At 55.0% G+C, this 57,303-nt stretch carries 55 protein-coding genes (1 of these 55 only partly in view); 32 read left to right on the plus strand and 23 right to left on the minus strand.

The window, feature by feature from the left end; translation table 11 throughout:
* The 3 genes from F6R98_RS01565 to F6R98_RS01575 form a co-directional block, all read left to right on the plus strand.
* Positions 1-65, plus strand: the 3' portion of a protein-coding gene (locus F6R98_RS01565) for a 2Fe-2S iron-sulfur cluster-binding protein (protein ID WP_153247451.1). It extends 286 nt beyond the left edge of the window; 65 of the gene's 351 nt are visible here — the last part of the coding sequence; its start codon lies off the left edge, out of view; it ends in the stop codon at positions 63-65.
* Between the two features lie 94 nt (positions 66-159).
* The gene (locus F6R98_RS01570; protein WP_153247452.1) at positions 160-840 is read left to right on the plus strand and encodes a nitrogen fixation protein NifQ; all 681 of its coding nucleotides are present in this window, start codon (positions 160-162) and stop codon (positions 838-840) included.
* A gap of 3 nt (positions 841-843) precedes the next feature.
* Positions 844-1,704, plus strand: a complete 861-nt coding sequence (locus F6R98_RS01575) for an SIR2 family protein (RefSeq protein ID WP_153247453.1) — start codon at positions 844-846, stop codon at positions 1,702-1,704.
* 218 nt (positions 1,705-1,922) lie between these two features.
* Here the strand turns inward: F6R98_RS01575 and F6R98_RS01580 are convergent, their stop codons facing one another.
* The 3 genes from F6R98_RS01580 to F6R98_RS01590 all read right to left on the minus strand — a co-directional run bounded on the left by F6R98_RS01580 (position 1,923) and on the right by F6R98_RS01590 (position 5,309).
* Positions 1,923-2,246: a DUF167 domain-containing protein gene (locus F6R98_RS01580; RefSeq protein WP_194270087.1), complete on the minus strand. Its 324-nt coding sequence runs from the start codon at positions 2,244-2,246 to the stop codon at positions 1,923-1,925.
* Between the two features lie 294 nt (positions 2,247-2,540).
* Positions 2,541-3,638 carry a hypothetical protein gene (locus F6R98_RS01585; protein WP_153247454.1) on the minus strand — a complete coding sequence of 366 codons (1,098 nt, stop codon included), beginning with the start codon at positions 3,636-3,638 and terminating at the stop codon, positions 2,541-2,543.
* Between the two features lie 105 nt (positions 3,639-3,743).
* Positions 3,744-5,309 (minus strand): TolC family protein, encoded by a 1,566-nt coding sequence (locus F6R98_RS01590; RefSeq protein ID WP_228125031.1) that lies wholly within the window; start codon positions 5,307-5,309, stop codon positions 3,744-3,746.
* 13 nt (positions 5,310-5,322) lie between these two features.
* On the opposite strand from F6R98_RS01590, the gene F6R98_RS01595 reads away from it, so the two are divergent.
* From F6R98_RS01595 to F6R98_RS01605, 3 genes are read left to right on the plus strand one after another with little or no spacing between them, the layout of a single operon-like run.
* Entirely contained in the window at positions 5,323-5,592 is a 270-nt protein-coding gene (locus F6R98_RS01595) for a YtcA family lipoprotein (RefSeq protein WP_153247455.1), read from the plus strand.
* An 18-nt stretch (positions 5,593-5,610) separates the two neighbouring features.
* The gene (locus F6R98_RS01600; protein ID WP_153247456.1) at positions 5,611-6,750 is read left to right on the plus strand and encodes an efflux RND transporter periplasmic adaptor subunit; all 1,140 of its coding nucleotides are present in this window, start codon (positions 5,611-5,613) and stop codon (positions 6,748-6,750) included.
* A 2-nt stretch (positions 6,751-6,752) separates the two neighbouring features.
* A complete protein-coding gene (locus tag F6R98_RS01605; protein WP_153247457.1) occupies positions 6,753-8,981 on the plus strand; it encodes an FUSC family protein in 2,229 nt (742 codons plus the stop codon).
* A gap of 361 nt (positions 8,982-9,342) precedes the next feature.
* Here the strand turns inward: F6R98_RS01605 and F6R98_RS01610 are convergent, their stop codons facing one another.
* From F6R98_RS01610 to gatC, 7 genes are all read right to left on the minus strand, one after another.
* Positions 9,343-9,969 (minus strand): hypothetical protein, encoded by a 627-nt coding sequence (locus F6R98_RS01610; RefSeq protein WP_153247458.1) that lies wholly within the window; start codon positions 9,967-9,969, stop codon positions 9,343-9,345.
* A 217-nt stretch (positions 9,970-10,186) separates the two neighbouring features.
* Positions 10,187-10,987 carry a F0F1 ATP synthase subunit gamma gene (locus F6R98_RS01615; RefSeq protein WP_153247459.1) on the minus strand — a complete coding sequence of 267 codons (801 nt, stop codon included), beginning with the start codon at positions 10,985-10,987 and terminating at the stop codon, positions 10,187-10,189.
* On the minus strand, positions 10,984-12,453 hold the full coding sequence (locus tag F6R98_RS01620; RefSeq protein ID WP_153247460.1) for a F0F1 ATP synthase subunit alpha: 1,470 nt from the start codon (positions 12,451-12,453) through the stop codon (positions 10,984-10,986). Before F6R98_RS01620 ends, F6R98_RS01615 begins: the two co-directional genes overlap by 4 nt.
* A complete protein-coding gene (locus tag F6R98_RS01625) occupies positions 12,446-13,195 on the minus strand; it encodes a F0F1 ATP synthase subunit delta (protein WP_228125032.1) in 750 nt (249 codons plus the stop codon). Before F6R98_RS01625 ends, F6R98_RS01620 begins: the two co-directional genes overlap by 8 nt.
* A 1,160-nt stretch (positions 13,196-14,355) precedes the next feature.
* On the minus strand, positions 14,356-15,789 hold the full coding sequence (gene gatB, locus F6R98_RS01630; RefSeq protein WP_153247461.1) for an Asp-tRNA(Asn)/Glu-tRNA(Gln) amidotransferase subunit GatB: 1,434 nt from the start codon (positions 15,787-15,789) through the stop codon (positions 14,356-14,358).
* Between the two features lie 33 nt (positions 15,790-15,822).
* The gene (gene gatA / locus F6R98_RS01635) at positions 15,823-17,277 is read right to left on the minus strand and encodes an Asp-tRNA(Asn)/Glu-tRNA(Gln) amidotransferase subunit GatA (RefSeq protein ID WP_153247462.1); all 1,455 of its coding nucleotides are present in this window, start codon (positions 17,275-17,277) and stop codon (positions 15,823-15,825) included.
* Positions 17,278-17,318: 41 nt separating this feature from the next.
* On the minus strand, positions 17,319-17,606 hold the full coding sequence (gatC, locus tag F6R98_RS01640) for an Asp-tRNA(Asn)/Glu-tRNA(Gln) amidotransferase subunit GatC (RefSeq protein ID WP_153247463.1): 288 nt from the start codon (positions 17,604-17,606) through the stop codon (positions 17,319-17,321).
* A gap of 104 nt (positions 17,607-17,710) precedes the next feature.
* Between gatC and F6R98_RS01645 the strand changes: the two genes are divergently transcribed.
* The 11 genes from F6R98_RS01645 (at position 17,711) to F6R98_RS01695 (ending at position 28,272) form a co-directional block, all read left to right on the plus strand.
* Entirely contained in the window at positions 17,711-18,754 is a 1,044-nt protein-coding gene (locus F6R98_RS01645; RefSeq protein ID WP_153247464.1) for a rod shape-determining protein, read from the plus strand.
* 43 nt (positions 18,755-18,797) lie between these two features.
* Positions 18,798-19,694 (plus strand): rod shape-determining protein MreC, encoded by an 897-nt coding sequence (mreC, locus tag F6R98_RS01650; protein WP_153247465.1) that lies wholly within the window; start codon positions 18,798-18,800, stop codon positions 19,692-19,694.
* Complete coding sequence (gene mreD / locus F6R98_RS01655; RefSeq protein WP_153247466.1) at positions 19,681-20,169, plus strand: rod shape-determining protein MreD; 489 nt, start codon at positions 19,681-19,683, stop codon at positions 20,167-20,169. The genes mreC and mreD overlap by 14 nt, the downstream gene beginning before the upstream one ends.
* A gap of 22 nt (positions 20,170-20,191) precedes the next feature.
* Positions 20,192-22,036: a penicillin-binding protein 2 gene (mrdA, locus tag F6R98_RS01660; protein WP_153247467.1), complete on the plus strand. Its 1,845-nt coding sequence runs from the start codon at positions 20,192-20,194 to the stop codon at positions 22,034-22,036.
* Positions 22,036-23,169, plus strand: a complete 1,134-nt coding sequence (gene rodA, locus F6R98_RS01665; protein ID WP_153247468.1) for a rod shape-determining protein RodA — start codon at positions 22,036-22,038, stop codon at positions 23,167-23,169. Before mrdA ends, rodA begins: the two co-directional genes overlap by 1 nt.
* 2 nt (positions 23,170-23,171) lie before the next feature.
* A complete protein-coding gene (gene mltB, locus F6R98_RS01670) occupies positions 23,172-24,176 on the plus strand; it encodes a lytic murein transglycosylase B (protein ID WP_153247469.1) in 1,005 nt (334 codons plus the stop codon).
* A 29-nt stretch (positions 24,177-24,205) separates the two neighbouring features.
* Entirely contained in the window at positions 24,206-25,243 is a 1,038-nt protein-coding gene (locus F6R98_RS01675) for a transglycosylase SLT domain-containing protein (RefSeq protein WP_153247470.1), read from the plus strand.
* Positions 25,244-25,591: 348 nt separating this feature from the next.
* Positions 25,592-26,605: a GTP 3',8-cyclase MoaA gene (gene moaA / locus F6R98_RS01680; RefSeq protein WP_153247471.1), complete on the plus strand. Its 1,014-nt coding sequence runs from the start codon at positions 25,592-25,594 to the stop codon at positions 26,603-26,605.
* Positions 26,606-26,610: 5 nt separating this feature from the next.
* Positions 26,611-26,964 carry a divalent-cation tolerance protein CutA gene (cutA, locus tag F6R98_RS01685; protein WP_153247472.1) on the plus strand — a complete coding sequence of 118 codons (354 nt, stop codon included), beginning with the start codon at positions 26,611-26,613 and terminating at the stop codon, positions 26,962-26,964.
* Positions 26,934-27,725, plus strand: a complete 792-nt coding sequence (locus tag F6R98_RS01690) for a protein-disulfide reductase DsbD N-terminal domain-containing protein (protein ID WP_153247473.1) — start codon at positions 26,934-26,936, stop codon at positions 27,723-27,725. The genes cutA and F6R98_RS01690 overlap by 31 nt, the downstream gene beginning before the upstream one ends.
* Positions 27,726-27,756: 31 nt before the next feature.
* A complete protein-coding gene (locus F6R98_RS01695) occupies positions 27,757-28,272 on the plus strand; it encodes a TlpA family protein disulfide reductase (RefSeq protein WP_153247474.1) in 516 nt (171 codons plus the stop codon).
* 150 nt (positions 28,273-28,422) lie between these two features.
* Here the strand turns inward: F6R98_RS01695 and F6R98_RS01700 are convergent, their stop codons facing one another.
* Together F6R98_RS01700 and F6R98_RS01705 are read right to left on the minus strand one after the other, a co-directional pair.
* Entirely contained in the window at positions 28,423-30,033 is a 1,611-nt protein-coding gene (locus F6R98_RS01700) for an alginate export family protein (protein WP_153247475.1), read from the minus strand.
* 443 nt (positions 30,034-30,476) lie between these two features.
* Positions 30,477-32,138: an alginate export family protein gene (locus F6R98_RS01705; RefSeq protein ID WP_153247476.1), complete on the minus strand. Its 1,662-nt coding sequence runs from the start codon at positions 32,136-32,138 to the stop codon at positions 30,477-30,479.
* A gap of 290 nt (positions 32,139-32,428) precedes the next feature.
* Here F6R98_RS01705 and modA (F6R98_RS01710) point away from each other — a divergent pair, with 290 nt between their 5' ends.
* The 6 genes from modA (F6R98_RS01710) (at position 32,429) to F6R98_RS01735 (ending at position 38,314) form a co-directional block, all read left to right on the plus strand.
* On the plus strand, positions 32,429-33,217 hold the full coding sequence (modA, locus tag F6R98_RS01710; protein ID WP_153247477.1) for a molybdate ABC transporter substrate-binding protein: 789 nt from the start codon (positions 32,429-32,431) through the stop codon (positions 33,215-33,217).
* A gap of 529 nt (positions 33,218-33,746) precedes the next feature.
* Positions 33,747-34,943, plus strand: coding sequence for a hypothetical protein (locus F6R98_RS01715; protein WP_153247478.1), 1,197 nt, complete (start codon positions 33,747-33,749; stop codon positions 34,941-34,943).
* 430 nt (positions 34,944-35,373) lie between these two features.
* A complete protein-coding gene (locus F6R98_RS01720; protein ID WP_153247479.1) occupies positions 35,374-35,622 on the plus strand; it encodes a hypothetical protein in 249 nt (82 codons plus the stop codon).
* A gap of 3 nt (positions 35,623-35,625) precedes the next feature.
* Positions 35,626-35,823 carry a Nif11-like leader peptide family natural product precursor gene (locus F6R98_RS01725; RefSeq protein ID WP_153247480.1) on the plus strand — a complete coding sequence of 66 codons (198 nt, stop codon included), beginning with the start codon at positions 35,626-35,628 and terminating at the stop codon, positions 35,821-35,823.
* Between the two features lie 227 nt (positions 35,824-36,050).
* Positions 36,051-36,968: a LysR family transcriptional regulator gene (locus F6R98_RS01730; protein WP_153247481.1), complete on the plus strand. Its 918-nt coding sequence runs from the start codon at positions 36,051-36,053 to the stop codon at positions 36,966-36,968.
* A 140-nt stretch (positions 36,969-37,108) separates the two neighbouring features.
* Positions 37,109-38,314 (plus strand): NAD-dependent formate dehydrogenase, encoded by a 1,206-nt coding sequence (locus F6R98_RS01735; RefSeq protein WP_153247482.1) that lies wholly within the window; start codon positions 37,109-37,111, stop codon positions 38,312-38,314.
* Positions 38,315-38,749: 435 nt separating this feature from the next.
* Here F6R98_RS01735 and F6R98_RS01740 read toward each other — a convergent pair whose 3' ends face one another.
* From F6R98_RS01740 to vnfD, 6 genes are all read right to left on the minus strand, one after another.
* Positions 38,750-38,947 (minus strand): 4Fe-4S binding protein, encoded by a 198-nt coding sequence (locus F6R98_RS01740; RefSeq protein WP_153247483.1) that lies wholly within the window; start codon positions 38,945-38,947, stop codon positions 38,750-38,752.
* Between the two features lie 29 nt (positions 38,948-38,976).
* On the minus strand, positions 38,977-39,441 hold the full coding sequence (locus F6R98_RS01745; protein ID WP_153247484.1) for a nitrogen fixation protein: 465 nt from the start codon (positions 39,439-39,441) through the stop codon (positions 38,977-38,979).
* Positions 39,442-39,616: 175 nt separating this feature from the next.
* On the minus strand, positions 39,617-40,507 hold the full coding sequence (locus tag F6R98_RS01750; RefSeq protein ID WP_153247485.1) for a hypothetical protein: 891 nt from the start codon (positions 40,505-40,507) through the stop codon (positions 39,617-39,619).
* A gap of 136 nt (positions 40,508-40,643) precedes the next feature.
* A complete protein-coding gene (gene vnfK / locus F6R98_RS01755) occupies positions 40,644-42,071 on the minus strand; it encodes a V-containing nitrogenase subunit beta (RefSeq protein WP_153247486.1) in 1,428 nt (475 codons plus the stop codon).
* 51 nt (positions 42,072-42,122) lie between these two features.
* Positions 42,123-42,467 (minus strand): V-containing nitrogenase subunit delta, encoded by a 345-nt coding sequence (gene vnfG, locus F6R98_RS01760; protein WP_228125033.1) that lies wholly within the window; start codon positions 42,465-42,467, stop codon positions 42,123-42,125.
* On the minus strand, positions 42,464-43,888 hold the full coding sequence (gene vnfD, locus F6R98_RS01765; RefSeq protein ID WP_153247487.1) for a nitrogenase vanadium-iron protein, alpha chain: 1,425 nt from the start codon (positions 43,886-43,888) through the stop codon (positions 42,464-42,466). The genes vnfG and vnfD overlap by 4 nt, the downstream gene beginning before the upstream one ends.
* Positions 43,889-44,312: 424 nt before the next feature.
* Here vnfD and F6R98_RS01770 point away from each other — a divergent pair, with 424 nt between their 5' ends.
* Positions 44,313-44,702: a recombinase family protein gene (locus F6R98_RS01770; protein WP_194270089.1), complete on the plus strand. Its 390-nt coding sequence runs from the start codon at positions 44,313-44,315 to the stop codon at positions 44,700-44,702.
* 68 nt (positions 44,703-44,770) lie between these two features.
* Here F6R98_RS01770 and modC read toward each other — a convergent pair whose 3' ends face one another.
* Genes modC through modA (F6R98_RS01785) form a run of 3 tightly spaced genes read right to left on the minus strand, consistent with a single transcriptional unit; the run spans position 44,771 to position 47,305 of the window.
* Positions 44,771-45,856, minus strand: a complete 1,086-nt coding sequence (gene modC, locus F6R98_RS01775; protein WP_153247489.1) for a molybdenum ABC transporter ATP-binding protein — start codon at positions 45,854-45,856, stop codon at positions 44,771-44,773.
* Between the two features lie 4 nt (positions 45,857-45,860).
* Positions 45,861-46,523 (minus strand): molybdate ABC transporter permease subunit, encoded by a 663-nt coding sequence (gene modB, locus F6R98_RS01780; RefSeq protein WP_228125034.1) that lies wholly within the window; start codon positions 46,521-46,523, stop codon positions 45,861-45,863.
* A 29-nt stretch (positions 46,524-46,552) separates the two neighbouring features.
* Positions 46,553-47,305, minus strand: coding sequence for a molybdate ABC transporter substrate-binding protein (modA, locus tag F6R98_RS01785; RefSeq protein WP_194270090.1), 753 nt, complete (start codon positions 47,303-47,305; stop codon positions 46,553-46,555).
* Positions 47,306-47,623: 318 nt separating this feature from the next.
* Between modA (F6R98_RS01785) and F6R98_RS01790 the strand changes: the two genes are divergently transcribed.
* Together F6R98_RS01790 and F6R98_RS01795 are read left to right on the plus strand one after the other, a co-directional pair.
* Positions 47,624-48,436, plus strand: a complete 813-nt coding sequence (locus tag F6R98_RS01790) for an amino acid kinase family protein (RefSeq protein ID WP_153247491.1) — start codon at positions 47,624-47,626, stop codon at positions 48,434-48,436.
* A gap of 11 nt (positions 48,437-48,447) precedes the next feature.
* The gene (locus tag F6R98_RS01795; RefSeq protein ID WP_153247492.1) at positions 48,448-49,284 is read left to right on the plus strand and encodes an amino acid kinase family protein; all 837 of its coding nucleotides are present in this window, start codon (positions 48,448-48,450) and stop codon (positions 49,282-49,284) included.
* Between the two features lie 6 nt (positions 49,285-49,290).
* Here the strand turns inward: F6R98_RS01795 and F6R98_RS22370 are convergent, their stop codons facing one another.
* Positions 49,291-49,413 (minus strand): hypothetical protein, encoded by a 123-nt coding sequence (locus tag F6R98_RS22370; RefSeq protein ID WP_265588122.1) that lies wholly within the window; start codon positions 49,411-49,413, stop codon positions 49,291-49,293.
* A gap of 1,134 nt (positions 49,414-50,547) precedes the next feature.
* Between F6R98_RS22370 and F6R98_RS01800 the strand changes: the two genes are divergently transcribed.
* The 6 genes from F6R98_RS01800 to F6R98_RS21460 all read left to right on the plus strand — a co-directional run bounded on the left by F6R98_RS01800 (position 50,548) and on the right by F6R98_RS21460 (position 56,681).
* On the plus strand, positions 50,548-52,023 hold the full coding sequence (locus F6R98_RS01800) for a carbohydrate porin (RefSeq protein ID WP_153247493.1): 1,476 nt from the start codon (positions 50,548-50,550) through the stop codon (positions 52,021-52,023).
* A gap of 208 nt (positions 52,024-52,231) precedes the next feature.
* Complete coding sequence (locus F6R98_RS01805; protein WP_228125035.1) at positions 52,232-53,212, plus strand: NHL repeat-containing protein; 981 nt, start codon at positions 52,232-52,234, stop codon at positions 53,210-53,212.
* Complete coding sequence (locus F6R98_RS01810) at positions 53,209-54,465, plus strand: Dyp-type peroxidase (protein ID WP_228125036.1); 1,257 nt, start codon at positions 53,209-53,211, stop codon at positions 54,463-54,465. The genes F6R98_RS01805 and F6R98_RS01810 overlap by 4 nt, the downstream gene beginning before the upstream one ends.
* 156 nt (positions 54,466-54,621) lie before the next feature.
* On the plus strand, positions 54,622-55,692 hold the full coding sequence (locus F6R98_RS01815) for a ferritin-like domain-containing protein (protein WP_153247494.1): 1,071 nt from the start codon (positions 54,622-54,624) through the stop codon (positions 55,690-55,692).
* Positions 55,693-55,719: 27 nt separating this feature from the next.
* A complete protein-coding gene (locus tag F6R98_RS01820; protein WP_153247495.1) occupies positions 55,720-55,875 on the plus strand; it encodes a hypothetical protein in 156 nt (51 codons plus the stop codon).
* Complete coding sequence (locus F6R98_RS21460) at positions 55,872-56,681, plus strand: tetratricopeptide repeat protein (protein ID WP_194270091.1); 810 nt, start codon at positions 55,872-55,874, stop codon at positions 56,679-56,681. The genes F6R98_RS01820 and F6R98_RS21460 overlap by 4 nt, the downstream gene beginning before the upstream one ends.
* Before the next feature lie 155 nt (positions 56,682-56,836).
* Here F6R98_RS21460 and F6R98_RS01830 read toward each other — a convergent pair whose 3' ends face one another.
* The gene (locus tag F6R98_RS01830) at positions 56,837-57,175 is read right to left on the minus strand and encodes a DUF4156 domain-containing protein (RefSeq protein WP_153247496.1); all 339 of its coding nucleotides are present in this window, start codon (positions 57,173-57,175) and stop codon (positions 56,837-56,839) included.
* Positions 57,176-57,303 lie beyond the last annotated feature (128 nt).

Genomic DNA, 57,303 nt, shown 5'->3' on the forward strand with positions numbered 1-57,303 from the left:
CTTCCGACTGGCGTCTGGCCTGCCAGATGATCGTCCGGGATGAAGATATTCTGGTCGAATATTAAAAGCTGCGTTTTGACCGCAATAGCGCCGCAAGGACCGTACTATCCAAAACGGCGCTAATGTTTTGAATTTTTATATCGAGCGAGAAACAATGCCATGCAAGTCCAAGGCTTTATAAAACACAGCATTAAAGCTGCGGCTGCACAGAACGCGAGTTTACAGCCGCGCGCGCAGGCATATCAAACCGGGGCGCCGTTTGCTGTAGCCGTGCCGCATAAGCAAACAGCGGAGCAAATTTATCAATCGCTCGCTCGCCACGCGCACTCCGCATCTCCCAATGCGGAATGGGTGGCGCGTATATTATCGAGCTGGCATGCAGGCCGCGGTGCGCTACCCGATTACCTGGGGCTGCTGCCAGAAGAATTTCAGGCCCTGCAAAAACATTTGTACGGACGGGCGTTACTGTCAGGCATATCGACGGTGGGCCGAGAACCCGATTTCAGCCGCATGCTGGAACGCGACGATCTCAAGCGCTTGATGATGCAGTCCAGCGCTTATCCAGGCAGAGCGGAAACTGCATGGATGGCCGGCATCCTGATAGCCGGTTGCCTTGGCAGCGATCATCTTTGGCAGGATCTCGGCCTCTGGAACAGAAGCGATCTGTCAGGGCTGGTACGCTACAACTTTCCGGAGCTTGCCGCGAAAAACACGCGCGACATGAAGTGGAAAAAGTTTATTTATAAACAATTATGCGAAGCCGAGGGCGTTTATGTCTGCCGCGCGCCTTCGTGCGACGTTTGCATCGATCATGCGGGCTGCTTTGGCCCCGAGGAGTGAGCTATGAGTCAATACCAACATATTTTTGAAGGCCTCCGAGCCAATCGTATCGTACCGTATATCGGCCCCGGAGCAGTGTCCGACGCGCGCAGCGCCCTGACCGGAACCGCCATGCCGGCCGACAGCAACAGTCTGATCCTTGCCATGAACGACGGTAAACCAATGGCGCCCAAGCTGATGTATGAATTCCCGAGAGCGGCGATGAATCTGGAGTTGAAACGTGGACGCAGCTTTGTCGAAGGATTTCTGACACGCACCTACGCCAACACGAAATGGACGCGCGCTCGTTTTCACGACTGGCTGGCGGAGCTGGCGCCGCATTACGTCATCGATATCAATCGCGACAGCCAACTGCAGGACAGCTACAAAAATACGCCGCACCTATTGATCCGCGGCATAGCACGAGTCGCCGGAACCGCTTATCGTTTCACCGTGCATCAATATGATGGCAGCGCGTATCATGAGGTTACCCAGGAAGAAGCCGATAGCGATCTGCCGATATTGTTCAAGCCCATGGGCAGTCCCATACCCAAGCCGTGCTTTATCGCTTCAGATGCCGACTATGTGGATTACATAACCGAGTTGATGGGCGGCTTTGCGATTCCCTCTTTTCTTAAGGAATATCGCCAGGGATTGCAATATCTGCTCATGGGCATGCCGCTCAATCGCGATTCCGAACGCATGGTAATGAGCGATATCACTTGGGGAGCGGCAGAGCAGCGAGGCTGGGTTCTTAATTCCAACCCAACCGATAAGGAAAAAAGATACTGCGAGCGCATCGGGCTGGAAATCATCCCGGTGGAAATAACCGGGTTTCTGAACGAATTTCAACATCCGGCACAAGTTGAAAGCGTTGCTGCATAGTCTCTCGGACTTCTGCTGGCTAACTCATTGCGGACGGAGTATGCGCCGCCGGCGCCAATGATGCTGTGTATTTAACCGTTCATGCCGGGAGTGGTTGGCGAGAGCGGTCGCGGCCCGCCAGAATGGTCGCAATCGCGCCTCCCCGGGTGGACTCTCACGCGAGCTCGCGACAGCTTTGGTCAGTATCAAAGCCGGTTGCAGAATAGTTGCAAGAAAGCTTAAGTTTCTTGAGATAAATGCTTGTCAATTACCGAGGGCAGCTTTCTGGGCGCTTTAATGCGTAGTTGTTTATTGACATTGAATCGGCCGAAGACAACTTCAATGTCGTTACTGGCCACGCCGAACTCTTTTGCCAGGAAGCGGACCATATGATCTGTTGCCTTGCCCGCCACAGGCGCGGCTGTGACGCTGACTTTAAGCTGATTGCCTTTGGCTTTGCCTATGGCGTCCTGTTTTGCGCCGGGCGTGCCTAGAATATTAAGCACCAGGGTTTCACCTTCCCAGGCGCAGAAAGAATTAATCTCCGACTTTTTGTGCGCCACGCCACCTCCGCTATGCACTGAACTGCTTTACATTTCTGGTATTATAGATGCGGGCATTGTTGATTCCAATGCGTGTAAATTTTCCACAGGAATACAAATAGCGTTCAGGCATACCTTTGGGATGCGGTAAAAACCTCCCTGCGTGATAGGGAACACCGGAACTTATTGGTGGTTGCGCTTGCGCATAGCCGCCCTATCCCCCGAGGCCTGCCCGTTGTACGATGAATAAGCGTGACGCATCCCCGCAAGCAGCAAGTGCGATTATGATAGGGAATGACATCCAACGCGCATGCATTAAATCTCCGGTTTGGACTCGATTTTTTTTTCACGGGATGTCTGGCGTGGTTTTTTCCGAGCTTTCTGCTTTGGTTGATCTCCGGCTACTGTCGATGATACCTTAGCCCAGTCGACATGCCGTGCCGCCACCAGTGCGGCGCGTTTACCCAGTTTTCGGCCCAATTCTCCGCCCACAACGGCGCCGACGGTGCTTAACACAGCCTCCGCGCCGGTTTCGCTGGCGGTGCCGAGCGCCGCATTCTGCAGCCAGTCTTTCATATCGGCTGATCCGGCTGTTGGAGGCGCTTCGGGCTCTGCAGCGTCTGCATCCAACGGAGCGGGTGGCTGCAGTTGCGCTTCATCAAGCTTGCGTTCGGCTGTGGCGTAAAGATCAACAGCAGATTTTTCTCCCAGTTCTCCGGCGATAGCTTCGCCGACAAATGCTCCGATCCCTCCGCCCATGGGACCGGCCAGAATAGTGCCGATCATCCCGCCTCCTGCCGCCCCGGCGCCACCGCCTATCGAGTCGCCGGTTCGCGTGGTCAAGGCCTTGGCGACTCCTCGTACACGTTCATTGAACGAGGCGTCGGGGTCTGCATCTTCCGGGTGCACCACTTCGTGCGTTACATCGTAACCGAGCTTGGCGCCGATCGACGTACCGGCAAAAGCGCCCATTTCCGCGCCCAGAATCACTCCTCCGGGGCCGGCGACCGCTCCTATGGCGCCACCTATGACGCCGCCGATGATTTCGCCGGCTGTCATTGCAGCAACAGCACCTCCTACCCCGGCCGGATCGACCATCTCGGCCGCACTATGGGCTGCGGTCTGCGTAGCCTCAAAAACCGGTCTGGCAGTTTCGCCGGCCTTATGCGCGGCCTGTTCTGCACATTTCGCCAGCGATTGGGTCAGTGATCCAGCTTTTTCAAACACTGATTCTTCGGCATTTTCGACCTGACGCTGACAGCTTTCGTCGATTGTATTCTCAGTTTTGCCCGGTTTGGCAGCCGGTTCCGCATCTCGTTTCCAGACTTTATTGCGCAGGATTTGCCAGAGGTTCATACGTGTCTGCCGGTTTGCCGGCTTCTCTTCGCAATCTTTTGAATCGGACCGGTTCATGATTCGAACACCTCTTGAATTGTGTGGACGCCGGGAAGAAAATATCGTACATAGTAATGCTGAATTGTTTCCATATGCCACGCATTCCTGGCAAGTACGCAGTCACTACTCTGCCCGCCGGTTTTGCTCCCCGGAAGCATAAACCAAGGTAGCGGCGGCGCGCAGCAAGTTGGCGCGGCTGTCGATTTCGGTATATCGCGCGCGCGCCAGATCCTTTTGCGCGGTAAGCATTTCTATCACCGTGGACAAGCCGTGGTTATACGACTCGCTGGTGGCCGCGTAGGATTCTTCCGCCGCTTTCAGCAAAGCCAACGCAAAATCGCGTTTTTGCAGCGCTGTTTTGGTTTCGGCGTAAGCTTTCCATATATCGCGGATGATATCCAGGCGCAAGGATTCGAGCTGGGCTTGCGCGGCTTCCTTTCTCGACTTGGCCTCATTCAGCGCATTGCTGCGCTCGAAGCCGTCGAACAATGTCCATTCGACGGTGAGCATTGCCGTATACACCAGGTTGCTTGACGTATAATTCTGACTGGGAGGGGTCACATGCACATTTCCCCAGTATTGATTGCCCAGCATGCCGTTCATCGACAATTTTGGCCAGAATTCGGCCCAGGCCCTTTTCACTTCCGCTTCGCGCGCGCGCAGCTCGGCCAGACGCGCCATCAGGTCGGGATGCTGCTCAAGCGCCTGATCGACGATTTCTTCCGCCGATTGCGCCAGCCGCGACGGCAGCGGCACTTTGCTCAAATCGAGCAGTTGCAGGGCATGTGACGGCGAAATACCCAGGCTCGCGGTTAAATCGGCCTGGGCCTGAACTACCGAGCCGCGCGCATCCTGGAGATCATAGCCGGCTCGGGCCTGTTCCTGCAGCGCCAGCAACAACTCGGGGCGCGTCGCCAAGCCTTTGCCGAATCTGGCCTGCACCGACGCAGCGCCGGCGACGGCCGCCTCCAGCGTCTGCTGCGCCGCCGTTACCCGGGAAAGAACGGCCTGATAGGCGAAAAAACCGGTTGCAACCCGATAGGCGATTTCCTGGTGTTTGCGATTGAAGGAAAAATTGGCGGCGGTCAGACGCTGCGCGCCTTGTTCGATTGTTGCCTCCCTGCGCCCGAAATCGAACAGCGTCCAAGCAAGATTCAGGCCGCTGGTAGACGAGTACCCGTTGCGTATCATCGCCCCGCTAGTGATCATGAGGCTGTCCTTAAAATTCTGGCCGAAGGCCATAGCGGTCAGGGTCGGATACCAGGCGCTACGGTTTCTTTCCAGCCGCGCGGCGGCGGTTTGCGCCTCCTGCCAGCTGACCCGGGTGTCCGGGTGCGAATGCAGGGCCAGATCAACCAGCGCGGGCAGATCGTAAACGAGCTTGCCGTCGACCAGGCTGTCGCCCGGCGGGGGCTCCGCTTTTGGAGCCTGCTGTTCGTCCTTGTTTTGGCGTGCGCTCCAGTAAACGGCGGGGCCGGCGGGAGCCGCCGCATACGGTTCGTCAATCCGCTCTCCGCCCGGCTGCGTGCAGGCCGCCAACGTCATAATGACGAAAACAACCGGACATCGTATGCCGCGATATAAATAGGGCGGCAACCTTCGCAAGTTGGCAGGCTTGCTGCGTTGCAATACTCTTCCCCCGGGAAACACTTTATTCGAACGCCAGTATAATGTGGGATAGTTACTCATTCGGAAGCTGATCATGATATACAATCGGAGCTTACAGCGTGCGGGTTTGCCGGTTATTTTCGCCGTTTTTTTGACGGCTTGCGATCCGATGCTCAGCATCCAGGGTTCGTTCTGGCCGGCCTGGATCATTTGCATACTGGCTGGCCTGGCAATCAGCATCGTGGTGGCCGGGCAGTTGGCGCGGGTCAAGCTTGCGCCGCATCTCGGGCCGCCGCTGCTGGTTTATCCGAGCCTATGGGCGTTATGCACCTTCGCCGTCTGGCTATTATTTTACTCGACATGAACGCAAACAGTTTTCGCCATGACAAAAAGCTGGGTTAATGCGCGGCTCGACAGCTTGCAATGCCGCAGGGCGCTTGGGCGCGTCATCGGACTTTCGATCGTGCTCGGAGCGCTGCTGACCGGGGCGCTGGTCTCGCGAATCAACTACCTGTCTCCGCGTACCAACGACGCGATGGTGCGCGCCAACATTGTCGGCATCGCTCCTGAAGTGAGCGGACGCATCGTGGAACTGCATGTCGAAGACAATCAGCCTGTCAAGCAGGGCGATCTGCTTTATGTGATCGACCCGCGACCCTATCAGGCCAGACTGGATCAGGCCAAGGCGGAATTGCTGCTCGCGGAAAAAGAAGTGGAGGCGCGGCGCGCTTCCAGCTCGGCAGCGGAAGCTGTCGTCGAACGACTCGGATACGAACATGATGCCGCGGGAGCGGAAATTGCCAGGCTCGAAGCCGCCTATGAGTATCAACGCAGTTACCTGGAACGTATCGAGCCGCTGGCGGAAAGAGTCTATGTAACGGCGGACCAGATCAAGGAAGCCAGAACCCGGCTTGCTGCCGCACGCGCTGCTGTTGCCGATGCGCGCGCGAAAGAACGCGCCGCCCGTAGCGCAATCAGCGTAGCGGGTCGCGAAAAAAGCCGTGCGGTATCGTTGATCGCTCAGAGCGGCAGCGTCAATGCCCATATCGAAGCGGCCAGGGCCGCTGTTGCCGCCGCCGAACTCGATCTGGAGTACTGTTCGGTACGGGCGCCGTTCGATGCCTATGTTTCCAATCTGAACCTGCGAGAAGGCGAGTACGCCAAAGCGGGATCGGAAATCTTCGCGCTGGTCGATGACCGGCAATGGTATGTCATCGCTAATTTCAAGGAAACCTATCTGCGTTCTATCCACCCGGGTCAGGAGGCGGAGGTATTCCTTGTCGGCTATCCCGGAAAACGCTACCGGGGCGTTGTCACCGGCATCGGCTGGGCCAACTACCCCGACAATATTCGGCAACAAGGGGTGTTGCCGGAGGTTCAACGCACGCTGAATTGGGTCATGCTTGCTTCCCGCTTCCCGGTGCGTATCGAAATACGCGAGCGCGACCCGGGTTATCCTTTGCGTATGGGCATGACGGCCTTCGTTACCGTGCGTGACCGCCCTGCCGACGGCAGCAGGTAGTAGTGAATCCCGCCAACACAGTGCACACGTCTACCGAAAGCCGGGGACGCAGCAATCTCTGGTTCGGGACCACGCTCGCACAGTTTTTGCTGGCCGAGCTTAGATACTTCCCCGGACGGCGTTTGGCGACTTTGAGGCTGTTCTTCGTGGTGTTGACGATTGCCATCGTCAGCCAATCCCTGCATATGCCGCCGCTGGCGGCGATTGCGATCACCCTCTCCCTGGGTTACAGCCCGTATGCGAATGCCGGCGAATCGCTTGCATTCGGCCTGCGCCAGTTTGGGTATGTAATCATCACTGTGGCCGTATCCGTATTTGCGCTGGCCTTCGCCGGCAATGCCCCTTGGCTGTTTCTGCCGCTGTCTTTGATGATTATTGCGCTCTCCCTGTTTCACGCGCGCTTGATCGCCTGGCCGACCGGCATCGCCATTTGGTATGGGGCTGCGGTGCTGTATAGCCCGACCACCCCCGACGCCGATATTTACCGCGCCTTATGGTTTTTGCCGGTCATGGGCGGGCTTGCCATCGGCATCTGGACTCTGGTGCAACTGACCGTAAAACCGCAGGACCCGCTCAAGCTGCTTACACTCAGCCTTGCCGGGCAATTATCCTCGGTGGAGGCGATACTCGCTTCGCGTCTGACCGGCGGCAGCTTGAATGCGCATGAGCGGCCATATGGCAAGCCCGGTACATTTGGTAAGGTGCATAATCTACTGACGGACGCAGAGCTGATACATCCGTCCCTGAATCGGCAGCGCGGTATTTACGTTGCCTTGCTGGTAGAAATTGACGGATTGCACCGCATTGCGGTCTGGCTGGATCAGGTGTTGACGGAGGAGCGTCGCAATAAACCGATGAGCCGTCAAAAACTGGAAACCTATCTGGCGCTGCAAAGCGCCTGTGCGATACTGCGGCAAGGTGTGACGGAGGGGCGCGATGTTTCCGCTCAGGCTTGGGCGCTGCTGCCGGATGAAGCGCTTCCCGCCGCCACGCTGCAAACCAGCCCTTCGCTGTTGACGGTATTGTGGCGCTCGCTGCAGCGCGTAGCTGGATTGCTGCATTCCTTGCATGATGCATCCGCATTGCCGGAAAGCGAATCCGCCGACGCCGATAATGGCGATGAAGACACCGGAATTCCGGCCTGGTTCGGCTATTCATTCTGGGCCATGCATGTCGACAGCGTACAATTCGGCATCAAATTTTCCCTGGGCGCGATACTTTGTACGCTGATTGTGGAAAGCCTGAACTGGCCGGAAATCGATACGGCAATACTGACTTGCCTGATCGTTGCGCAAACCAGTCTCGGGGCCGATTACCGGCAAGCAATGCTGCGTGTGTCGGGTGCGGCTCTGGGCGGGCTTAGCGCTTACCTCTATATATTGTTATTCCAGTCCCAGATCGAAACCATAGCCGGATTCGCATTGACGACCGCTCCGGTGTGGGCCGTTGCCGCCTGGATAGCCGCGGGCAGCGTGCGTATTGCCTATATGGGCAAACAGATTGGCTACTCGTTCGCCTTGTTCGTATTGCATGATTTCGGTCCTGTCACCGGACTGCATTTGCCGCGCGATCGAGTCATCGGCATTTTTCTCGGCATCATAGTGATGGGCTTACTCGACTATGCGCTGTGGCCTCGACGTTCGATCAATCTGGCGCGCAACCGCAGCGCATCGGCCTTACGCACGCTCGCAAAACTAACGGCCCGGCCGCAGGGACAAAACCTGCCGCTCAAGCGCACTTTGCCGTTGCGCTTGTCTGCGGAAAAAGAACTGGCGGCGGCGCAAGACCTGCTCGGTCACGCAGTATTGGAACCGGATGCAGGATTGGCTGACAAAATGGATGAAAGAACGGCGGTGAGCGCGATTATTGAAGATGCCGGCAATTTGTCTGGAATGCTATTGGTACGGATGAGTTACCGGCTGCTGGGTGGCCCTCAGTTCAACCGTTTTCCCGACGCGTTGCGAGAAAAAAGCCGCGCTTTCGACATTGAGCTGGCAACCGCGCTGGAAAATGCGGCGCTGGCGCTGCAAGGCGCGCAGCCGGAGACCTGGAGCGCGGTTGCGGATACGCATGAGCTGATGCGAACAAGCTACTATGAACATCATGGTATCGAAACCCTGCCGCCTGATATGGCACTAGCCTGGGAGTTGCGCTTCGAGCTGGACCGGCAAATAATCAAACGGGTTGAACGTATCGAGAAACGCGCTACGGAGTTGGCGACAGCAGGTTGAAGAAAGCACTGAAAATGCCTCATACCGACAAACGGAGATTGCTTACGGATTATGCCAACCCTTCCAGCCAAGAGGACTCCCGGAGCCAGTCAGAGAACTCGACAATAATATTTAGCGTTTATTGTCATTAAAGTAGTGCTATATATTGCGTCGTATTTTTTGCATTTGTCTTCTCGGACAGTTTCCAGCGGGCTGATCCAGCTATTTCCCATTCCAGGAAGGACTTCATATCCTGACGCGGAAGCGTCAACGCAAAACCAGCCGTTAAGCAAGCGGTTCAGTTGTTACGCCGGCAATTCATACATGGCGGACTGCGTACCGGCATTTAAACGCAGGCACACGGGAAAAGAACAGTGCGTCCTCAGGCAAAGGTGCTTACAGCATTGCCCTGAAGCGAGCCGTTACCGCCCAGATTATTGGACAGCGATGTCAGGAAATCGCTCAGGGTCGCATTGCTGCCGGTAACGCCAAGTGAGCTGGTCAGGGACTGAAAACTGGACTGCAATGCGGCCAAATTATTTGCTGACGAACTGCTGATAGCACTGCTCGACGAAGAACTCGAAGATGAGGAAAGCTTGCTGATCAGGCTTTGTATATCGTCTCCCCCTCCATGATGGTGATGTCCTCTCCCTTGCTGCCCGGTCACCGCCGATGTTGCGCCAACGCCATTCGTGCTGGAATTGCTGATGCCGTTTTGCGCTTGCAGGGCTTGAAACAGGTTCTGCATGAACGAACCCACAGCCTGCTGCTGCTCCGGGGTCAACGCCTTCTCGGCCGAGCCCGTTGCCGAGGTAGAACTGCTGCCTGTCAGCGACTGTAGTGCGCTCAGTATTGAATTCTGCAATCCACCGGCCGCCTGCGCCCCTTGCTTCTGTGCGGTTTGGTGCGCGTTGTTTACGCCGGTGGAGCCCGATAGCGCGCTGGTTTGACTGAGGTTGCCAACTTGAGACCACCAGTTGCTGTTGTTTGATATGCTTGCAATGCTCATTTTAAGCCTCCTATTCACTAGGTCATCCCTGGGAATTCCAAACTCAGTCTACGCATGCGATGCGGGCCTGAAAACAGGACTGTTGCTATTTATCGAGCAAGACAAAAGCTAAATTATGCATAGGTGTTTGTCTTATGGTGGGCTTTGTCATCAGCAAGGTCCGGATAAAATCCGAAGCTGGAGTTGATGGCGTGGTGAACCCGAAGCGGTGAAATGCTTAAACCGCACTACGCTTTATGCCGATCATCAGCTCGATTTCCTCGACGATTTCCTCCTGCCTCAAGCGGTTGCGCTGCCGTTTCAGCTCTTCGCTTCCCTGCTCCAAATGGCGTAACGCCGTTTCCATCTGCATCAGACGCATATGGTTTTCCACCCGGATGGAGCGTAATAATAACGCCAGCAGATTGTGAAATAGATAATGTTCGGCGACGCCGGCTGCAATACGCGGAGCGGGTTCGTGGGTAAGCGGCAGATAGCCGCCGGCTGTGCGCCCGTTGCCGGGCAGCGGCAGCAGTCTCCGGATATTGATTTTATCATCGTCGCGGATGCAGGCAATCAGCCCGGATTCGCCGCTACGCCCGCGCCTCAGTTCATTGATGCCCGCCAGGATACGATCGATCGCCACGGGGGCGTCCAGCCCGCCGTTGGCGCCGCCGATGCATAGCAAAGCGGCGCCGCCGACGAGGCCATGCAGACGTTCGCCGAACAGCAGCGTCGGACATGACGCGCCGTCCGCGTTACGCCAGGCGCGGATTACGTCTTCGTTAAAGCTGCCGCAGAATCCGCGTACCGAACCGAACAGCAGCCAGATGTCGTAAGCAGGCTGCGAGGGCGCCGGCAGCGCTTCGGCCAGATCGTCCAGCGCGGCGGATAAGCTTTGCACCACCAATTGCTGGGCGGCTTCGTTTCTGCCGACGCGATGCAGCTCGGCAAGCGCGAAACTGCGCATGGCGCCGAGTATGCCGGACAAGTCGTCATACAGGTTAAGGCGCGCATCTATTTCGCGGCGCAGGCTCATGGGGCGGCAAGCCCGTCACGCAGCAATTCCAGCCAGCGCGCTTTGGGCGTGTCCAGCTCCAGGTCGTGCGTCCGCAGTTCGCTGATGATTTTAGTCAGCTTTGCGACGGCGGTTTCCGGCTGAAAGCCGTCGAGCAGTTTTTCACCATAGGCCAGCAGCCACGCCAGATGGGCCTGTTCGGACAGAGGCTCCAGTTTGTCCTGCTTCAGCAGTTCGCGCAGCAGGCGTCCTCGCTGGAGTTTTTCTTCGACGCCGGCTTCCAGCCGCGTGCCAAAACGGGCAAACAGCTCCAGTTCCAGGAACTGCAGGTAGTCGAGGCGAATGTGCGCGGAGGCTTGCTTGATGGCGGGGTGCTGCGCCTTGCCGCCGATACGCGATACAGAGCGGCCGATGTCGATTGCGGGCAGGATGCCGGAAGCGAACAGCTTGCTTTCGAAATAAATCTGACCGTCGGTAATCGAAATCAAATTGGTCGGAATGTAGGCTGACAGTTCGCCTTGGCGCGTTTCGATGATGGGCAGGGCGGTCATGCTGCCGCTGCCGTATTCCGGCGACAGCGCCGTGGAGCGCTCCAGCAGCCGGGAGTGCAGATAAAATATATCGCCCGGATAGGCTTCGCGTCCCGGCGGGCGTTGCAGCAGTAGCGACAGCTCGCGATAGGATTGAGCATGGCGGCTAAGGTCGTCGTATACCACCAGCGTATCGCGCCCCTGGCGCATCCAGTATTCCGCTATCGCGCAGCCGGCAAACGGCGCGAGGTAACGGAAACCCGGCGTCGCATTGGCTTCCGCCACCATCATGACCGTGTATTCAAGCGCGCCCGCGGCACGAAGGGTTTCGAGCGTTCCGGCGACCGACGAGCGCGTTTGTCCGATCAGCACCACGATGCACAGCACGTTGCGTCCGCGCTGGTTAAGTACTGCGTCCAGCGCCAGCGCGCTTTTACCGACGCCGTCGTCGCCGATGATCAGCTGGCGCTGCCCCTTGCCGATCGGGATCAGCGTGTCGACGATCTTGCAGCCGGTATAGAGCGGTTCCTTGACGAAATCGCGTTCGATAATGGGCGGCGCGCCGGCTTCCAGCGGCTGGAACTGTTCGGGTTCCGTCAACGGCGGCCCGCCGTCCAGCAGGTTGCCCAGCGGATCGATCACCCGACCCAGCAGCGCCGCGCCGACGCCGATTTCCAGTTTGCGCCCGATGTGCTGCACGGCCATTCCGGCTTTGACGCCTTGATTCTGCGATAGCAGTATCGTGCCGAGCATGTGTTTGCCCAGTTGAAACACCAGTCCGGTGCTGCCGTCGTCGAAACCGATCAATTCGTCCAGACGCGCGCTGGGTAGACCGCGTACCCAGGCGATGCCGTCACCGACTTCGGCGACATAACCCCGCTCGGACAACCGCAGGCCGAAACGGTAAGGCTTCCGGCCTGCGCCGCCGTTTTTTGCTGTACGCTGCGTATCAGACATGGCCGGCGCAGCGTCGGAAGAATGCCAGTTCCGCGGCGATATTGGCATCCAGCCGGCATTCGCCGATTACGGCGCATAGCCCTGCGATCAATGCCGGGTTTTCCCTGAAAACAATATTCAGCTTCCGTCCCGCCGTTGCCGCCAGCGCTTGGGATACGGCGGCGCGTTGCATTGCGTCAAGCGCATGAGCACTGCTGATTTCGGCATCGGTGCTTAGCGAGGATGCGGCCCTTTGTAACGCATCGTGTTCTTCGGCGGGTAGAGCGGCCAGATCTTCGAGGAATAAACCAACGATGGCCAGAGTCAGTTGCGGCGACGCCAGTCGTTGCAGCAGCGCCGCGGTTTGTGAATAAGCGGTGATGGCTGCCTCACGGGTGACAATTGCCTTGCCGGCCGCGTTTAGCGCGTCATTGCGGGCGCGTAGCCGGGTTGCTTCATCCGCCAGAGATTTTTCGAGTTTCGCCAAACCTTCCGTGCGCGCCTGATTGAGCTGTTCTTCCAGATGTCTGCGGCTGCTTTCGCGTTCAAGCTCCCATTCGGCCAAACGCGACTGGTATTGCTTGAGCAAGGTTTCAGCTTCGTTGCGCATTTGTTCGGCTGCCAGACGTTCCTCGCCGATCCGCCGCCTGCGTTCGTCCAGCAACGCGAGTACCGGGCGATACAGGAAATGCCGCAGTATCCACATCAGCACCAGGAAGTTCAGAATCTCCAGGATAAATGTCGTCCAGTCGAATTGCATCATGTTAAGGTTACCATTGTTGGTTACATGCTATTCTGAATGGGTAACTCCGCACTTCTACAGTAGCTTATTTGATACTGTACGCGGATTTGTCCTTTTCCGCACGCATTCCAATGCCGGACTGATCTGCTCAAACGTCTCTTTAATTATTATCGCAAAGTTTTTTGTCGCTATTCAGTTACGTTTCCTGTCGCTGTAGACATGGGTATCTACACAAGTCAATAAGTCATTGTTTATAGTCCCCTCTCCCTAACCCAGTGTTTCCGGGCTATCCTGCCCGGAACCCTGCGGGCGAGCCGCGCTCGACCAAATACGTTCCTGACGTATTTGTCCCGCAGGAGAGGGATTTTGTGTAGATGCTTATGCGCCGTAGGGGCGGGCTAAAGCCCGCTCCTACAAAATAGATCGCCTGGATTTTGTTGGTGTAATCCTGAAACAAAAGTCATGTCAATAGACTGTGATGGGTAGTGTAAGAAAACAATGTGATTCCGGCAGGGCTGGCTTGTCCTGAGGGTGGTCGAAGGGATAGCCGGAATATACAGACGCCATGGTCTGTCCAGGGCGTAGCCGAGAGGGTATTGGAGTAGCGTCCCTTTTGGCTGGATACCGGCGCAAATCCGCTTGAAATGGATTTGCATTTACCCGTAGAGCGTTGGGCAGGGTAGCCCGATGTGAGTCCATGCCGATACGACGATTTTTGTAAACCTATGGTATTTGATGTTTTTCATAAGGATAACCGCCACGCGCAGGTTCCGCTGACTGGAGCTTTATGGTTTTTGCAACTCTTCAGCAGCTTCGGGTTTTTGTCGCTTGAGAGGGCTGTGGGGTGGGCGGTTTGACGAGAGAGTCTGCGGCCAGGGTGGCCGCAGAACGAGTCTACGGATGGAATTTACAGCGCAGTTAATGGATCGAAACGCTTCCGGTGTGTCTCGACGGCTTTACCCCCTTGACCCAATGTCGTTAGCTGAATGGTTGTCGACCATTTATCACCCTTACTTTTTTCGTTTTCCATTATACATGGACGGCTTTTTAAGCGGACGGCAGACGGATTTGCCTGATGCCGTTTTGTGCCGCAATCAGCTCTTCGGAGCAAAATCGAAGAGAGCGATCGCGTTACTTCAGCACGCAGGCCGCCTAAGCCGATTAATTAGATATGTAAGGCGTCAACCCTGCAGTTTGCTTTTCAGTAAATCATTCAACTGCTGCGGATTGGCTTTTCCCTGCGTCGCTTTCATGGCCTGACCGACAAAAAAACCGAACAGTTTATCCTTGCCCGAGCGGTATTGCGTCAATTGTTCCGGGTTATCCATAAGTATCTGATCGATTATGGCTTCAATGGCGCCGCTATCGGTTATCTGGCGCAGGCCCTGCTTTTCTATCACAACATCGGCTGTTTCGCCGCTTTCCCAGATCACCTCGAACACCTGCTTGGCGATTTTGCCGGAGATGGTGTCGTCGGCTATCAGTTTTACCAGGCCGGCCAAACGCGCCGCTTTGAGCGGACTGTCCTCGATTTCCAGGCCGGCCTTGTTGAGCGCGGCGGACAAATCGCCCATCACCCAGTTGGCGCACAGTTTGGCGTCGCAGCCGGCTTCGATCGTCACGGCTTCGTAATAATCGGCCAGATCACGTGTTGCGGTCAGCACCAGCGCATCGTAATCGTTCAAGCCGTATTGCGTTTTGAAACGGTCTCGCTTTTCATCGGGCAGTTCCGGCAATTGTCCGCGCACCTGTTCGATAAAATCGGCGTGGATTTCCAGCGGCAGCAGATCGGGATCGGGGAAGTAGCGGTAATCGTTGGCTTCTTCCTTGCTGCGCATCGAACGGGTTTCGTCCTTGACTGAATCGTAAAGACGCGTTTCCTGCACCATCGTGCCGCCGCTTTGCAGCAGCTCGATCTGGCGCTCGACTTCGAAATTGATCGCCTTTTCGACAAACCGGAACGAGTTCAGATTCTTGATTTCGGCGCGCGTGCCGAACTCCTTTTGACCTTTGGGACGCACCGACACGTTGGCGTCGCAGCGGAACGAGCCTTCCTGCATGTTGCCGTCGCAGATGCCGAGATAACGTACCAGCGCATGCAGTTTCTTCAGGTAGGCTACCGCCTCTTTCGCCGAACGCATATCCGGTTCGGAAACGATTTCCAGTAGCGGCGTGCCGGCGCGGTTGAGGTCGATGCCGCTGTAACCGTCGAAATCCTCATGCAGGGATTTGCCCGCGTCCTCTTCCAGATGCGCTCGCGTCACGCCGACGATCTGCTCTTCTCCTTCCACCAGTATGCTGAGCTTACCCTTGCCGACGACCGGCAGATCGTACTGACTGATCTGGTAGCCCTTGGGCAGGTCGGGATAAAAGTAGTTCTTGCGCGCGAACACCGAAACCGGCGCAATGTGCGCGCCGATGGCCAGTCCGAACCTGATCGCCATGCGCACCGCCTCGGCGTTCAATACCGGCAGCACGCCGGGCAAGGCCAGATCGACGGCGCAAGCCTGGGTGTTGGGTTCGGCCCCGTAAGCGGTCGGCGCGCCGGAAAAAATCTTGGATTGCGTGGCGAGCTGAGCATGTACTTCCAGCCCGATAACTGTTTCCCATTCCATAAATATTCCTTATCGTGTTCTCAAGCACCGTGATTACGCAAATGCGCCGGGCGTTTTTTGGTGCCAGTCAGTTTCCTGCTGGTAGCGATGCGCTACGTTCAGCAGGCGGCCTTCGGAAAAATAACTGCCTAAAATCTGCATGCCGACCGGCAGCCCGCCGGAAAAACCGACCGGAATGGACATGCCGGGCAGCCCGGCAAGATTGACGGCGATGGTATAGATGTCGGACAGATACATCGCCAGCGGGTCGCCGCCTTTTTCGCCGAAACGGAACGCGACGGAAGGCGCGGTCGGTCCCATGATCACGTCGACCTGCTCAAAAGCCTGCTTGAAATCCTCGCTGATCAGACGGCGTATTTTCTGAGCCTTCAGATAGTAGGCGTCGTAATAACCCGCCGAAAGCACATAGGTGCCGATCAGTATGCGCCGCTTGACCTCGGCGCCAAACCCTTCGCCGCGCGAACGCGTGTACATATCGCTCAGATCCTTGGGGTTGTCGCAGCGGTAGCCGTAGCGGACGCCGTCGAAGCGTGCCAGATTCGATGAACATTCCGCGGGCGCAACCACGTAGTAGGCCGGTACGGACAAGTGCATGTGCGGCAGGGATATCTCGTGTACCGTCGCCCCCAGTTTGCGATACTCGGTTATTGCAGCTTCTATACTGCGCGCAATATCGGCATCCAACCCTTCCCCGAAGAATTCTCTGGGCAGGCCGATTTTAAGACCGGCCAGGTTATCGTTCAGGCTTGCGGCGTAGTCGGGAACCGGCTGGTCGACGCTGGTGGAATCGCGATCGTCGAATCCCGCCATCGTTTGCAGCATCAACGCGCAGTCTTCCGCCGTTTTCGCCATCGGTCCCGCCTGATCCAGGCTGGATGCGAACGCAATCATGCCGTAGCGCGAAACACGTCCGTAAGTCGGCTTCAAGCCGGTGATGCCGCAAAACGCCGCCGGCTGGCGTATCGAACCGCCGGTATCGGTGCCGGTTGCGGCGGCGGTGAGACCGGCGGCGATCGCCGCAGCAGAACCGCCCGACGAGCCGCCCGGCACCGTGCCGGTATCCCAGGGGTTTTTAACCGGGCCGTAATAGCTGGTTTCATTGGAAGAACCCATTGCAAACTCGTCCATATTCAGTTTGCCGAGCATGACCGCGCCGGCCTGATTATAACGATCCACTACCGTGGCGTCGTAGGGCGAAATGAAGTTGTCCAGCATTCTGGAACCGCAACTGGTGCGCACTCCCTGGGTGCAGAAAATATCTTTCTGCGCGATGGGAACTCCGGTCAGCGTCGAGGATAGTCCGGCGGCGATGCGCTGGTCGGCGCGTTGCGCCTGCGCCAGGGCCAGTTCTTCTGTAACGGTGACATAAGCGTTAATGTCGGGGTTGAAGCGGGCTATGCGCTCAAGAAAGGCGCGCGTCAATTCCTGACTGCTGAATTCCCGGCGATGCAGGCCGCTTGAAAGCTGGGCTAAGGTTTTAGTGTGCATTCATACATCTCGTATCATTAAAAAGGGGCGGATAAGCGCGCTTATTCGATGACCTTGGGGACCAGATAAAGTCCTGCTTCGGTAAGAGGCGCCTGCGCCAGAAAAGTATCGCGCCGGTCCGGTTCGCTGACTCTGTCCGGACGCAGCCTTTGCATTTGATTCAGCGGATGCGCCAGGGGCGCGACATTATCAGTGTCAATACCGTCCATTTGCTCCACAAATCCGAAAATCGATGAAAGGTCATGCGCATAAGCTTCGACCTTGTCGTCATCAATGGCCAGACGCGCCAGCCACGCCACAGTATTCACTTGTTCTTTGCTAAAGGACATTATCGTTTTCCTAGTCTGTTTATATCTATATAATACCTCATGTCTTGCTCTACCCCCCACTCCTTGCTAAATTAGACGCTTTTTAACGAGATGTGAATACCATCATGTTTAAACAGTTGCGCGGTTATTTTTCGAATGATCTATCCATAGACTTGGGTACGGCCAATACGCTGATCTATATCCGCGGCCAGGGCATCGTGTTGAACGAACCATCCGTCGTAGCGGTAAGAGAGGATCGCGGGCGCGGCGCCAAATCGGTAGTGGCGGTAGGCGTAGCGGCCAAATCGATGCTGGGGCGCACCCCGGGCAACATCACCGCAATTCGTCCGCTCAAGGACGGGGTCATAGCCGACTTTACCGTCACCGAAAAAATGCTGCAGTATTTTATTCACAAGATACACCGCAGCAAGCTGCTCAGACCCAGCCCCCGGGTGTTGATATGCGTGCCGTGCGGATCGACGCAGGTGGAACGGCGCGCGATCAAGGAGTCGGCGGCAGGGGCCGGCGCGCGCGAAGTGTTTCTGATCGACGAGCCGATGGCCGCGGCGGTAGGCGCCGATTTGCCGGTTGATGAAGCCTGCGGCTCCATGGTGGTCGATATTGGCGGAGGCACATCGGAGGTCGCCGTGATTTCGCTGAACGGCATCGTTTACTCGGCGTCGGTGCGTATCGGCGGCGACAGGCTGGACGACGCTATCATGACCTATGTGCGCCGCAACTACGGCACTTTGATAGGAGAAGCGACGGCAGAGCGTATCAAACATGAAATAGGCACTGCTTACCCCGGCAGCGAACTGAAGGAAATTGAAATCAAGGGACGCAATCTGGCCGAAGGCATACCGAGAAGCATCGTATTGAACAGCAATGAAGTGCTGGAGGCCATGCAGGAACCGCTGGCCGGCATCGTCGGCGCGATCAAGGTTGCGCTGGAGCATACGCCGCCGGAATTGGGCGGCGACGTCGCCGAGCGCGGCATCATGCTGACCGGCGGCGGCGCGTTGCTGAAAAACCTGGATCGCCTGATCGCGGAAGAAACCGGTTTACCCGTGCTGGTAGCGGAAGACCCGCTGACCTGCGTTGCGCGCGGCGGCGGCAAGGTGCTGGATATGCTCGACGATAAGGGCATCACACCTTTTGTGATGGAATAATGACCTTTGCCGGAGCTTATTTTTTAACACGGGGGGCAACGCCATAAAGCCGCCACCATTATTCGTACAAGGGCCATCACTCAACCTTCGATTGCTACTTTATGTCGCGGGATCCCTTGCCTTATTGATCTTTGGGCAACATCCTGTGTTGACTACCGCACGCTCGGTATTGGCTGTAACGCTCTATCCTCTGCAGCAACTTGTTTCCATGCCGAGCAAGACGCTTGACACGCTTAAAGAGACATTTGTCTCATACCGTACCATGGCCAGGGAAAATGAGCGCTTGCGAGAAGAAGATACGCTGCTGAAGGCGCGGTTGCTGAAACTGGACGCGCTCGAACAGGAAACACTGCGCCTGCGCGCGCTGATCGACTCATCCGTCAAGCTGGGTGAGCAATACCTGATAGCCGAGCTGCTGCATGTCAGGGTTTCGCCGCACGAGCAGGTCATCGTAGTCAATCGGGGATCCCGTTACGGGGTTTATCCCGGGCAGGCCGTGATCAATGCAAAAGGCGTGGCAGGACAAGTGCTGCGGGTAACGCCCTTTACTGCCGACGTAGTGTTGATTACCGATTCCAGCCATGCCATACCGGTACAGGTGAATCGCAGCGGCGTACGCACCATAGCTCAAGGCACGGGGAGGGCGGGCTGGCTTGCGTTGCCCTATCTGGAACCCAACGCGGATGTCAAACCCGGTGATTTGCTGATCACATCAGGAATTGGAGGCGTATTTCCGGAGGGATATCCGGTCGCTACCGTCGCAGACGCATCTTCCACGGATGCGCCTCCGGGCAGACTGGTCGCGATACCGGTCGCCGAACTGGATCAAACCCGCGAATTTTTAATAGTATGGTCCCAGTCAGAGCCCGCTGCATCCGCCCAGCTCCCGTCGGCACCACAGAATATGACCGGAACCGCGCCACCTCATGAAACACGTTAACCCCTACGCGCTCGGGGTCATTGTCGCAAGCATCGGTTTGGCAATGATGCTGCGTATTGCCGCGGAGTCGCCTATCCTGGCGGCTATCAATCCTGATTGGGTGTTGATGTTCGTTCTCTACTGGAACATGGCGGCGCCGTCGCGAGTAGGCATAGGTTTCGCCTGGGTAACGGGGCTGTTCATGGACGTATTGACGGGGCGGTTGCTGGGTCAGCATGCGCTGACCTACACCATAGTCGCCTATCTCTGCATCCGGCTGCATCGTCAGCTTAGAAATCATACGCTGTTGCAGCAATCGTTGATTATATTGCTGTTGCTGCTGATAGATCAGCTGCTGATTTTCTGGACACAAAAAATCAGGCAGGTTGACAGCATAGACTGGTTATACTGGGCCGCGCCTTTTACCGGCGCGTTGCTGTGGCCCATGGTTTTTATGGTTTTGAGACATGTGCGCCGCAGCTTCAATGTTGCGTGAACAGGATCCGCCAGCGACATAGATGGACAAAGATCTTTCTCTAACCGATAGGTTGCGGGAAAACCGCATCTTTCTGAACCGGATCGCCGTTAGTGTATTTGTCATGGGACTGGCCATCCTCGGACTGGTGATACGGCTGGTTTACCTGCAAGTCGTCGGACACGGCTATTACAGCACCCTGTCCAATGACAACAGGGTGAAAGTGGCGGCCCTGCCTCCGCAAAGAGGCATCATTGTGGATCGAAACGGTGAAGTGCTCGCGAGCAACTTTCCGACGCGAAGCCTGGAGTTGATACCGGAACAAATTTCCGACATCAAGAAAACCCTGGCCGACCTACAGACCTTGCTGAATCTCGGCGACGATGAGATACAACGCTTCAACTCAACGCGTACCCGGCACAAACCCTTCGAAAGCATACCGTTGCGCGAGCAGTTGACGGACGAAGAAATTGCGCGCATCTCGGTTCGGTTGCCGCACTACCCAGGCGTCAGCATACGCACGCGCTCTTTACGCGTTTACCCTTATAGCGGGTTGACGGCGCACGCAATAGGCTATGTCGGACGGATCAGCGAAGCAGACATGCAGGAGCTGGATGCTTCGGTCTATAGCGGCACCTATCATATCGGTAAAAGCGGCGTCGAAAAAACCTACGAGTCGGTGCTGCACGGCAAGACCGGTTACGAAGAAATGGAAACCAATGTTCAGGGCCGCTCCATCAACGTCATCGGCCGCCGTGATTCTGTGGCGGGAGCCGATCTACAGTTGTCGTTGGACATACGTCTGCAGAAGATAGCCTACGATGCGCTCGGAGAGTATAACGGCTCGGTGGTTGCAATCGAACCGTCGACGGGGCAGGTGCTGGCGATGGTCAGTAAACCCAGTTTCGATCCCAATTTGTTTGTACAGGGCATTAAGCGAGCCGATTTTGAAAATCTGCAACTTTCTCCTGATCGCCCGCTATACAATCGCGCCTCCCGCGGCATTTACCCTCCCGGGTCGACGATCAAACCGTTCATGGCGCTCACCGCGCTGGACAGCGGGCAGATGACTGCCAGCCAACGCGTTCACTGCCCCGGATTCTTCAGGTTGCCGAACTCCGAACATAAATATCGCGACTGGAATAAGCAGGGACACGGCTCTGTCGATATGAAACTGGCCATTACACAATCGTGCGACGTGTATTTTTATAGTCTGGCTTTACAGATGGGTATAGACCGCATCCACAACTATTTGACGCGCTTCGGCTTTGGACAGAAATCAGGCATCGACCTCGATAGCGAAAAAGCCGCGTTGCTGCCCTCGCAGGAATGGAAGCGTAAAAAAAGGAAACAACCCTGGTTCGCAGGCGAAACCGTTATTACCGGTATAGGGCAGGGTTATTTTCAGGCGACGCCGCTGCAAATCGCGCGTGCCGTCGCTATTCTGGCGAACAAGGGGAAAGTAATTACCCCGCGCGTTGTAGCCGGTATCAAGACACCGCTGGTCTACGATCCCCCTTTTCCCTTGCCCCGCCAGGAAATCATTCCGATCAGCGAGGCCAACTGGCGCACGGTAGTTAGTGCGATGATCGATGTCATACACAGCTCACGCGGCACCGCCAAGAGTATTGCTCACGGACTCGATTACCAGATAGCGGGCAAAACCGGCACCGCCCAGGTCTTTACCGTACAGCAAAACCAGAACTACAAATCCATGCATGTGACGGAAAAGCTGAAGGATCATGCCTGGTTTGTCGCCTTTGCGCCGGCGGACAATCCTCAGATAGCTATTGCCGTTATCGCGGAAAACGGCGGGCACGGCGGTTCGGTAGCCGCACCCATAGCAAGGCTGGTCTTCGACGCCTATCTGCATGGAGCAAAGCAGTAATGCCGCAAACTTCCCTGTTTCATACCAGCATACGGCTGACACCGATTTCTCCCAGGAATCTGTTGCGAAACCTGCATCTCGATGTGCCGTTGCTGACCGGGTTGCTGCTGCTGGCGCTGCTGTCGTTTGTCATTCTTTACAGCTCCGGCGGACAAAAAATAGAGGTTGTCCTCAGACAGGCCGGCCGACTCGGACTTGCCACCCTCGTCATGATGACCATTGCTCAGATACCGCCACGCTACTTCCAGCTTTACAGTCCTTTCCTGTATATGGCCTGTCTGATATTGCTGACAGCGGTGATGCTGGCGGGCAAAGTATCGCTCGGCGCCCAGCGCTGGCTGGATCTGGGCGTGATACGCTTTCAACCGTCGGAAATGACCAAACTCGGCATGCCGATGATGATAGCCTGGTTCATGGCGCAACAATCGCGCATCCCTCAGGCATTCGATATCGCGGTGGCCGGACTGCTGATATTGATTCCTTCGGCAATGATCGCCAAGCAACCGGATCTGGGAACCGCGCTGCTGGTCGGCACTGCAGGCGCGGCGGTGCTTTTTCTGGCGGGTATCAGCCGGGTTTACATTCTGACCCTGTTGCTCATGGGAGCTTCCGTTCTGCCGGTTGCCTGGCATTTCCTGCATGCATATCAACGCGACCGCATATTGACTTTTCTGAATCCCGAGTCGGATCCGCTGGGGCGCGGCTATCACATCATCCAATCAAAAATCGCGATAGGTTCGGGCGGCATCTATGGCAAGGGCTGGCTTGCGGGGACGCAATCGCACCTCGAGTTTCTGCCGGAGCGATCCACCGATTTTATTTTTGCCGTTTTTGCCGAGGAATTCGGCTTGCTGGGCTGTTTCGTGCTGCTTGCCATCTACCTGTTTATTCTTGCGCGTTGCCTGTATATTGTCGTTGAGGCCCGTGAACGCTATAACCGCCTGTTGAGCGGCTCTTTGACTCTGGTTTTTTTCGTCTATATATTCGTTAATATAGGCATGGTGATCGGCATCCTGCCGGTTGTTGGCGTTCCTTTGCCGCTGATCAGTTATGGCGGCACTTCCATGGTCACCCTGATGGCCGGATTCGGCATGCTGATGTCCATACACACCCACCGTAAACGTTATAGCTGATTATGCACATGAAAATAGCCGGTTTTTTCCATTTGCTTCTGTTACTGGTCGTCGCTTGCTTATCGCCCGGAGTGTATGCGGGTGAAGGCATTGCCGAACGGCCCGATGTGCGCGCGTTTATCCAGAGCATGGCCAATCGCTTTAACTTCGATGAATCCGATCTGAACCAGCTATTCAACCAGGTTGTCATACAGGACAAGGTTCTCGAATTGATTTCCAAACCTGCGGAATCCAAGCCCTGGTATGCATACAGAAAGCTGTTGCTGACCGATGAGCGGGTACAGGAAGGCGTCGCATTCCGGGAAAAATATGCGCAGGATCTGGAAAAAGCGGAAATGCGCTATGGCGTCGCGCCGGAAATTATTGTCGCGATCATCGGCGTCGAAACCCGTTACGGTCAGAAGATGGGCAACTACCGCGTCATGGATGCGCTGGCTACCCTGTCGTTCGAGTACCCGCGTCGCGCAGAATTTTTCCGCAAGGAATTACAGAGCTATTTGCTGCTTTGCCGGGACGAAGGCGTTAACCCGATCGAACCCATCGGCTCCTACGCCGGCGCGATGGGCATACCCCAGTTCATGCCCAGCAGTTACCGGCGGTACGCCGTCGATCTGGATGGCGACACCCATCGCGATATCTGGAAGAGTCCGGCCGACGCGATCGGCAGTGTCGCGCATTACTTCGCGCAAAACGGATGGAGCGCCGGCGAGCCTGTTGCATTTTCCGCCACAACCAGCGGTACCGGTTATGCCCGCTTACTCGACAAGAGCCTGAGGCCGGCGCATACGCTGGAACAATTGAGTCGTGCAGGAGTTGACATAGATGCGCGTCTGTCAGGAAATACCCGTGCCCATCTGCTGAGCCTGGAAGGCGAATCAGGATCTGAGTACTGGGTCACATTCAATAATTTCCATACCATCACCCGCTACAACCACAGCCCGCTTTATGCCATGCTGGTATACCAGCTGGCTGATGCCATCAAATCTCAGAACAATACGAAGCGCTGACGCTATGTAGCCGACGGCTTTCAGCTTCTGTGAATCAAAAAGCTTCGCCTTCGCCAAAACGACGTCCTCGCAAGTCGAAACGCAGGGCCAATCCGGGGAAAGGGCAAGTATGGCGGGCATGGCCCCTGCTCGCCGTTGAAAGCACGGCATTAATTCTCGTCGCTCTTTTGGCTGTTATCGCGGCGCTTGGGTTGGCCGCTGCGAAGTTACACGGAACCGGCTTGTGGGCCAGCTTGCTGCCTTTTGCCTCCGTGGTGCTGGCGCTGGCCGTCAGCGGCGGATGCTGCGGATGGCTGTGGATCATGCTGCACCGCCGCCTTGTAAGTATAAACAGGCTGCTGCCCGTCAGCTTTGCCGTCGCGCTGGCCGCCACTTCGGGTTATCTCGCCTCGCGCGATGAGTTTTTACAGGAAGTCAGGCATCTGCGCATACTGACAGGCGGTCCGCGCGAAGCCGAGCGCGTTAGCCTGACGCACCAGGTCTTTGCCGCTTACCGCCGCTCCGATCTGCCGCAACTGCAACTGATAATGAAACGGGCGGCGATTTTCCTGCCTGTGATACGTGAAGCTGCTGCACAGTATCAGGTTAATGAGGAAATTATGGTCGGTATCGCGGCTACGGAGTCCTCGTTTATACCGCGCGACAGCAAGGATGGCGGACGCGGATTGTTTCAAATTACCCAACCGCCGAAAAGCGCCGTCGACAGCGTCAAGAAATGCTTGCTGCTGCAAGCGCCGGACTGGCTGAACGACAGGCATAACGCTTATGCCGCCGCGGCGACTTTCCGCATTTATCTCGAAGAAATGCATGACGATTTGTTTCTGGGGCTGTTGGCTTATAATATAGGTCCAAAAAATGGCGGATTGCTTTCCATCATGGGGCAATACGGCGCTCACGATTTTATAAGCATACAGCCTTATCTGCAAAACCTGCCCAGAGATTACCCGATACGCGTATTGACCGCGGCGCTGGCATGGCGGTTATGGCAAGGCGAAGGCCGACTTCCTCGCTATGAGGAAGAAAACAATGCGCTGCATATACAAAACACCGGCGTGCCGGGATTATAACGGCAGGCTGAGAAATCGTTGAAAGTAACCGTTTGCTTTGGAGCTGCGGATAAGGCGGTCGCGGCAAAAGTCGCGACGCCTCCCCATTTTAATAAATCGGATTACAATGCATAGGCTTCCATCATTTCGTCTCAGCTCTCACTTGCCTGCTTTGGTCAGTCAACTGTAGCCCTGGGTAACGCGCTTAAATATCTCCGGGCAGTCGCTGTGAAACGGGCTTGCAGGTTCAACGGCTAATTTGCGTCTTCATTCATGGATTATCCGATAGACAAACGTGCTGAAAAGTCGGATGATGCCGCACTTCCTTCATAGTTTGCACAACTCCTCGTTGTATTTGTAGATATAGCCATGCGGCCAGATTCCAACACCAGCGTACCAAGCCTGATCGACCGGTTTGGACGCAGTATCAACTACCTGCGTATTTCGATTACGGATCGCTGCGATTTTCGCTGTGTCTACTGCATGAGCGAAAATATGACCTTCCTGCCGCGCGCGCAACTGTTGACGCTGGAAGAAATGCTATGGATCGCGCAGGCATTCGTCGAGTTGGGCGTGAGCAAGATCAGGATTACCGGTGGCGAACCATTGATACGGCGCGGCGCGCTCCCTTTTATGAGGCAAGTCGGGCTGCTTCCCGGCCTGAACGAACTGGTAATGACCACCAACGGTTCGCAATTGTCGGAAAGCGCGGTGGAATTACGTGCGGCCGGGGTCAAGCGTATCAATATCAGTCTCGATACCCTCGATCCGCGGCGTTTCAGGGAAATAACCCGAACCGGAGATTTGCCGCGTGTCCTGAATGGCATTGATGCCGCCATCGCCGCCGGTTTTGAGCGCGTCAAGCTGAATGCCGTGGTGCTTAAAAACCGTAATCACGAAGATGCGACCGAGCTGGCCGCTTTTGCGGTCGAAAAAAAAATCGACATCAGCTTTATTGAGGAAATGCCTCTGGGTAACATAATCGATCATGATCGCAGTCAGTCGTATTATTCCAGCGACGAAATTCGTCGCGACCTGAACCGGCGCTTCATGCTGCTGCCGGTCACCGAGTCCAGCGGCGGCCCTGCGCGCTATTTCCGTATTGCCGGCACAGTCACGCGCATCGGTTTCATCTCTCCGCACAGCCATAACTTCTGCGGCGACTGCAATCGCGTCAGATTGACGTCCGAGGGCCGTTTATTGCTCTGCCTGGGTAACGAACATTCGGTCGATCTCAAGCGCGTGGTGCGTTCTCATCCGGGCAACATGGAAAAACTCAAGGGCGCCATTGTTGGCGCAATGAAAATCAAACCGGAACGCCATTTATTCGAACTGACCGGACAACCTGTTATTTTCCGGCATATGAACGCTAGCGGCGGTTAGCGGTTATGAGCGAAGAAAAGCCTGAAAAAGCAACAATTATTGTGGTGTGCTGTACCTGTCCTCAGGAAAAGGCCGCGGAACTGGCCCGGTTTGTGATCGAATCGCAACTGGCGGCTTGCGTCAATATACTCCCGGAAGTGCGATCGATTTACCGTTGGAACGATAAAATCTGCGACGAGACCGAAAGTCTGCTGCTGATCAAAACCGGGCAGGCGAACTATGCGGAGCTGGAGCGCAGTTTGCGCGAGCGCCATCCATACGAGGTGCCTGAAATTGTCGCGATACCGATAGAACGGGGTCTTCCCGATTATTTACAGTGGGTAGCTTCATGCATAGGTACAGACGCTTGCGCCGGCTGACATTGTTACTGCTGTTTTTCACCGGCTGTTCGTATGCCGCCGATCCTTTATCGATCCTGCAGTCCGGCGCACAGAAAGCGGCCGGACTTTTTCAGCAGGACGATTTGCTGCCCGCGGATCAGGCTTTTCATTTTATAGCTGAAATCAAGGATAGCCGCACGCTGCGCGTGAGCTGGCAGATAGCCGAAGGATATTATCTCTACCGCGAACGTTTCATGTTTTCCTTGATCGATAGCCCCGGCGTCGAACTGCAAACGCCGCATATGCCCGCTGGAAAACAAAAACAGGAAGACAACGGCCCGGTAGAAGTCTATTATCATGAGGTCAGCTTCGATCTGCCGCTGCAGCGCAACGCAAACGCCGCGGTTAGCGTAAAGCTGCATGCCCGTTTCCAGGGGTGCGCCGAGCGCGGTGTCTGCTATCCGCCCATGGAAAAAAACGAGGTTCTGGATTTGCCTGTCTATATCGCCGGAGATGCTGCAAACCCGGCACAAAACCGGCCATCGGCTACAACATCTGCGGTTGCTCCGCTTTCCTCGTCCATGCATTCCGCCTTGATGTTGCCCGCAGCCATACTGCTGATAATAACAGCGGTTTACTTCGGGGCGTTGGATGGCTTGCCGGCTGCCGCAGACGCAGGTAAACGGCTAAAAAAAGCATTGATGCTGTCATTGCTGATCTGGGGCGTTTTGTTGCTCATCGGCGTAACTGCTGGCAACTCCAACCTTATGAACCCGCTTTCACCCCTTTCTTTCCCATAAGGGAACGCATGCAAAATAGCGAGGATAACTCTTGAAACGTTGGCTGGTTCTATCTCTTGTGATGGCGGCTGCATTTGCGGCCGGTATTTTGGGCGGACACGCAAGGCTCGCATCGTCTCCAAAAGCCGAGAGGCTGGACACTACGCTGTCCTTTTCGGATCATATGGGTAGCGCTCATCGTTTGAGCGAATGGCAGGGGAAATGGCTGGCGGTAAATTTCTGGGCGCCCTGGTGTACCCCCTGTCTTGAAGAGATTCCGCTTTTCACCGAGGCTCAGGCCGCTCTGGGCAGTCAAGGGCTGCAGGTTATCGGCATCGCACTGGACGATGCCGGCAATGTCGCGCAGTACCTGGCTGAAAAACCGTTAAATTACCCGGTATTAATGGGAGATGAAAATGGGGTTGGCCTGGCCGCCGCGCTGGGTAATGAATATGGCGTTCTGCCTTACACCGTTATTTTCGCCCCCGATGGTCATATCGCCCATACCCAATTGGGTCCGTTCCAGCAAACCGAGTTTGCGGACCTTGTTAAAGGACTGATGCGTTAAGGTTTTCTGTAAGCGAGAACGCTTACCGTGCAAATCGCGTAGCGAATACCACCCAGCCTCTCCCTCCGGGAGAGGCTGGGTGTGAGAGAAACCCTTCATGGGGCAAGCGTTTTTTTGCATGTTAAGGGGCTACACTTGCGCCATGAACGGTTAAAAACGAAGTTCCGTCTGCACAAAATAGTAATTGACGTGATTTTGATTGGCTGGGGCGCCGGGCGCTTCTTTGGCGAACCCGCCTTTCATCAATATTTGCCAGCCGACTTGAAATGCAAGATTGTCGAAGGCATCCCAGCGCCCGTTTAATTCCCAGGTTTGGCCCACGTAACTGCCCGAACTGCCGGTCGTGTCGACCAGATTAGCCTGCGACCATCCTGTCGATGACTTGTTATCGGCCAGCCACCAGTATCTGTTGGCAGCGACCAGAGAGAAATCGCGATGCGGAGTCAGAAATAAACGGTAGCCGGGCGTATTGATATTAGTGCGGTTGAACAGCGTCAATATGCCGGTAGGGCCGTAATCGAAGATGGGCGTTCCGAACAAGGGGTCGAAATGAGACGAAGCGTAGTCCCATTGAGCTACCAGGCGCGGGCTCCACGGCATATCGAACGTATAGCCTGACTCGACATGCTGATAAACCGAGCCAATATCCAGCACTGGCGCAGTGGCTGAAATACGCGCGCTGCCTGCCTGGCCGATGGATTCGATTTCGAAGTCCACTTCACCTTTTCCTGGGTGACGTTTCACACGAAAACCGGGCGTATACAGGCTACGGTTCAAGGACGAATAAGTATCGTTCCGGCCTTCGTGCAAATAATACAGATAAAGCTCAGCGCTGATTTGCGCGGGAAATTTTTTTGTCAGCAACGCGCCGGTAAAATAAGCGTCGGTTTGCGGACGATTCCATACGAGATCATTGTGCAGCAACTGGCCGGCGCCGGTAGGCAAAAGCTGTTCGGGGACATTGGCAAAAGCCAGCAGTTCCCAGCCGTTCTTGTCATCGTGCAGGCGTGCTTGCAAACCGGCGAACTGGTAAACGGTGTTGCCGAAGCGAAAGCGTGCGATCAGGCGACGGCTGGCGACATCCATGGTCATCCGGCCGCCTTTTATTTCGCTATCCAGACCGGACTGGAAAATATCGCGACCTATCCAGGCTGCGTAAATCTGAGCAAAATTGCCCGCATTGGACATCGCGCTGGATAGCCTGTCCGGATTGCTCGGGCCATACTGGCGGGCATCCCAGAATTCCACACCGGCGCGGAAGGTTTCGGTAAACCGCGCTTCCGCCCATAGTACCGACTGTATAGGTACCTGGTACTGGCCGGTCATGTCGCCCTTGATCCAGGGCGTATTATAGTTTTCATAACGCACTCGCTCTTCGAGCGTCAGCGAAATCCAGGAAGGCAGCCTGAGCATTTTTTGCAGACTCCAGTCCTGAGCGTCATCCCAGTGCGCCATGCCGGTCAGCTCGTCCTTGCGCAGACTCGCCACCGCGCCCAGCGTCTGGCGTGGCCGGTACTGGTGTTCCTGTGTTGCCGGTTCTTTCGGGTTCTGCTTGATTGACTTACCGGCACAGCCGATATCTGCCGGCTTGCCGGAGTTACACCTGTTTGCGGGAGTTTTTGCCTCGTTAGCGATATATTGAAAGTTCGCCACGCTTTCGGCGTTGGGCTCAACCGTGTCGGCAAAACCGCTTCCCAAAAACAAAACCAGTGAACCCGCCAGAGTAAAAACAAAACAGCGCTTCTGTTTAAAGACTTTCACGGGGTTGAAGTTATGCGACTGCGCGGAGACTTGGTTACGAAGGATACGCCGGGAAGGTAAGCGGTCTGAAGTGTCTTATCCGTAGACGTAATGATTGCGGATAAGGCATGGTATTACATTATACCCGCCATGCAAACGGCAAAAGGTAAAAAAGACTTACTCGCAGGGTAGCCGGTAAGTCTCGTTTCAGATACCGGGTCTAAAATCCTTAAGGCTTAAGTCTGGCAGGTGAAGGGTTGTTTTATAGAATAAAGAAGGCAGTGAATGCGCGCGGTAAATTGAATCGCGGGGATATGGCCGCCTGGGATAGGCGTGGCTGAATAAAAATCGAACTGCAGATGGGATACCGGCCATAAACCTGCCAGGATGAACGGCCTGAGTGATTGCTCTTCCGGTGCAATAATCACGACACTCAGGCTGTTCCTTATTCAAGCAGTTAAATATTAGAAACGGATTTCCGTTTGCACATAGTAGTAATTGACATTGTTTTGGTTTTTTGGAGCGTTTGGCGCTTTCAGGGCAAAGCTGCCTTTCTCCAATACCTGCCAGCCGACCTGAAAAGCAATGTTGTCATGGGCATCCCAGCGTCCGTTCAACTCCCAGGTCTGGCCTATGTAACTGCCTGCTTTACCCGAGGGATCGACCAGGCTTGCCGGCGACCATCCCATGGTCGATTTGGTATCAGCCAGCCACCAGAAGCGGTTGGCCACATAAAAAGTGAAGTCGCGGTGAGGGACCAGAAAAAAACGGTATCCGGGCGAATCGATATTGTTACGGGCAAACAGACTTAGAATACCGGTCGGGCCGTATTCGAATACCGTAGGCGCGTACAGGGAGTCGAAGTGCGACGACGCGTAATCCCATTGCAGCAGCAAGCGTGGATCCCAGGGCATATTGAAGGTATAGCCGCCCTGAACATGCTGCATGATCGATCCGACATCCAGCGTTGGCGCGGTAGCCGAAATACGCGCGGTACCCGCCTGACCGATGGTTTCGATTTCGAAATCGGGTTCGCCCTTGCGCGCGTTGCGGAACACGCGCATGCCGGGGCTGTACAGGCTGCGATTATAGGTATTCATCGGGCCTTCGTGCAGATAATACAGATACAGTTCGGCCTTGGTCTGCCAGGGCAGGTTTTTAGTCAAAAGAGAGCCGGTAAAATAGGAATCGTTCTGTGGGCGGTTCCAGACCAGATCGTTGTGCAGCAGCTGCGGCGTGTTGGAAGGCAATATCTGTTCCGGCACGTTGGCGAAGCTCAGCAACTCCCAGTCGCCGTCGCCGGGGCGCAAACGGGTCTGCACGCCGACAAACTGGTACTGGACGTTGCGAAACGCCGCGCGCGCAATCAAACGGCGGCTGCCGATATCCATGGTCATTTGACCGGCCTTGATTTCGGTATCCAGGTCGGATTGAAAAATATTTCTTCCTATATAAGCCGCGTAAATCTGCGCGAAGTTGCCTGCGTTGACGGTTGCATTGGTCAGCTTATTCGGATTGCTGGGGCCGTATGAGCGCGCGTCCCAGAATTCAGCGCCGACGCGGAACGATTCGGTGAGTCTCGCTTCCGCCCACAGCACCGACTGTATCGGCACGGCATACTGGCCGACCGTGGTTTTCGCTTGCCAGGGCGTGCCATAATTTTCATAGCGGACACGTTCTTCCAGCGTCAGCGATATCCATGACGGCAGCCCCAGTTGCTTGTGCAGGCTCCACTCCTGATGATCGTCCCATTTCGCCTTGCCGGTCAGTTCATCCTTGCGTTGACTTTCCATCGCTCCGAGCGACTGCCGCGGTCTGTAGTCGTAGTATTCCTCAGGAATGGATCCCTGCTTATCTTTCGCCGGCGTTTTGGCCGGGCTGATGCCCTGACCGGCCAGCTCGGAGGATAGCGCTGTACCGTTTTGCGAGGCCGCGGCGCTGGCAGACGCAGTTTTTTTCGGCCTTTGCGGCGCGGCAGGCGAAGTATCGTCAGCGGTTGCGGTCAGGACGGCGCTTTGCTCGTTTGTTACGGCTCCGCTGTTCTGTCCGGAAGGGTCTGCAAATCCGCTGCCGGAAAAAACAAGTAATATCAGCGGAACGAGTGAAAAGCATCCTCTTGGTTTCATGATGATCCTTTGGTGTCAGGTTATCGTTATGTTTTAATAAATATAATTGCGTTTGCATATAAGCGCAACAAACCCGACGGAAAACAGGTTATTTCACGAAAGTGTAATAATCGCTTACAACTCACGTAAGTCCGAGCCTATGCAGGATACGGGAGGCTTGTGGCGAAGATTTGTCAGGCATCCAAATATCAGCGCCGCTTTTCATGTGTCGAAATAGCGTGCATTATATATCATGATTGACATAACGAATAACCTGCAATCATCGAACGCTAAATTTTGGAGATCATCGAATGTTAAAGAAACGCCTTCCCGCCTTATTTCTGATCGGATTATTGACGTTCGCCGCAAGCGGACGGGCAATGGCCGATGTCATGGTTTTTGCCGCCGCCAGCCTTACCAACGCACTGACCGATATAGGCAAGTCCTTCCAGACGCAATATGGAATCCCGGTCAGATTTTCGTTCGCCTCGTCAGGCTCATTGGCCAAGCAGATTGAGCAAGGCGCGCCCGCAGACGTTTTTGTTTCTGCCGATTTGAAATGGATGGATCATCTGGGCAAGAAAGAGGTAATAGATAATGCTTCGCGCAAGAATCTGCTCGGGAACACAATGGTTGTGATCGCGCCGCGCGGAAAGGGATTCCAGGTCCGAATGTCTAAGGACTTCAACTTCGCATCTTCATTCTCCGGCAAGCTTTGCACAGGGGAAACCGAATCGGTGCCTGTTGGCATCTATGCAAAGGAAGCGTTGACCAATCTCGGGTGGTGGGAGTCCATGCATGCCCGTATCGTTGGCACAGAGGATGTACGTTCCGCGCTCAATCTGGTTGAGCGTGGCGAATGCGCCGCAGGCATCGTCTATGAAACCGATGCCAAACAAAGCGGTAAAGTGGACATAGTCGCCGCCTTTCCCGCCGAAACCCACGCAAAAATCGTGTATCCGTTTGCCCTGGTGCGCCACGAGTATCCTTTCAGAGATGGCACATCTTCGGAAGACGCAGTCAAATTTATGAAATATGTGACGGAGAAAGCTGCAAAGGATATTTTTACGCAATATGGATTCACAGTGCTGATTCGATAGCGTCATAAACCCACGCTGTGGATCTGATCTCTTCCATCGCCGCTGCATAAACCTTCATGCAGCCAATACCTTTTATTTAAGGTGATTTCCAGGATAGAACATACCCCTTCTCGCCGCATTATTTCAGCCCGTCGTTCCGGCAGAGCCTGTCTCGGGCTTGCTTGATCCGGGGGAAGGCCCGCGCGGAGAACCCAGACTCCATGGCGTGCCCTGAGCGCAACCGAAGGAATGGGTTCAGCGCAGGGTTCCTGGTCGGCCGGATAGCGGCAATCCATGCCGGCATGACGAACTGCGTAATATCTTTCAAGGAAATCACCTGACTGTCATGGTAGCCCTTTCGGTTCCGTTCGTTTCGAGCGTAACCGAAGAACTCAAGACGGACATGGAAAATCTTAACTTGACGTAATCGGCTTCTGCGTAAGCAGGGCTGTCGCATTCTTCATGAAATGAATTGTTTACTTTATCGATATATCAAATAAGATATGTTGAATGATAGCATCATAACCCTAAATAAAATAGGGTGTAAACAATGGATACTAAAAAAATCGGGCAATGCTGGCCGCAATCGGCAATGGCGGCGACATTATTTTCAATCGGCATGTCGGTAGCGGCTCACGATACGGGCGTGTCATCTTCAACCCTGGCTTCACCTTCATCCGGCAATATGCAGACATCGCAGCCGTCCGGGGGGATTTTTGGCGATGCGGTTGACGCATCCGGATCAGGCGAAGTTCATCTGACCCAGCCGCCGGCCGGGCTCATGGGGGTTTACATGGCCCAGGAAGGGCGCTTCATGTTCAATTACATGCCGATGTGGATGAACATGTCGGGCGATCAGTCCGGCACCGCCAGTATGAATCCGACTCAGGTGGCAACCACCGTGCCGGGCTACCCCAATTCCGCGCAGACCGTGCGCATAGTTCCCACGCAAATGTCGGTCAATGCGCAGATGCTTGGCGGCATGTATGGCCTCACCAAAGATATTAATCTGATGTTGATGGGAAGCTATATGTTCAAAAACATGAGCATGACCACTTTCAAAGGCATGGCGGGTTCCACTCAGCTGGGTTCGACCGAGCTGACTACGGGAGGCTGGGGCGATACCGCAGCGAGCGTGCTGGTCAAGCTGTTTGAAGGCGAGGGGCATGAAGTCCATGTTATCGCCGGCGTCAGCATTCCGACCGGCTCGATTACCGAAACCGGGCAGATGCTGTCAATTAATAACACCATGATGAACATGCGTTTGATGTACGGCATGCAACTCGGCGACGGTACCTACGATGCGCTTCCCGGCCTGGTGTATACCGGCAACTTCGAAAACCTTTCCTGGGGCGTGATGTACCGGGCGCGTTTTCCGATGCAAAGCTACAACAGCCAGGGCTGGCGCATGGGGAACTTCAACGAGGGTACCGGCTGGCTGGGTTACGCGGTTACCCACAATATCAACCTCACGTTTCGTGTAACCGGCAGCACGCAACTGGCAATCTCGGGCGCCGACCCGCAAATTTTTGGCATGTCGACAGGCGTCAACCCCAACAACTACGGTGGGCAGGTGGTTAATGGGCTGATCGGCATCAGTGGAAGAATGCCGTTATCAATGGTTGGCCTTTCAAGAGGAGGGATGCGCATCGCGCTGGAAGGAGGCGCGCCGTTTTACACGTATACCTATGGCGTGCAAACCTCGGAAAAGTGGTTAATCAACCTCTCTGCGGCGGTTCATTTTTAATTTCGGTAACTTTTCAGCAATCGGCTCTGGTGCCGGGGTAAGCGTGTCGATCAATCAGTTGCGCCGTGACTCCAGCCAGGCTGCAATCGGTCTCGCCGGCCTCGCCCAGCTCTTAGGCAGCGCATCACTGCCGCGGGCTGGGGCCGTTACTGAAAAAGTACTTTTGTACGAAAATTGTTCGTCCCTGAACACTGTCATGTCTTTATGGCAACGCGGAATAAAGCAATTCCTTTCGTTGTTCGACAAGAGCGCTTCCTTACGGCTCTAGTCAGAACAGGTTCTGAGCCGGTTGAGGAGGTGTATCAGTATGTCCATATCGCGCCGCTTTGATATTTGCGTCCGGGGGATAAAGCAAGAATGGCACTGATATGAGCGTTGGCACAGCATCTGCAAATAGAGAATCACAATTACCTGGAAGGGGATAGCAACGATGAAAACACGAGGTATCAAAAATGCCATTGGGCGATTGCACGGTGCGCGCAAATTGGGCAGCGCTACGCTGTTGGTCCAGGCCGAGGCGGAAGCCGAACATATTCTCACTCAGGCCAGGTCCTGGCTGGAAAGAACGCCCGCTCCGCCAGAAGGCGAGGAGGATGAGCGCTATGCACCAGTTGAACTGGCCGTCCAGGAACTTGAAAAGGCGCTTGCCGCTCCCGTGCCCGAACTACAGAGATCATAATCCATGTCCGTCGAATCCGCTGTTGCTTATATCAACCGCATGCGCACAGATGAGGTTTTCCGTCATGAAGTCAACCAGTTCGCAGAAGACGAAACCGCCAGTTGGGAGTTCATCGGGTGCAATGGTTACCAATTCACAATGGAGGAGTTCCGCACAGCCCAGGACGAGATCTACAGGGAGCACGGAATTACGCCGCTTTAGGGAAACTTCGCTGGGTTTTACCCAGTGAAGAACAATGTTCAGTTGCTCAATATAAAGCCGATGTATCGGGCGTTGGGCAACTTGAATCTATAGTGTGAGGCGTGTATATTCAAAACGATATATTTATATAGATATATAGTTAGCCCGCAAGTGCCCGCTCACCTGCCCCGACTTGGGAGCCGGCTGTTTCGTTCTCTTGAATGCCCCTCATAAAGACGTGTCGCCCGATGTTCATCCGTCAAATCCATTACCTGCTTGCGCTCGCCAAAACCGGACACTTCGGACGTGCGGCTGAAGCATGCAACGTTACCCAGCCTGCGTTGTCTACAGCGCTGCAACATCTGGAAGAGGAACTGAAAGTAACCATCGTGCAGCGTGACCAGCGCTTTCAGGGGTTTACGCCGGAAGGCGAGCGTTTATTGCAATGGGCGCGTATTCTGGCGCAGGACTGGGAAGGTATGCGCCAGGAAGCGGCGTTGTGCAATCAACAGCTGGTCGGTTCGCTACGCCTGGGAGCCATTCCTACTACGCTGGCAGTGGCGCCCCTTTTAACCGAGCCTTGCCTGGCGAAATTTCCCGGTGTCCGGATCAAACTGGTTTCGCTTTCCATGGAGGATCTGATCCAGCAACTCGATGGGTATGAGCTTGATCTGGGATTGACTTACCTTGAAGACCCCCGCCTCAAAGGTTTCCGGGTATTACCCCTGTATAGAGAGCGCCACGTGCTGTTGGCGCGCGATGCATCGTTCCGGGTAACCTCCGGGCATTTGAGCTGGGCTGATGCGGCGAATCTGCCGCTATGCCTGCTGACTCCGAATATGCAGAACCGCCGCGTCATAGACGCCGCATTTCGCGATGCCGGTGTGTACCCCAATGTGGCGCTTGAAACCGACTCGGTGTTCGCCCTTTATAGCCATGTCCGCTGCGCCGGGCTGTACAGCGTGGTTCCTCACAGTCTGTTGAGTCTGTTCGAGATGCGTCAGGAAGTCACCGTCATTCCGCTGAAACCGGAACTGTCGCGCCCGATCGGACTGATATCACGCAAGCAGGACAACACGCCTCCGGTACAGGAGGCGGCCTGGAATATTGCGCTTTCGCTCGATTTACAGGCGCGTTTCGATACCTTGATAAACGCCATGAATTGACGGATTAGCCCAAACAATTGGCCTGTTTCCCGCTTTCCCTTAAGAATTGCAATGCCCGGCCCGATGGCCGCGACCGCTACTGGCACTGATGGTGATCCAGTGAAATCAATTCATATCACACATATAAAAGGTAAAGAAACATGGCAAAAATCGTTTGTGTACTTTATGACGATCCCGTTGACGGCTATCCAACATCCTACGCGCGCGACGATCTTCCTCAACCGGCGCGTTACCCGGACGGACAGACGCTGCCTAGTCCCAAGAGTATCGATTTCAAGCCGGGAGCGCTGCTGGGCAGCGTTTCAGGCGAACTCGGGCTGCGTAAATATCTGGAGTCAAATGGTCATCAACTGGTCGTAACCTCCAGCAAAGACGGGGCCGACAGCGTTCTTGATCGCGAATTGCACGATGCTGAAATCGTCATTTCCCAGCCCTTCTGGCCGGCTTACATGACTGCCGATCGCATCGCCAAGGCCAAAAACCTGAAAATGATTGTGACTGCCGGCATCGGTTCCGATCACACCGATTTACAGGCAGCGATGGATCGCGGCATCACTGTAGCCGAGGTGACCTACTGCAACAGCAATAGCGTTGCCGAGCACGTTGTCATGATGACGCTGGCATTGGTTCGCAATTACATCCCATCCTATAATTGGGTGATAAAAGGCGGCTGGAACATAGCCGACTGCGTGGCGCGTTCTTACGATCTGGAAGCGATGAATGTCGGCACGGTAGCCGCCGGCCGGATTGGCCTGCGCGTTCTGCGCCTGCTTAAGCCTTTCGACGTTAAGCTGCACTATCTGGACCGGCACCGTTTACCGGAAGCGGTCGAGCAGGAGTTGAATCTAACCTATCACGCCAGCCTGAAAAGCCTGACCAATGTGTGCGATGTTGTTACCTTGAATTGTCCGCTACACCCGGAAACCGAGCACATGATAAACGAGCAGACACTGAAGGACTTTAAACGCGGCGCCTATCTGATCAACACGGCGCGCGGCAAGCTTTGCGATCGCGATGCCATTGTCAATGCGCTGGAAAACGGCCAACTGGCCGGTTATGCCGGCGATGTCTGGTTCCCGCAGCCGGCGCCGAACGACCATCCATGGCGGACCATGCCGAATCATGGCATGACGCCGCATATCTCCGGAACCAGCTTGTCGGCACAGACGCGCTATGCTGCGGGTACCCGCGAAATTCTGGAGTGCTACTTCGATGGACTTCCTATCCGCGACGAGTATCTGGTGGTTCAGGGTGGTCAGCTGGCCGGTGTAGGAGCGCACTCCTATAGCAAGGGCAATGCAACAGGCGGTTCGGAAGAAGCGGTTAAATTCAGGAAGGAAAGCTGAGAATCGCTTACTCAGTAAGTAAGTCGCTCAGGACTTACATGCTGTAAGGAGGGGCTGAACTGATGTTTCCTGGAAATAAAATCAGGAATGGCGGAACAGCCTTCCCATCTGGCTTCCCTCCGGCAGATATGCCCATTTTATAGGTGGGCGCCCACTTTTGCAGCATGTACCTGAAGAAGCTTGGGATATGGCTAAAAATAACTTCCCGAATCTGATGTATCCAGGTTTTCCGGCGGATGCGCTGCGCTTTTCCACCCTTCGTAGGGCGGGAAAGCGCAGCGCATCCGTTCCGGCATAGCCGGGGACAGGAAGTAATTGTTGACCGAACCGTTCATGGCGCAAGCATCGCCCTTATCATGCAAACGCTTGCACCGCGTCCGGCGGGGGAGGGGATTAGGTGTTCGCTACGCGATTTGCATGGTACCCCTTATTGCTTCAGGTATAGACGATGCAATCCTCTCCCACCGGACACCCCTCCAGACATTGAGGCAGCTCGGCTATGCCGTCGCATTCGGTGCAGGCGGCGGCATTGATGCTGTAGTAGCCGCGTTTTTCGACGATGGCGTCGCTGGGGCAGAGGGCGGCGCATTCTCCGCATGCGGTGCATTCGGAGGCAATGATTCTCATGGGCATTTCAAGCTCTCCCGTTTTGTTTTTTGCGCTCAGGCCTCTTGTTCGACCGGAATATATCCCATCGCCCGCCTCATCCATAGCGGAGGGCGGGCGATCATGCGCTGGACATATTCGATGACTTCCGGGATTTCACGGCTGTTTTCCATTTTTACCGGAAAGACATCGAGATTCTTCACGCTGACCGCGTGCAGGTCGCTCAAGCCCTTGCTGAACAGGATCGCGCAGCCCTTGACGGCTTCGACGCGCTCGTTCATGTGTTCCTGGCTCACTCCGCCGCCGGGGTCGCCCATGGAACAGCCCTTGCCGCCGCCGGGACCTTTCTTACCGGCGCCGACGGTTTTGGCGCCGGGTTTGAATTGAACGCAGTCGAGAAATTCGGATGAATCCACACTGACGTCGTAGATCACCAACTGGCGCGCGCTGGCGAAATTGGCGTCGACCTGCAGCAGGTCGTTGGTGGCGATGGCGATTTTCAGATGTCCTGATTCGGGCATGATAGAGCTCCTGACAATTTAAGGATATGGTCAAAAATAACTTTCCCGTTTGTGGCGAGCATGTTGAACCATGAACGGCCCTTCGACAGGCTCAGGGCGAACGGGGTGCAATTCGGGAAGTTATTTTTCGCCATGTCCTGAGGGATGTTTGATGGGGTAGTTCCGGGTGTCGGCCTCAACTCATCGGTAGACCGACAACCACGGTTTCGCGCCCGAAGCGCTGACGAAAGCGATCCGGAAGCAGCAGGCCGCCGGCAGTACGTGCACGCCAGCGCGGCAACGAGTCCAGCGGCAGGCTCTCACGGCGCAAAGCTTCGACCGGGATGATATGCAGGCTATCCTCGAAGATCAGATAAAAGTCGATCGGGTAGCGCGCCGGATCGGAGTGGAAGCCGCCGATCTCGATGGCCAGATTGTTTTCCGCGACCCGATAACGCGGATGGTCGCTGTCGAAACGGAAATGGCGATTCATCGGCATCGCCTGTCTGAATTGGTAAAGGATGCGATCCTCGTCGCTGAAGCGTTTGACTTCGCCGACGATATCGAAGTAATACTGGGTCAGCATCGCCTCGACATAACTTTCGCTGTAGGGTTGATTAAAAGAGTCCAGATAGTAGAAGACGAAGGACTCAAGCAATTCCAGCCCCACGGGAGTAAGAACCAGCGCCAGAGCGCAACGCCGGTAAGTGCAGCTGATGTGGAGCAGGCCGTCGTCCAGTTCCATATGGCCTTCGGGAAACACGCCGGCGATGTGATGGATACGCAACAGCCGGTAAACTTCGGCTACCAGTTTCTCGGTCACGGTGCCGCGCGGCAACGCAAGGTATCTCTGCCAGCTGAGCTGATCCTCCAGCGACGGGTCTCGTGAAATCAGCTGCGTTTCCAGCAACATGAACGCCGCTTCCGTGGACAACGCGTTTCCCGGCCATATTCGCTGTAAGGGTTCGTCGGCGAAGGCCAGCTTTTTCTTTTTGCTGTAAAGTTCGATCTGCCGGTATTCGGGCAGGTGGTGGCGCTGCCCGAAGCGGGTCGAATAGCCGGCCACTATTTCGTCGAGAAAATTCATTCTCGTCCCTCTATTGCATGTACGGGAGGGTAAGCTCCCGGTGCTGATAAATTAAGCGGGCATACCGGCAGCGCGTGCCGGTATGCCGTAGCATAGGTGGGTAATAAGCGCATACCCATCAGGATCTTTTAGCGATTTACCAGGTATTCAATATCCATTCCCGGTCTTTGGTGTATTCCATATGCGCGAACATCGCATTGGCGATCATCTCCGCCAATTCCATGGCGCCCTTGTAGCCGATGGTGGGCTTCCGGTACAGGCCGGCCCTGTCAAAGGTAGGGAAACCTACGCGAACCATTGGAATATTGGCATCGATCGCGATGTAGCGCCCCTTGGAATGGCCCATGATCAGGTCGAGTTTGACTTCGCCCTTGGTGATCTTCTTTTCCAGGTCCCACAGGTCGGCGTTGTGAATGATCTCCATGTCGAAATGGGCGGTGTTCTTCAGTTCGGTGATGCGAGGATCTTTTTTATACTTGCTGCCCTGGTCGTCGCCGATCAGCAACAGCACCGGTTCCAGCTCCACTTCCAGGCAGAACTGAGCCAGTCCCAACACCAGGTCGGGATGACCGAAAATCGCGACCTTCTTGTTGGCGAAGAACATATGGGCGAGATCGGCCAGCGCATCCAGCGCGATACCGCGCTCCTTGACCAGCGATGCGGGAATATCCTTGCCGGAAATCTCGCTGATTTTGCGCAGCATGTCGTCGGTGTTCTTGATGCCGTAAGGGGTGTTCACCAGGTGATAGGGGACTTCGAATTCCTTTTGCAGGAATTCGCCGGTGGTTGCGCCTTCATAACGGGCCAGACACAGGCTCGCGGTGGCGTTGGCGCTGTCGCGAAGTTCTTCCACCGTGGTGCGTCCGTGTGTGGTGATGGTCTTGTCCGGCATCATCGGCGAATCGAATTCCTCGGTATCCATGAACAGCGTCGCGTCCGCGCCCATTTCCTTCAGATAGTACTTCAGCAGCGTGATGTCTCCCGGATTGACCCAGCCTGGAAACAGGTTGAACTTGCCGGTCGGCTCGCCCTTTTGAGCGATGGTTTTCACCATCGATTTCACGCATTCGGCATAGCCGGTGACGTGGCTGCCTTTGAAACTGGGGGTGTGCACCGGCGCCAGATGAACGGTGCGGTCCGGAAATTCGGCCTTCAGCGCGCGGGTGCAGTTCTTGATGGTGCCTTCGATGTCGTCGCCGATCACTTCTGTGGAACAGGTGGTGATGATCGGAATTACGCGCAGGTTGGGATAGCGCTTGGCCAGTACCATCACGCCTTCCTCCACGCGCTTGACGCCGCCGAACACGGCTGATTCCTCGTGCAGGGAGGTGGAAGCGATGTCGAAGTTTTCCTTGAAATGCTGGGCGAACAACAGACGGACGAACATGGTGCAGCCTTGCCCGCCATGTACCAGCGGTATGCAGTCCTTGACGCCGATGCCGGCATATTGCGCCCCGGCGGGTTGGCAATCGTACATCGGGTTGATGATGCCGCCCCGGTTTTTCGGGACCAGTTTTACTTCGGCCGGTTTGTGTTCGACCGCTTCACATTCGCATGTGCTCATGAGTTTCTCCTTTGCGGAACGGACGGAATGGCCCGCCCGCTGTACGCTTGATTAATACAAGTGATGGCTGAGTTCCCGGTTGGTGGAACGGGTTATGGCGGTATCTATCAGCCGCGCCTTCAGGCCGTCGAGCAGCACGCGGCTCTCGATTTCGTCTATGCCTCTGAGCCATGGGTAACGCTCCTTCAAGTCGCTGACCATGATTTTCGCATCGGCGTAGTGGAGCTTTTTCATTGGCGTGTCCCGTTCCGGTTCATTGTCGGCGAGCAGGGCAGCTACCTGGTTGAGTACGCCGTCGATGTTTTCCTGGCGGTCCCAGGTGCGCGAGAAAAACTGCCATAAACAGCGTTCCTGCACATAGCCGAACAGATCTTCGATTTTGTCTTCCAGTATCATGCCGCCTCCCGCCGGATCGTCGGCGTTTCCAGTGACTTGTTGCGGATATCGACGCCGGCCAGATGGCGCAATGGGTTATAGACCGCGTTATAGGTATCGCGAGCCAGATTGACGAAACCTTCGAATCCCATATAGGGGCCGTTGTGGTAGCCGTGCCCGTTGACGTAGGGTATGTGCAGCTTCTTTACCAGTTCGCCGACGCGGGGGCCGGTGAAAATGACGTCCGGCTTGACCAGCTCGATGATCTCGAAGAATTCCAGTTCATTGCCGTCGTCGATGTAGTACGTGCCTTCGCGTCCGCGAGCGATAACCTTCTCGAAATCCTCCTCGTGGCCGAACTTGGAAGACATCGCCACCACCTGGATGCCGAGGTCGTCTTCGACGGATTTGGTCCAGTGCCACAGGCGCGGGCCACCGGTCCAGATCGCCATCCTGGTTCCCGACAGGCGTTCCTTGTACCAATCCAGTTTTGATTTCCATTTGGCGTACTCTTCGGCGATCAGCTCTTCGCCTTTTTCTTCTATGCCGAAGAACGCGCAGATTTTACGTATGCCTTCGGCCATGTAGCTGAAACCCCAGGAGTCGATGTCCAGACGTGGTATGCCATAGCGCTTCTTGAGTTCGTTGGCGATATAGCCGGACGAGCGCGCGCAGTTCACCACGTTCAGTTGCGCGCGGTGCATGCCGCGCAGCGCATCGTAGGTGCCGTTGCCGGTAAAGTGCGCAATGACCTGGATGCCGAGCCGGTCCCAATAGGTTTGCAGCAGCTGGGTATCGCCCTGAATGTTAAAGTCGCCGATGAAATTCATCGTGTAATCGCTGGTGATCTCCGGTTCCAGCGTCGCTACTTTTTCGTTGATCCAGCCGATGTTGAGTACATGGTGTCCCTTGGACTGCGAGACGCCGGAGAAGCCGGGGCATTCCACGGTGAAAACATCGACGTCGGGCCTATCTTTCATCACCTTTTTTGCCACCGCCTTGATATCGTCGCCGATCAGCGCAGTAGGGCAGGTGGTGTAGACGATCATGCGTTTGATGTCCGGCATTTCGTCGAAGGCTTCGTTCATACTCTGTTCCAGACGCTTTTCGCCGCCGAATACGACGTGGCTTTCCTTCATATCGGTGGACCAGACGTATTTCATGTTGAAGTGGCCGTTATCGGTCGGGTAGCGCTTGGTGTGCCAGGTGTCGTAAGCGCAGCCCAGCGGGCCGTGTATCATTTGTATGGTGTCCTTGAGCACGCCGCCGATTACCAGTTTGGCGCCGCAGAACGCGCATCCGCGTTCGGACAGGGTTCCCGGTATGGTCGCGGCGTTGGCTACCGGGAGATATTCGCGGGTATCCTCGTTCGGCGCTTTCAGATAAATGTGCTTCTGGCGCTCCGGAATATCCTTGTCGCAAGTTAATAAGACCATGGGCATGGTGTTGACTCCTCTAGTGGTTCGGTTTTGATTTCGGCAAAACCGAGAGTAATGACAGTTAACAGCAACGCGTAACGATTCAGCAAACCCGCTGGAGCGGGAAGTGAGGTGAGTCAAGGCGAGGCCTTCTGCGCCCACGAATGGGCGCAGATAGCTCTCCGGGACGGACTTGCAGCATGTCTCGAATGGCTTGCCTCTCTTCCGACTGCTTCGAACATGGCTCAACGGCACTTACTGAATAGTTACAGCAATTCTTACAACGCATGCTCCATGCCAGTTTTAAATTCGCTGCGGTATTCGGGAGAACTCGGGAGGGTGAAGCGCTTCGGGCATGCGTCCGCTGCGTTTAATACGGCTGCCGGCGCGCGGCAAGCTTATGGTTAAAGCCAATCATGGCAATGGAAGCGTCACATGGAGTTCAGTCATGAAATCTGGCTACTGCCAGAAAACGATCTCTCTTAATCGTTCTAAAAAGTACGTTTGCCCATGTAAACGTTCCGCCGCGTGCTGCATGAGCCGACTATATGGATTTATCGCGTCAGATGCTGCGCGTATTGGTTTTGCGGTATTGATCGCGAGTTTCTCCCGCTCGGAGCGAGAACTCATTGCCGCCCTCAGAATGGCGGGTTGCGAATATATCTTTACCGACACAGCTATCGGCGCATTGAGCAAGCGGTCGGAACTGACCCGTAGCCTTGGATCATTGAGGACAGGGGATACGCTCGTCGCCTGGAAGCCCGGCCGCCTTGGCCCGGGGTTGCTGCCGCACCTGGTCACGGTGCTGGCCGATCTGCAAAAGCAGAGAGTGGCTTGACTGAAGCCATAGACACCGAAAGCGCATCCGGTTGGCTCATGGGGCATATACTGGCGCCGCCGGCCGAGTTAGTTCAATAAAGCAACGGCCTTGATTTGCGCCCAGACAGTCATGCCTTCGGCAATACCCAGAGACTTAAGCGACCGGCGGGTAATGCGGGCCAGCAGCGCTGATCCGCATGTATTAAGGTGAATCAGGACATGAGCGGGGTTGTCGGTTTCTCCTACACCGACTACGGTGGCGGAAACCAGATTCAGGATGCTTGTCGCAACCGGTTTTTCCAAGGTCAGACTGACATCCCGTGCATGCACGCGGCAACGAACAGAACGTCCCAACGGCTCGGGACGCTCGGCCACGTAGATTGAGCCTCCGGTAAAATCGAGTCGAGTCAAAGCGTCGGCGTCTTCATGGGCCGCGACAACGGTTTTCAGGACGACGCCCGCATCGTCAGCGAAGCTGCCATGCAGGTCGAGTCTTGCAAGCGTTTCCTGCAGCGGGCCGCTGGCTATAACGCTACCATGATCCAACAATACGAGAAAGTCGGCCAATTGGGCGATTTCGTTCATGGAGTGACTGACATAAATGAGCGGGATGGATAACTCATTTTGCAAACGTTCGAGATAAGGAATAATTTCGTCCTTCCGCTTTTTGTCCAGCGCCGCCAACGGTTCGTCAAGCAGCAGCAGCCTGGGACTGGTTAACAGCGCGCGGGCAATTCCGACCCGTTGCCGCTCGCCGCCGGACAGGCTTGCCGGTTTCCGCTCCAGCAGGGATTCAATGCCCAATAGCTCCAAAGCCTGATCGAACGCAACTTTTTGAGATGTTTGCGGTACCCGTTTTAACCCGAATTCAAGATTCTTACGGACCGATAAGTGTGCAAACAAGCTGGCCTCTTGAAAAACGTAACCCAAAGGCCGGCGGTGGGTGGGTAGGAAAATGCTTTTGCAATCGTCTTGCCAGATCTCGCCGTTAACGGAAAGAAAACCGTCCGGCACCCGCTCCAAACCGGCAATACAACGCAGCACTGTCGTCTTTCCCGAACCTGAATGGCCGAAGAGGGCTGTCACCCCTTGTCCCGGCACTTGCAAATCGACTCCCAGACGGAAACCCTCGCGGAGTACGGAGAAGGAAGCTTGAATGTTACCCGTGCTCATCAGCTTATCTTCCTCGCCCTTTAGCGGAATTGTTGAAGGTATAGAGCGCAAACAAAACCAGGAAAGCAAAAAAAACCATACCGCCGGAGAGCCAATGCGCCTGGGTATACTCCATTGCCTCCACATGGTCGTAAATCTGAACGGACACGACCCGGGTTTTATCCGGAATATTGCCGCCGATCATCAAAACAATGCCAAATTCACCGACTGTATGGGCGAAACCGAGAACGGCTGCAGTAAGGAAACCGGGCTTTGCCAACGGCAAAATCACGGAAAAGAACGTATCCCACGGCCCGGCGCGCAATGTGGCTGCCGCTTCCACGGGACGTTCGCCCATGGCTTCGAAAGCGTTTTGAACAGGTTGCACTACAAACGGCATCGTATAGATGACCGAGGCCACCAAAAGGCCGGGAAAGGTGAAAGGTAAAATCCCGATGCCCAGCATTTGAGTCAGGTAGCCAATCGGGCCTTGCGGCCCCATTACAACCAGCATATAGAAACCGAGCACAGTCGGCGGCAGTACCAGAGGCAGCGCCACGACCGCGCCAATCAGTCCCTTGAACGGTGAACGCGTACGGGCCAGCCACCAGGCGATGGGGGTTCCGATCAGGAGCAGCAAAATCGTGGTAAGGGAGGCCAGCTCCAACGTCAGCTTGATGGCCGACAAGTCGGCAATGTTCAGCGCTGCCAAGTTTCTTATCCTTGCAAGTCGTAGCCAAAACCCTTAATAACGGCCTTGGCTTTGTCGCTCTTCAAATAATCCATCAAGGCAGATACGGCGGCTTTCCCTTTGCCCTTGGCCAGAACCGCCGCTTCCTGTCGTATCGGGGAGTAGAGGCCGGCGGGAACAATCCAAACCGAGCCGTTCGCGAGCTTGCCGTTATCCTGAATTTGGGACAAGGCGACGAAACCGAGTTCGGCATTGCCCGTAGAGATGAATTGCTGGGTTTGAGCGATGTTTTCGCCCTGCACCAACCTGGGCGAAAGTTTCTCAAGAACACCGAGGTTCTTCATGGTTTCGATTGCGGCAGCCCCATAGGGCGCGGTTTTAGGGTTGGCTACTGCTAAATGGGAAAAACGGCCGGTACTCAGAATCCGTCCATCATCATCGACAACACCGGGCTTGGCGCTCCATAATGCGAGTTTGCCGATGGCATAAACAAAACGGCTGCCGGCTACTGTCATGCTTTCGCCCTCTAATTTGGCCGTTGTCGTATCGTCCGCCGACAGCAAAACATCGAAAGGGGCGCCACTTTTAATCTGCGCATAAAATTTACCCGTCGCCCCGGATGAAATAATCGCTTTGTGGCCTGTGTCCTTCTCGAAATCGGCTGCAATCTTCTGCAGGGGAACAGCGAAATTGGCGGCCACGGCCACTTGCACCTCCTCGGAAATAGCCATGGAGGATGTTGAAAGGAGAACGAGTAAGAGCAACAGGGAGCGGATCATAAGTACCTTAATATTGAAGTAAATCGGCGGAACTGGGTCCAGTTCCAGACCAAAGGGGAGCCGGGTTTGTCGTCCTGGCGACCGCCCGCGATATGTATAACTTACTATATCAGTTTCCACGGCACTCACAAACTACTTGCGATTGAATCCATATAAACTATGAGCTATATTGGACCTACGAGGTGTTTGACAGGTACGCCAGGCAATCACCGCACAGCCTCTCGAAAGCCACCCTGTTTCATCAAGGCGTTGTCTGAAGCGCTTGCGGCACCGCCGAGTAGCGCCTACAGTGAATCGCAACAACAAAAGGGATCCCACATGACCGACACAACAACCGAGCTCGAAGAGCTCCTTATGCAGCGATCGCTGACCGACGCACAGCTTCAGGCAGCGGCAACGGCGGCGCCGGATTTCCGAATTCTGCCCGACGCAACGGTGATCAAGATCGGCGGACAGAGCGTCATCGACCGCGGCCGCGCGGCAGTGTACCCGCTGGTGGACGAGATCGTCGCCGCCCGCAAGGCGCACAAGCTGCTCATCGGCACCGGCGCAGGCACCCGGGCCCGCCACCTCTACTCGATCGCAGCAGGACTCAATCTGCCGGCAGGCGTGCTTTCGCAGCTCGGTGCCTCGGTTGCCGACCAGAACGCCGCCATGCTGGGGCAACTCCTTGCCAAGCACGGTATTTCTGCGGTCGACGGCGCCGGGCTTTCGGCGGTTCCGCTCTACCTTGCCGAAGTGAACGCCGTCATCTTCAGCGGCATGCCGCCCTACAATCTTTGGATGCGCCCTCCTGCCGAGGGCGTCATCCCACCCTACCGAACCGACGCGGGCTGCTTCCTCCTCGCCGAGCAGTTCGGCTGCAAGGCGATGATCTTCGTAAAGGACGAGGACGGACTCTACACCGAAAATCCGAAAACCTCGAAAAACGCCACATTTATTCCGAAAATTTCGGTCGATGAGATGATCGCGAAGAAACTGCACGACTCCATCCTCGAGTTCCCGATGCTCGATCTGCTCAAATCAGCGCTCCATATCCGCCAGGTTCAGGTTGTAAACGGCCTCGTTCCGGGCAACCTGACCCGCGCGCTCGCCGGCGAGCATGTCGGCACCATCATCACTGCAAGCTGAGAACCACTGCCATGGCTGACACTACCAACACGATCAAACACGTCGCCTCGCCGCTCGCGCGCCAGACGCTTCTGGACGGTGACCTCACCCGTCCAGTCGCGGGCGTGCGACCGATACGGCTCCTTCCCTGGCTGCAGGTCGTCAAGATCGGCGGACGCTCCATCATGGACCGCGGCGCCGACGCAATTCTCCCGATCGTAGACGAACTCCGCAAACTGCTGCCAGAGCACCGTCTGCTGATTCTGACCGGCGCAGGCATTCGCGCCCGCCATCTCTATAGCGTCGGCCTTGATCTCGGTCTGCCGGTCGGCTCGCTTGCCCCGCTTGCCGCAAGCGAAGCCGGCCAGAACGGCCATATTCTGGCTTCGTTGCTGGCGCCGGAAGGGGTCTCCTACATAGAGCACCCTACTATCGCGACCCAGCTCGCGATCCACCTTTCCGCAGCCCGCGCGGTCGTGGGGAGCGCCTTCCCCCCTTACCATCACCACGAGTTTCCTGGTTCGCGCATCCCGATTCACCGTGCCGACACGGGCGCTTTCCTGCTCGCCGACGCACTTGGCGCGGCAGGCCTCACGATCATTGAGGACGTGGACGGGGTTTACACCGCAGACCCCAGGGCTCCCGGCGGAGAGCGGGCGCAGTTGCTTCGAGAAACGAGCGCCGCCGACCTCGCCGCCAATCATAGAGGCACGCTGCCGCTCGACCCGGCACTCCTTGAAGTCATGGCGACCGCGCGTCACATCGAGCGTGTTCAGGTTGTGAATGGGCTCGTGCCTGGCCGGCTCACTGCTGCGTTGCGCGGTGAGCATGTCGGGACGATCGTACATACAGGCGTTCGTCCCGCTTGAATAAACTCAACCGGCGACGCCGTTCATGCACCGGCGAAAGCTTGGCGGCAGTTTTGCGATGCTGGTGCATCCTTCATATGGTTTGAACACGAGTCCTACCGAACCGGCAAACTCGAAGATGCGGGACATCCCCGCCTCCTTGACGGGTGATATTCAGGTTCGGTGGCGCCGCCCGGCCTGCATCTTTCTTTCAACCTTTCCAGCGAACTGATAATAAACAGACTCGTTCGCTGCAGCTTGTTCTTGCCTATTTGCCTCAATAAAGCAGTATTCGCCGTCACAGCCAACAGGAACATTGGACAAAACGGCAGGATCCGTCCAATCGCTGCTTGGATAAAAACTTATCCATTCCGCGCGCAGTACATTGGGCGGAACGTGTTGAAATGTCGAGGGTCTGTTGACATGCCGCGGACACTTGATCGCGAGCTAGTGTCATGCCGTCATGGAATGACGGCACCCGGTCCGGTCGACAGGGACGTTGCTCTGATCCATCCGTGGCGTCCGGATTCGGGTAAACCCAGCAGGAATGTCGATGTATTGTTTTAGGTGATTAGCACTGAAATGCACGAAAGTATGGATTCGACCAATGGAAGTCCTGGAATTATAAGGACAAGCTGATTTCCGCCCTGCACGAGTAATCAATGGCTTGTGAGCATTAGTGCTAATCACCTTGTTTTATAACCTATCACAACTCATTGATATAGGCATTCCTCTTTTCCGTTTAACGTCAGCAGAACCTAAGTAAGCCGTTCGTACCTTTATTATTGTTTGCTTCACATCCTCCAGTATCGCTTGCCTGTGCCTGTACAGGCCGCTGTCGTTGTAGCCGTAGGCTTTTTCGCAACTGACGGCTTGTTCCTCCTTGAACACTTTGAGGGCGTGATCCGCTGCCCTTTCCTGGCGCTGCTGCGCCTGTTCCTGCGTGGTTTTTTGCTGCCGGAGACGTTTCTCGTTTCTTCCAAGTGCTGGCGGAGCGACACTTGCGCGCTGCAGACAGCTCGCTCGGCGCCAGCCGCGTTACGGCGCGCTCCCTGTCGGCTTTAATTTGTTCTAGAACGGATAAGTATTTAGCCTGTTTGATTCCGGCGTCGCGGGTTTTGGCCTGTAGTGGATACGCTTCACGTTACTTGACCATGGGGATAGTAAGTCATTGGCTTGTATGTGATATCCCTGGGTACGACGGGACAGGGAGTCAGGTTTGCAGAATATGCTTGTATTTCTATGTGAGAATCATTATCATTTGATCGTATATTGAATCTCATTATGGACGGTCTTATGTATCATCCTGTAAAACTGCTCAAGATCGTTTTGTTTGGCTTATGCTCGGTTCTGCTATCGAGCGGGCAAGTACATGCAATTCCACCACCAAGCCATATTTCCGACATGGCCGATGAAGAATTCGCAAAATCCGAGGGGGTTTTCGGGTTTCTGAGCGGCATAAACAGAAGTAGTGTTCTATTGGGTGACATGTGGGGATTGAGAACAAAGTTAAGCTCTTATGGCATCTCTTTGGCCATTATTGAAACGGTTGAAAATTTCGGCAACGTGACCGGCGGTACGCAGACAGGATACAGGTTCGACGGTTTAACCCAGGTTATCGGCCAATTGGACACGCAGCGCGCGTTTAACTTTTACGGCGGCCTGGCCAATGTCAGTTTTCTCAATCTTTGGGGGGGCAATCTCAGCGTCGCCAACCTCGAAACCCTGCAAACGGCCAGCGGCATAGTCGGAAACCCGTCGGTCAGGCTCTGGGAGCTTTGGTACGATCAGAAATTACTCGATCAGAATCGTCTCAGCATCAGGATTGGACAACAAAGTCTCGATCAGGAATGGATCGTCAGCAGCAATGCCCTCTATTTCGTAAATACCATGTTCGGCTGGCCGATGCTGCCTTCGGCCGACATGCCTTCGGGCGGGCCGGCTTATCCGTTGTCGTCCCTGGGTATCCGCTTCAAAGCGCGCCCGATCAACGAACTGACCATCCTGGCCGGCGTTTTCAACGGCAACCCGGTTAAAAACGACAATGGGACCGACCCTCAAAGTCAAAATCGGCACGGAACGAGCTTCCCGCTTGACGGTGGCGGACTTTTTATTGCCGAATTGCAATATTCTTATCCCGCTGTGGGAAGCATGGTGAAACCTGACGAAGCCAATGCGCTGGGCTGGACTTACAAGATTGGCGGCTGGTACAACACCAACGACTTTGCGGACATGCGGGTTGATCAGGACGGACTGTCTCTGGCTAACCCCTATAGCAGCGGAGCCCCTTTGCAACATCAGGGAAATTATGCCTTGTACGCCGTTGCGGATAAATTGATTTGGCGGCACGATCAATATCCGGATCGTAACTTATCTGTTTTTGCACGAGTAATGGGTACGCCGCTTGGTGATAGAAACCTGATCAGTGTCAGTGTTAATGCCGGGTTGCTGATGCATAGCCCTTTTCGCAACCGGCCATTCGATACCGTTGGGTTAGGGTATGGACTTGCCGTGGTAAGCAGCAGCGTCGCTCAATCGGAACGGGACGCCATTCAATATAGCGGCAACGCAACGCCGGTTCAGAGCAGCGAGTCATTTATCGAGTTGACTTACCAATATCAGTTGAAACAATGGATACAGATTCAACCCGATCTGCAGTATGTTTTTAACCCCGGAGCCGGAGTGCCTTTGCCCAGCAGCCCAACTTCCCGTGTCCAGAATGAATTGGTGCTGGGTATAAGAACCAATATATTTTTCTAAACTTGTTACGGAGCAGCCATCAATGACAAATGATTTTCCGCACGCGCTTCTTTCTCGGCCCATTTTCATGGTTACGCTGGGAGTTGCATTAATTTCGGCATTATCGACACCGGCATTTGCCGAGTCCGAAGGCTTCCTTGAAACAATCAACCGAAACCAGTTTTTGACTCCGACCAGCGTTGAAACCGGCGACGGCAACCCCTATGCTGTGGTTGTCGCTCCGGTATCCATCGGGGCGATTGAAAAGGATGATGTATTGGTCGACAACTTTAATGATGTCGCCAACCTTCAGGGAAAAGGCACGAGTATTATTCGCTATCGTCCCGGCACAAAAGAAAGCAAACTTTTTGCCAAAGTGTCCCAAAAATTGAAGGAATGTCCGGGCGGCGTTGGGCTGACGACGGCGATGACCATGCTGAAGGCTGGCTGGATAATTGTCGGCAGCCTGCCCAGCACCGATGGAAGCACCCGTACCAAAGGCGATGGCTGTCTTCTGGTTTTTGACGCTCATGGAAAGCATGTTGCAACATGGGCCGGTCCCAACATTAACGGACCATGGGGAAATATGGCCACAATCGATAAAGGCGACAAGGCAACGCTTTTTATCAGTATGGCCGGTTTTGGCGTTCCTTCCTTCGAAGTTATCGACCCGCAAACCCAATATCCGGTTATCGTCAACCAATCAACAGTATTGCGTCTGGAATTAACCATTCCGAAAGGACAGCCGCCCGTCATAGAGCGGGAGACCGTCATCGGCAACGGTTTTTCACAACGCGCGGACATATCCAATTTCCTCTTTGGTCCGACCGGACTTGCTCTGGGGCCTGACGATACGCTTTACGTCACCGATGGGCTGGATAACGAGATCACTGCTATTTCCAACGCAAGCACAAGAACCGATAGCGCCGGCAAGGGCCGTCCGGTTACTAAAGACGGCCTGCTCGCCTGGCCGCTGGCGATGATCATGACTGATCAAGGTCATCTTATTGTTAATAATGGTAAAAATGGCCAGGTGGTCGAGGTGGACCCTGTCGCAGGTAAGCAATTGTACGCTTATTGGGCGAATGCCAATCAGGCGCAATCACCGCCCGGAAACGGCAATTTATTCGGGCTTGCCTGGGCTCCCGATAAAAAAGGATTTTATTTCGTAGCGGATGACATTAATGCACTTTGGATCGCCACGCCATGAACCGTAAGCAAACCGGAAAACATCCTTTTCTTGTTCTGAAATGCGCCATCGTTGCGATGCTCGTTGTATTTCTGTCGCAACATGCGCTTTCGGCTGAACTGAAACCCGGCCGTGCTGTTGAACCTTACTGGGGCGATCATCAAGGCGGCATTTCAACGCCGCCTCAAAAACACACCTACTTTATCGCTTTTGATGTGGTGAGTTCGAAGCGGGAAGAGTTGATCGAACTGCTGAATGCCTGGACGCTCGCCTCAGCGGAAATGACGGCCGGCCCGGAGCGGTTTGATCCTAAAGCCGATCCGAATCAGCCCGGTAAATCTTCAGGGGCCGCAGTTGGACTTTCTACATCCGGATTGACGCTGACATTTGGTTTTGGAGCCACGCTTTTCGAAAAGGAGGGCGTTGATCGTTTTGGTATTGCAAAAAAACGCCCTGAAGCGCTCGTTGATTTACCAGGTTTTACCGGCGACCAGTTGATACCTGAACGCACCGGAGGAGATTTGTCCGTTCAGGCTTGCGCCAATGATCCTCAGGTTGTCGAATATGCGGTCAGACGTCTGGCCAGGCTGGCCAACGGCGTTGCCGTGATGCGCTGGGCGCAGACGGGCTTCAACGGTGATTTCAAGGCAAATGAAACTCCAAGGAATCAAATGGGCTTCAAGGATGGAACGCTCAATGTATCCACCAAAGACGCCAAAGCAATGGATAAGCATATTTGGGTAGGCGAAGAAGGCCCGCAATGGATGCGCGGCGGAAGCTACATGGTGATTCGGCCCATTCGGATTTCTCTGGAGCACTGGGATGAAATGAAGCTGTCTTTCCAGGAAGAGACCGTTGGGCGGCATAAAGTCTCTGGCGCGCCGATAGGCAAGAACAAGGAATTCGACGATCTTGAATTAAAGCGGACCGGGAAAAACGGCAAACCGGTAATCAACGAATATTCTCATGCCGCTCTTTCCGCTCCGGAAAACAATGGCGGCACGGAGATTTTAAGACGAGCTTTCTCATACGATAACGGGATTATGCATATCAATGAACGCTGGCCGCCCTGGCGTCAACTTGTCACCTTTGATGCCGGATTACTGTTTCAGTGCTACCAGCGCGATCCAAGAACGGGTTTTATCAAGTTATTTACCAAAATGGCGCAGATCGACATGCTCAACCAATTCACCACCCATACCGGAAGCGGGCTGTTTGCCTGTCCTCATGGCGTAAAACCCGGCGAGTTCATAGGGCAGGATTTGTTCTCATGATGAATAAGTACTCGTTTCGATTCAATCCGGGTAGCAATTACGATCCAAGCTGTACGCAATTCGGATATTTCAGATGCGACCGGCAGCATGGTCATGCAAATCGCCAGTGCCGGAATCCGGTCTGGCGCATTCGTTATCTGACTGGATAGTGAATGCATGGTTAGCAGAAGAAACATACTTAAAATGGGTTTGGCGGGCGTGGGCCAATCTCTATTTGCGCCTGTAAGTGGCGCGGCTGCAACACCGGGCGCGATACATAACGATCATGGTCAGGACATCGCATGGTTAAGGAATGCGCTACAAACCGCCATTCAACTGGAATTTGCCACGATCCCGCTATACCTGTGCGCGGCATGGTCGATTACGGATGCCGCAGACCCGGCCAGAAATACCCTGCTCGACATCGTTCAAGAGGAAATGCTGCACATGGGTCTTGCCTGCAACATGCTCAGCGCCATCGGCGGCAGACCGGATATCTGTTCGCCAGGCTCGGTGCCGGTGTATCCGGGTGCGTTGCCTGGCGGGATTCATCCCGGCATGACGGCTGCGTTGAGAAGGCTCACCCCATCCACCCTGGATGTTTTCATGGCGATCGAGAATCCGGAAGCGCCTGTTGTTTCCGACACGGCTTACAGCGAGCAATCATCCACTATTGGGGCGTTCTACTCGCAAATCTGGCAAGTATTCAAGCGTTTGAGGCCCAGGTTTGCAAGCACCGGCCAGATTGAGGGTTCGCTGGGGTTATTTACGATGCATTCCCTTGACGATGTCGATTCAGCCATCAACGAAATCATACATCAGGGATCTGGAACCCCATCGTCGCCAATGAATGCCAAGGGCAATGGACTTGCTCACTATTACCGCTTTGCGGAACTGCACCACGGGAGACGGCTTGTTCAGAAGCCCGGCGAAGCATGGGGTTTCCATGGCGATGTCGTGGCCTTTCCGTCTGTCTATCCAATGGCGGATATACCGTCAGGCGGCTATCTTCGGCAAGACCTACCCGCCCCGGTCTGGGAGTCGATCCATGCCTTCGATCGATGTTATAGCGCCATGTTGAAAAGTCTGGATGCGGCATTAACCCGCGGGAGTCAGCGCAATCTTGCGGATTCGGTCATGCAAATGCGCGAAATGAAGGACATCGGTGTAGCTTTGATGAAACAACCGATCAGCGCGAATAATCCGGGCTGCGGGAATTACGGTCCGTGTTTTCGTTTCATCGGTTGAAAGGCGATTTATTTCAGGAGCGCTTGGATGCCATTGCATACAGGTCCAAGCGCAGGTTTGGAAAGAATTTATGCCATGGAAGGCTCTTTGATATTCATGCTGAATTGCCAGGCAACCGCCAAGGCGACGCAGCGCTTCTCTCTTCAATTGTCGTCGCGTTCGGAGCTTGATATCCTCTTATGATGAAAATATTAATTCTGTTAAATCTGGTTGTTGCGGGATGCTCTTACACTGCTAAGTCCACCGATAATGGCAGCGAGAGCTTAAAGTCCCTGGCGTTACAGGGAAATGTCAATGCGCAAAAGACGATGGGAGACAACGCTCTTAACAATCATGACGATATGGGCTATCTTTATTGGTACAGAAAGGCCGCTGAGCAAGGTGATATTGGAGCGCTGATTGCCGTTGGCGATATGTATTATTCGGATAGATACAACATAAACGGATACGGCGTCAGAACGGACTACTTCGAAGCGGAAAAATGGTACGAAAAAGCCGCTGAAAAGGGCAGTACCGTCGCAATGATTAAGTTGGCCGATATGTATTCTTCCGGCGAGGTTATTGGCGAGAATAAGAATGACGCCGTTCTTTTGTATAAAAAAGCGATTGAACACGGTGACAATAACGGAAAGATTGGCTTGGCAAAAATTCAACCGGTGACTGTTAGAGCAAAAGCCAGCGTCAAATCAATACCCGGCGCTGTGATATGCAAAAATCAGGTTCTGGTCGCGCAGATCATCGAGCTCTTTCAAAAATCAGGGGAAAACATGCCGCAGGATAAAACTGCTGATCAGGAAAATAAAAAACCTGTCAATACGTTTCCCGCGCCGGTTCAAATAGAGGAGTATTACGGATGCTATTTGGCGCCCCGAGGCGCCGAAATGCAGTTGGAAGGCGATATGAATCCGGCAGTTGTAACCGTTACATTGCGCGATGGCAGCAAATATAAAGGCGTGACCTCTGCAACAATGATCGAACTTGGAAATTAATAAACTGATATCGGTCAGTTTGCCGCTTAACAACCATAAGGCCGGTATGTATAAAACCTATGTTTTGGTTGCTCAGGTTCGGTTTTCTGTTCGGAAACCTGCTCAGTCTCTATTCATCAGCTCGCGGTGTATGCCGGTTTTCGCTGAGCGGCCCATTATTTGCATTTATAGGCGCTGACCGTTATTGTCGCATTTACAGTGCCGCCGGCTCTGTTTATATCCCGCCGCTGTTGTATATAAATCGCATTGGCTCCAAGCTTATAAGCGGCATTCTTCAGCTCATTCAGGTTCTCAATACTTGTATAGTCGCCGCCAAAAACATTGCCTTGAGTGCCAACCACCTCCTTGCCCAACAAGGTACAAGGAGCTTTGCTCGTATCCGGCGAAACATCCAAAGCATGAACGGACTCGGCGCCTGGGATTAATGGGGTGGGAGCGCAGGCAAGCAGTGCGGCACTCAGTAGAAACAGGTTGGCGTATCGTGCCGCTTTCATGGTAGGACCGGTTTTCCATAAGGGGAATACGGATTAAATCGTTTGTTTCGCAAGAATCACTCGGCAACTCATTGCCTTTACGCCGTCGGTGAGTTTCGATTATATCAGCGCATCCACCGGCTTCTATG

Source organism: Candidatus Methylospira mobilis (assembly GCF_009498235.1).
GTDB classification, from domain to species: Bacteria; Pseudomonadota; Gammaproteobacteria; order Methylococcales; family Methylococcaceae; genus Methylospira; species Methylospira mobilis.

What these genes read in the sequence shown, in the direction of transcription:
- F6R98_RS01570 (WP_153247452.1), top strand. Translation starts at nt 160, where the DNA reads ATGCAAGTCCAAGGCTTTATAAAACACAGCATTAAAGCTGCGGCTGCA.
- F6R98_RS01575 (WP_153247453.1), top strand. Translation starts at nt 844, where the DNA reads ATGAGTCAATACCAACATATTTTTGAAGGCCTCCGAGCCAATCGTATC.
- F6R98_RS01585 (WP_153247454.1), bottom strand. Translation starts at nt 3,638, where the DNA reads ATGAACCGGTCCGATTCAAAAGATTGCGAAGAGAAGCCGGCAAACCGG.
- F6R98_RS01590 (WP_228125031.1), bottom strand. Translation starts at nt 5,309, where the DNA reads ATGAGTAACTATCCCACATTATACTGGCGTTCGAATAAAGTGTTTCCC.
- F6R98_RS01595 (WP_153247455.1), top strand. Translation starts at nt 5,323, where the DNA reads ATGATATACAATCGGAGCTTACAGCGTGCGGGTTTGCCGGTTATTTTC.
- F6R98_RS01600 (WP_153247456.1), top strand. Translation starts at nt 5,611, where the DNA reads ATGACAAAAAGCTGGGTTAATGCGCGGCTCGACAGCTTGCAATGCCGC.
- F6R98_RS01610 (WP_153247458.1), bottom strand. Translation starts at nt 9,969, where the DNA reads ATGAGCATTGCAAGCATATCAAACAACAGCAACTGGTGGTCTCAAGTT.
- F6R98_RS01615 (WP_153247459.1), bottom strand. Translation starts at nt 10,987, where the DNA reads ATGAGCCTGCGCCGCGAAATAGATGCGCGCCTTAACCTGTATGACGAC.
- F6R98_RS01620 (WP_153247460.1), bottom strand. Translation starts at nt 12,453, where the DNA reads ATGTCTGATACGCAGCGTACAGCAAAAAACGGCGGCGCAGGCCGGAAG.
- F6R98_RS01625 (WP_228125032.1), bottom strand. Translation starts at nt 13,195, where the DNA reads ATGATGCAATTCGACTGGACGACATTTATCCTGGAGATTCTGAACTTC.
- gatB (WP_153247461.1), bottom strand. Translation starts at nt 15,789, where the DNA reads ATGGAATGGGAAACAGTTATCGGGCTGGAAGTACATGCTCAGCTCGCC.
- gatA (WP_153247462.1), bottom strand. Translation starts at nt 17,277, where the DNA reads ATGCACACTAAAACCTTAGCCCAGCTTTCAAGCGGCCTGCATCGCCGG.
- gatC (WP_153247463.1), bottom strand. Translation starts at nt 17,606, where the DNA reads ATGTCCTTTAGCAAAGAACAAGTGAATACTGTGGCGTGGCTGGCGCGT.
- F6R98_RS01645 (WP_153247464.1), top strand. Translation starts at nt 17,711, where the DNA reads ATGTTTAAACAGTTGCGCGGTTATTTTTCGAATGATCTATCCATAGAC.
- mreD (WP_153247466.1), top strand. Translation starts at nt 19,681, where the DNA reads ATGAAACACGTTAACCCCTACGCGCTCGGGGTCATTGTCGCAAGCATC.
- mrdA (WP_153247467.1), top strand. Translation starts at nt 20,192, where the DNA reads ATGGACAAAGATCTTTCTCTAACCGATAGGTTGCGGGAAAACCGCATC.
- rodA (WP_153247468.1), top strand. Translation starts at nt 22,036, where the DNA reads ATGCCGCAAACTTCCCTGTTTCATACCAGCATACGGCTGACACCGATT.
- mltB (WP_153247469.1), top strand. Translation starts at nt 23,172, where the DNA reads ATGCACATGAAAATAGCCGGTTTTTTCCATTTGCTTCTGTTACTGGTC.
- moaA (WP_153247471.1), top strand. Translation starts at nt 25,592, where the DNA reads ATGCGGCCAGATTCCAACACCAGCGTACCAAGCCTGATCGACCGGTTT.
- cutA (WP_153247472.1), top strand. Translation starts at nt 26,611, where the DNA reads ATGAGCGAAGAAAAGCCTGAAAAAGCAACAATTATTGTGGTGTGCTGT.
- F6R98_RS01690 (WP_153247473.1), top strand. Translation starts at nt 26,934, where the DNA reads ATGCATAGGTACAGACGCTTGCGCCGGCTGACATTGTTACTGCTGTTT.
- F6R98_RS01705 (WP_153247476.1), bottom strand. Translation starts at nt 32,138, where the DNA reads ATGAAACCAAGAGGATGCTTTTCACTCGTTCCGCTGATATTACTTGTT.
- modA (WP_153247477.1), top strand. Translation starts at nt 32,429, where the DNA reads ATGTTAAAGAAACGCCTTCCCGCCTTATTTCTGATCGGATTATTGACG.
- F6R98_RS01715 (WP_153247478.1), top strand. Translation starts at nt 33,747, where the DNA reads ATGGATACTAAAAAAATCGGGCAATGCTGGCCGCAATCGGCAATGGCG.
- F6R98_RS01720 (WP_153247479.1), top strand. Translation starts at nt 35,374, where the DNA reads ATGAAAACACGAGGTATCAAAAATGCCATTGGGCGATTGCACGGTGCG.
- F6R98_RS01725 (WP_153247480.1), top strand. Translation starts at nt 35,626, where the DNA reads ATGTCCGTCGAATCCGCTGTTGCTTATATCAACCGCATGCGCACAGAT.
- F6R98_RS01730 (WP_153247481.1), top strand. Translation starts at nt 36,051, where the DNA reads ATGTTCATCCGTCAAATCCATTACCTGCTTGCGCTCGCCAAAACCGGA.
- F6R98_RS01735 (WP_153247482.1), top strand. Translation starts at nt 37,109, where the DNA reads ATGGCAAAAATCGTTTGTGTACTTTATGACGATCCCGTTGACGGCTAT.
- F6R98_RS01740 (WP_153247483.1), bottom strand. Translation starts at nt 38,947, where the DNA reads ATGCCCATGAGAATCATTGCCTCCGAATGCACCGCATGCGGAGAATGC.
- F6R98_RS01745 (WP_153247484.1), bottom strand. Translation starts at nt 39,441, where the DNA reads ATGCCCGAATCAGGACATCTGAAAATCGCCATCGCCACCAACGACCTG.
- F6R98_RS01750 (WP_153247485.1), bottom strand. Translation starts at nt 40,507, where the DNA reads ATGAATTTTCTCGACGAAATAGTGGCCGGCTATTCGACCCGCTTCGGG.
- vnfK (WP_153247486.1), bottom strand. Translation starts at nt 42,071, where the DNA reads ATGAGCACATGCGAATGTGAAGCGGTCGAACACAAACCGGCCGAAGTA.
- vnfG (WP_228125033.1), bottom strand. Translation starts at nt 42,467, where the DNA reads ATGATACTGGAAGACAAAATCGAAGATCTGTTCGGCTATGTGCAGGAA.
- vnfD (WP_153247487.1), bottom strand. Translation starts at nt 43,888, where the DNA reads ATGCCCATGGTCTTATTAACTTGCGACAAGGATATTCCGGAGCGCCAG.
- F6R98_RS01770 (WP_194270089.1), top strand. Translation starts at nt 44,313, where the DNA reads ATGAAATCTGGCTACTGCCAGAAAACGATCTCTCTTAATCGTTCTAAA.
- modC (WP_153247489.1), bottom strand. Translation starts at nt 45,856, where the DNA reads ATGAGCACGGGTAACATTCAAGCTTCCTTCTCCGTACTCCGCGAGGGT.
- modA (WP_194270090.1), bottom strand. Translation starts at nt 47,305, where the DNA reads ATGATCCGCTCCCTGTTGCTCTTACTCGTTCTCCTTTCAACATCCTCC.
- F6R98_RS01790 (WP_153247491.1), top strand. Translation starts at nt 47,624, where the DNA reads ATGACCGACACAACAACCGAGCTCGAAGAGCTCCTTATGCAGCGATCG.
- F6R98_RS01795 (WP_153247492.1), top strand. Translation starts at nt 48,448, where the DNA reads ATGGCTGACACTACCAACACGATCAAACACGTCGCCTCGCCGCTCGCG.
- F6R98_RS22370 (WP_265588122.1), bottom strand. Translation starts at nt 49,413, where the DNA reads ATGTCCCGCATCTTCGAGTTTGCCGGTTCGGTAGGACTCGTGTTCAAA.
- F6R98_RS01800 (WP_153247493.1), top strand. Translation starts at nt 50,548, where the DNA reads ATGGACGGTCTTATGTATCATCCTGTAAAACTGCTCAAGATCGTTTTG.
- F6R98_RS01810 (WP_228125036.1), top strand. Translation starts at nt 53,209, where the DNA reads ATGAACCGTAAGCAAACCGGAAAACATCCTTTTCTTGTTCTGAAATGC.
- F6R98_RS01815 (WP_153247494.1), top strand. Translation starts at nt 54,622, where the DNA reads ATGGTTAGCAGAAGAAACATACTTAAAATGGGTTTGGCGGGCGTGGGC.
- F6R98_RS01820 (WP_153247495.1), top strand. Translation starts at nt 55,720, where the DNA reads ATGCCATTGCATACAGGTCCAAGCGCAGGTTTGGAAAGAATTTATGCC.
- F6R98_RS21460 (WP_194270091.1), top strand. Translation starts at nt 55,872, where the DNA reads ATGATGAAAATATTAATTCTGTTAAATCTGGTTGTTGCGGGATGCTCT.
- F6R98_RS01830 (WP_153247496.1), bottom strand. Translation starts at nt 57,175, where the DNA reads ATGAAAGCGGCACGATACGCCAACCTGTTTCTACTGAGTGCCGCACTG.